The sequence below is a fragment of the Paracoccus sp. MC1854 genome (genome assembly GCF_014164635.1).
Lineage (GTDB): Bacteria > Pseudomonadota > Alphaproteobacteria > Rhodobacterales > Rhodobacteraceae > Paracoccus.
The window spans coordinates 112621-167880 of sequence record NZ_JACJFU010000004.1 but is presented as its reverse complement, the minus strand read 5'-3'; the positions used below and the strand labels follow the sequence as shown (position 1 = coordinate 167880).

The 55260-nt window shown below is 67.9% G+C and carries 57 protein-coding genes and 5 pseudogenes (2 of these 62 cut by a window edge); 32 read left to right on the top strand and 30 right to left on the bottom strand.

The annotated features are described in order from the left end of the window. The 3 genes in view from fdhF to H5395_RS05330 are tightly spaced (at most 4 nt apart) and all read left to right on the top strand, a layout consistent with a single transcriptional unit that may run on beyond the window. Positions 1 to 1486 carry the 3' portion of a formate dehydrogenase subunit alpha gene (gene fdhF / locus H5395_RS05340; RefSeq protein WP_182791470.1) on the top strand. The gene continues 1394 nt to the left of window position 1, outside the view, so 1486 of the gene's 2880 nt are visible here — the last part of the coding sequence; its start codon lies beyond the left edge, outside the window; its stop codon occupies positions 1484 to 1486. Further along, the gene (fdhD, locus tag H5395_RS05335) at positions 1483 to 2448 is read left to right on the top strand and encodes a formate dehydrogenase accessory sulfurtransferase FdhD (protein WP_234450818.1); all 966 of its coding nucleotides are present in this window, start codon (positions 1483 to 1485) and stop codon (positions 2446 to 2448) included. Before fdhF ends, fdhD begins: the two co-directional genes overlap by 4 nt. Positions 2449 to 2452: 4 nt before the next feature. Beyond that, a complete protein-coding gene (locus H5395_RS05330; protein ID WP_370576389.1) occupies positions 2453 to 2731 on the top strand; it encodes a formate dehydrogenase subunit delta in 279 nt (92 codons plus the stop codon). Between the two features lie 157 nt (positions 2732 to 2888). Here the strand turns inward: H5395_RS05330 and H5395_RS05325 are convergent, their stop codons facing one another. Both H5395_RS05325 and H5395_RS05320 read right to left on the bottom strand, forming a co-directional pair. Next, positions 2889 to 4085: a zinc-binding dehydrogenase gene (locus H5395_RS05325; protein WP_255440527.1), complete on the bottom strand. Its 1197-nt coding sequence runs from the start codon at positions 4083 to 4085 to the stop codon at positions 2889 to 2891. 6 nt (positions 4086 to 4091) lie between these two features. Beyond that, complete coding sequence (locus H5395_RS05320) at positions 4092 to 4766, bottom strand: SDR family oxidoreductase (RefSeq protein ID WP_182791469.1); 675 nt, start codon at positions 4764 to 4766, stop codon at positions 4092 to 4094. A 220-nt stretch (positions 4767 to 4986) separates the two neighbouring features. On the opposite strand from H5395_RS05320, the gene H5395_RS05315 reads away from it, so the two are divergent. The 18 genes and pseudogenes from H5395_RS05315 to H5395_RS05230 all read left to right on the top strand — a co-directional run bounded on the left by H5395_RS05315 (position 4987) and on the right by H5395_RS05230 (position 20124). Beyond that, the gene (locus tag H5395_RS05315; protein ID WP_200559407.1) at positions 4987 to 5712 is read left to right on the top strand and encodes a YoaK family protein; all 726 of its coding nucleotides are present in this window, start codon (positions 4987 to 4989) and stop codon (positions 5710 to 5712) included. Positions 5713 to 5826: 114 nt separating this feature from the next. After that, positions 5827 to 6586, top strand: a pseudogene (locus tag H5395_RS05310) (phosphonate ABC transporter ATP-binding protein). A gap of 61 nt (positions 6587 to 6647) precedes the next feature. Continuing rightward, positions 6648 to 7433 (top strand): annotated as a pseudogene (locus tag H5395_RS19430) (PhnD/SsuA/transferrin family substrate-binding protein); the annotation flags it as partial. Positions 7434 to 7611: 178 nt separating this feature from the next. Further along, on the top strand, positions 7612 to 8031 hold the full coding sequence (locus tag H5395_RS19425) for a PhnE/PtxC family ABC transporter permease (protein WP_370576393.1): 420 nt from the start codon (positions 7612 to 7614) through the stop codon (positions 8029 to 8031). 430 nt (positions 8032 to 8461) lie between these two features. Beyond that, positions 8462 to 8698: a hypothetical protein gene (locus H5395_RS05295; protein ID WP_182791467.1), complete on the top strand. Its 237-nt coding sequence runs from the start codon at positions 8462 to 8464 to the stop codon at positions 8696 to 8698. Next, a complete protein-coding gene (locus H5395_RS05290; RefSeq protein WP_255440526.1) occupies positions 8656 to 9012 on the top strand; it encodes a phosphonate C-P lyase system protein PhnH in 357 nt (118 codons plus the stop codon). The genes H5395_RS05295 and H5395_RS05290 overlap by 43 nt, the downstream gene beginning before the upstream one ends. After that, entirely contained in the window at positions 9009 to 9170 is a 162-nt protein-coding gene (locus tag H5395_RS18795; protein ID WP_370576392.1) for a phosphonate C-P lyase system protein PhnH, read from the top strand. Before H5395_RS05290 ends, H5395_RS18795 begins: the two co-directional genes overlap by 4 nt. A 31-nt stretch (positions 9171 to 9201) precedes the next feature. Next, a pseudogene (locus tag H5395_RS05285) lies at positions 9202 to 10198 on the top strand (carbon-phosphorus lyase complex subunit PhnI). Beyond that, the gene (locus H5395_RS05280; protein WP_182791466.1) at positions 10195 to 10794 is read left to right on the top strand and encodes an HAD family phosphatase; all 600 of its coding nucleotides are present in this window, start codon (positions 10195 to 10197) and stop codon (positions 10792 to 10794) included. The pseudogene H5395_RS05285 and the gene H5395_RS05280 overlap by 4 nt, the downstream one beginning before the upstream one ends. Further along, positions 10791 to 12108, top strand: a pseudogene (locus H5395_RS19420) (alpha-D-ribose 1-methylphosphonate 5-phosphate C-P-lyase PhnJ). Before H5395_RS05280 ends, H5395_RS19420 begins: the two are co-directional and overlap by 4 nt. Beyond that, complete coding sequence (phnN, locus tag H5395_RS05265; RefSeq protein ID WP_182791465.1) at positions 12105 to 12647, top strand: phosphonate metabolism protein/1,5-bisphosphokinase (PRPP-forming) PhnN; 543 nt, start codon at positions 12105 to 12107, stop codon at positions 12645 to 12647. The pseudogene H5395_RS19420 and the gene phnN overlap by 4 nt, the downstream one beginning before the upstream one ends. After that, positions 12644 to 13783, top strand: coding sequence for an alpha-D-ribose 1-methylphosphonate 5-triphosphate diphosphatase (locus tag H5395_RS05260; protein ID WP_182791464.1), 1140 nt, complete (start codon positions 12644 to 12646; stop codon positions 13781 to 13783). The genes phnN and H5395_RS05260 overlap by 4 nt, the downstream gene beginning before the upstream one ends. A gap of 333 nt (positions 13784 to 14116) precedes the next feature. Beyond that, positions 14117 to 15289 carry a muconate/chloromuconate family cycloisomerase gene (locus H5395_RS05255; RefSeq protein ID WP_182791463.1) on the top strand — a complete coding sequence of 391 codons (1173 nt, stop codon included), beginning with the start codon at positions 14117 to 14119 and terminating at the stop codon, positions 15287 to 15289. Positions 15290 to 15291: 2 nt separating this feature from the next. Then, positions 15292 to 15582, top strand: a complete 291-nt coding sequence (gene catC, locus H5395_RS05250; RefSeq protein WP_182791462.1) for a muconolactone Delta-isomerase — start codon at positions 15292 to 15294, stop codon at positions 15580 to 15582. Between the two features lie 36 nt (positions 15583 to 15618). Beyond that, positions 15619 to 16557, top strand: coding sequence for a catechol 1,2-dioxygenase (catA, locus tag H5395_RS05245; RefSeq protein WP_182791461.1), 939 nt, complete (start codon positions 15619 to 15621; stop codon positions 16555 to 16557). A 283-nt stretch (positions 16558 to 16840) separates the two neighbouring features. Then, complete coding sequence (locus tag H5395_RS05240; protein WP_182791460.1) at positions 16841 to 18703, top strand: DEAD/DEAH box helicase; 1863 nt, start codon at positions 16841 to 16843, stop codon at positions 18701 to 18703. A gap of 148 nt (positions 18704 to 18851) precedes the next feature. Next, positions 18852 to 19016, top strand: a complete 165-nt coding sequence (locus tag H5395_RS05235; RefSeq protein ID WP_182791459.1) for a hypothetical protein — start codon at positions 18852 to 18854, stop codon at positions 19014 to 19016. Between the two features lie 112 nt (positions 19017 to 19128). Then, positions 19129 to 20124 carry a glycosyltransferase family 2 protein gene (locus H5395_RS05230; protein WP_182791458.1) on the top strand — a complete coding sequence of 332 codons (996 nt, stop codon included), beginning with the start codon at positions 19129 to 19131 and terminating at the stop codon, positions 20122 to 20124. 106 nt (positions 20125 to 20230) lie between these two features. On the opposite strand, the pseudogene purF reads toward H5395_RS05230, so the two are convergent. The 3 genes and pseudogenes from purF to radA form a co-directional block, all read right to left on the bottom strand. Beyond that, positions 20231 to 21679, bottom strand: a pseudogene (gene purF, locus H5395_RS05225) (amidophosphoribosyltransferase); the annotation flags it as partial. 146 nt (positions 21680 to 21825) lie between these two features. After that, complete coding sequence (locus H5395_RS05220) at positions 21826 to 22425, bottom strand: CvpA family protein (RefSeq protein WP_182791457.1); 600 nt, start codon at positions 22423 to 22425, stop codon at positions 21826 to 21828. 47 nt (positions 22426 to 22472) lie between these two features. Then, on the bottom strand, positions 22473 to 23837 hold the full coding sequence (radA, locus tag H5395_RS05215) for a DNA repair protein RadA (protein WP_182791456.1): 1365 nt from the start codon (positions 23835 to 23837) through the stop codon (positions 22473 to 22475). Positions 23838 to 23933: 96 nt separating this feature from the next. Between radA and H5395_RS05210 the strand changes: the two genes are divergently transcribed. From H5395_RS05210 to H5395_RS05200, 3 genes are all read left to right on the top strand, one after another. Further along, complete coding sequence (locus H5395_RS05210) at positions 23934 to 25166, top strand: AI-2E family transporter (protein ID WP_182791455.1); 1233 nt, start codon at positions 23934 to 23936, stop codon at positions 25164 to 25166. 154 nt (positions 25167 to 25320) lie between these two features. Further along, positions 25321 to 26619: a lipoprotein-releasing ABC transporter permease subunit gene (locus H5395_RS05205; protein WP_182791454.1), complete on the top strand. Its 1299-nt coding sequence runs from the start codon at positions 25321 to 25323 to the stop codon at positions 26617 to 26619. Continuing rightward, positions 26612 to 27292, top strand: coding sequence for an ABC transporter ATP-binding protein (locus tag H5395_RS05200; protein WP_182791453.1), 681 nt, complete (start codon positions 26612 to 26614; stop codon positions 27290 to 27292). The genes H5395_RS05205 and H5395_RS05200 overlap by 8 nt, the downstream gene beginning before the upstream one ends. A gap of 101 nt (positions 27293 to 27393) precedes the next feature. On the opposite strand, the gene H5395_RS05195 is transcribed toward H5395_RS05200, so the two are convergent. From H5395_RS05195 to H5395_RS05165, 7 genes are all read right to left on the bottom strand, one after another. Continuing rightward, positions 27394 to 27753: a hypothetical protein gene (locus H5395_RS05195; RefSeq protein ID WP_234450822.1), complete on the bottom strand. Its 360-nt coding sequence runs from the start codon at positions 27751 to 27753 to the stop codon at positions 27394 to 27396. Then, entirely contained in the window at positions 27717 to 28427 is a 711-nt protein-coding gene (locus H5395_RS05190; protein ID WP_182791452.1) for a gamma-glutamylcyclotransferase, read from the bottom strand. Before H5395_RS05190 ends, H5395_RS05195 begins: the two co-directional genes overlap by 37 nt. 49 nt (positions 28428 to 28476) lie before the next feature. Next, positions 28477 to 29328, bottom strand: coding sequence for a serine protease (locus tag H5395_RS05185; RefSeq protein ID WP_182791451.1), 852 nt, complete (start codon positions 29326 to 29328; stop codon positions 28477 to 28479). A 12-nt stretch (positions 29329 to 29340) separates the two neighbouring features. Next, entirely contained in the window at positions 29341 to 31311 is a 1971-nt protein-coding gene (gene parE, locus H5395_RS05180) for a DNA topoisomerase IV subunit B (RefSeq protein ID WP_182791450.1), read from the bottom strand. A gap of 81 nt (positions 31312 to 31392) precedes the next feature. Beyond that, positions 31393 to 31770 carry a type II toxin-antitoxin system death-on-curing family toxin gene (locus H5395_RS05175; protein WP_182791449.1) on the bottom strand — a complete coding sequence of 126 codons (378 nt, stop codon included), beginning with the start codon at positions 31768 to 31770 and terminating at the stop codon, positions 31393 to 31395. 7 nt (positions 31771 to 31777) lie between these two features. Beyond that, the gene (locus H5395_RS05170) at positions 31778 to 32026 is read right to left on the bottom strand and encodes a hypothetical protein (RefSeq protein ID WP_182791448.1); all 249 of its coding nucleotides are present in this window, start codon (positions 32024 to 32026) and stop codon (positions 31778 to 31780) included. A 51-nt stretch (positions 32027 to 32077) separates the two neighbouring features. Then, positions 32078 to 32734: a glutathione S-transferase family protein gene (locus H5395_RS05165; RefSeq protein WP_182791447.1), complete on the bottom strand. Its 657-nt coding sequence runs from the start codon at positions 32732 to 32734 to the stop codon at positions 32078 to 32080. Between the two features lie 166 nt (positions 32735 to 32900). Between H5395_RS05165 and rnd the strand changes: the two genes are divergently transcribed. Continuing rightward, positions 32901 to 34082 carry a ribonuclease D gene (rnd, locus tag H5395_RS05160; RefSeq protein WP_182791446.1) on the top strand — a complete coding sequence of 394 codons (1182 nt, stop codon included), beginning with the start codon at positions 32901 to 32903 and terminating at the stop codon, positions 34080 to 34082. A 9-nt stretch (positions 34083 to 34091) separates the two neighbouring features. Here the strand turns inward: rnd and H5395_RS05155 are convergent, their stop codons facing one another. The 5 genes from H5395_RS05155 to coxB all read right to left on the bottom strand — a co-directional run bounded on the left by H5395_RS05155 (position 34092) and on the right by coxB (position 39235). Further along, positions 34092 to 34634 (bottom strand): MgtC/SapB family protein, encoded by a 543-nt coding sequence (locus H5395_RS05155; RefSeq protein ID WP_182791445.1) that lies wholly within the window; start codon positions 34632 to 34634, stop codon positions 34092 to 34094. 39 nt (positions 34635 to 34673) lie between these two features. Continuing rightward, entirely contained in the window at positions 34674 to 34988 is a 315-nt protein-coding gene (locus H5395_RS05150) for a phosphoribosyl-ATP diphosphatase (protein WP_182791444.1), read from the bottom strand. Then, positions 34985 to 35746, bottom strand: coding sequence for an imidazole glycerol phosphate synthase subunit HisF (gene hisF, locus H5395_RS05145; RefSeq protein WP_182791443.1), 762 nt, complete (start codon positions 35744 to 35746; stop codon positions 34985 to 34987). The genes H5395_RS05150 and hisF overlap by 4 nt, the downstream gene beginning before the upstream one ends. Before the next feature lie 70 nt (positions 35747 to 35816). After that, complete coding sequence (locus H5395_RS05140; protein ID WP_182791442.1) at positions 35817 to 38351, bottom strand: cytochrome c oxidase subunit I; 2535 nt, start codon at positions 38349 to 38351, stop codon at positions 35817 to 35819. Then, a complete protein-coding gene (gene coxB, locus H5395_RS05135) occupies positions 38348 to 39235 on the bottom strand; it encodes a cytochrome c oxidase subunit II (protein ID WP_182791441.1) in 888 nt (295 codons plus the stop codon). The genes H5395_RS05140 and coxB overlap by 4 nt, the downstream gene beginning before the upstream one ends. A gap of 18 nt (positions 39236 to 39253) precedes the next feature. Between coxB and H5395_RS05130 the strand changes: the two genes are divergently transcribed. Then, positions 39254 to 39790: a DUF2231 domain-containing protein gene (locus H5395_RS05130; RefSeq protein ID WP_182791440.1), complete on the top strand. Its 537-nt coding sequence runs from the start codon at positions 39254 to 39256 to the stop codon at positions 39788 to 39790. On the opposite strand, the gene H5395_RS05125 is transcribed toward H5395_RS05130, so the two are convergent. The 6 genes from H5395_RS05125 to H5395_RS05100 form a co-directional block, all read right to left on the bottom strand. Beyond that, positions 39754 to 40371, bottom strand: a complete 618-nt coding sequence (locus H5395_RS05125; protein WP_182791439.1) for a CopD family protein — start codon at positions 40369 to 40371, stop codon at positions 39754 to 39756. The genes H5395_RS05130 and H5395_RS05125 overlap by 37 nt on opposite strands. Further along, on the bottom strand, positions 40368 to 41114 hold the full coding sequence (locus H5395_RS05120) for a cytochrome c oxidase assembly protein (RefSeq protein WP_182791438.1): 747 nt from the start codon (positions 41112 to 41114) through the stop codon (positions 40368 to 40370). Before H5395_RS05120 ends, H5395_RS05125 begins: the two co-directional genes overlap by 4 nt. Positions 41115 to 41220: 106 nt before the next feature. Next, on the bottom strand, positions 41221 to 42195 hold the full coding sequence (locus H5395_RS05115) for a beta-ketoacyl-ACP synthase III (protein WP_182791437.1): 975 nt from the start codon (positions 42193 to 42195) through the stop codon (positions 41221 to 41223). Beyond that, the gene (gene plsX, locus H5395_RS05110) at positions 42192 to 43313 is read right to left on the bottom strand and encodes a phosphate acyltransferase PlsX (RefSeq protein ID WP_182791436.1); all 1122 of its coding nucleotides are present in this window, start codon (positions 43311 to 43313) and stop codon (positions 42192 to 42194) included. The genes H5395_RS05115 and plsX overlap by 4 nt, the downstream gene beginning before the upstream one ends. A gap of 21 nt (positions 43314 to 43334) precedes the next feature. Then, positions 43335 to 43541 (bottom strand): 50S ribosomal protein L32, encoded by a 207-nt coding sequence (gene rpmF / locus H5395_RS05105; RefSeq protein ID WP_182791435.1) that lies wholly within the window; start codon positions 43539 to 43541, stop codon positions 43335 to 43337. 132 nt (positions 43542 to 43673) lie between these two features. Continuing rightward, the gene (locus H5395_RS05100; RefSeq protein WP_182791434.1) at positions 43674 to 44201 is read right to left on the bottom strand and encodes a DUF177 domain-containing protein; all 528 of its coding nucleotides are present in this window, start codon (positions 44199 to 44201) and stop codon (positions 43674 to 43676) included. Between the two features lie 171 nt (positions 44202 to 44372). Here H5395_RS05100 and H5395_RS05095 point away from each other — a divergent pair, with 171 nt between their 5' ends. Then, positions 44373 to 44837, top strand: a complete 465-nt coding sequence (locus tag H5395_RS05095; RefSeq protein ID WP_182791433.1) for an outer membrane protein assembly factor BamE — start codon at positions 44373 to 44375, stop codon at positions 44835 to 44837. Between the two features lie 8 nt (positions 44838 to 44845). Here H5395_RS05095 and msrB read toward each other — a convergent pair whose 3' ends face one another. Next, positions 44846 to 45253 carry a peptide-methionine (R)-S-oxide reductase MsrB gene (gene msrB / locus H5395_RS05090; protein WP_182791432.1) on the bottom strand — a complete coding sequence of 136 codons (408 nt, stop codon included), beginning with the start codon at positions 45251 to 45253 and terminating at the stop codon, positions 44846 to 44848. Between the two features lie 130 nt (positions 45254 to 45383). Here msrB and H5395_RS05085 point away from each other — a divergent pair, with 130 nt between their 5' ends. Next, positions 45384 to 46133 (top strand): GNAT family N-acetyltransferase, encoded by a 750-nt coding sequence (locus tag H5395_RS05085; protein ID WP_182791431.1) that lies wholly within the window; start codon positions 45384 to 45386, stop codon positions 46131 to 46133. A 116-nt stretch (positions 46134 to 46249) separates the two neighbouring features. Next, positions 46250 to 47377: a tRNA guanosine(34) transglycosylase Tgt gene (tgt, locus tag H5395_RS05080; protein WP_182791430.1), complete on the top strand. Its 1128-nt coding sequence runs from the start codon at positions 46250 to 46252 to the stop codon at positions 47375 to 47377. Here tgt and H5395_RS05075 read toward each other — a convergent pair. The 3 genes from H5395_RS05075 to ispH all read right to left on the bottom strand — a co-directional run bounded on the left by H5395_RS05075 (position 47374) and on the right by ispH (position 49621). Beyond that, on the bottom strand, positions 47374 to 48033 hold the full coding sequence (locus H5395_RS05075) for a trimeric intracellular cation channel family protein (RefSeq protein ID WP_234450823.1): 660 nt from the start codon (positions 48031 to 48033) through the stop codon (positions 47374 to 47376). The two genes, tgt and H5395_RS05075, sit on opposite strands and share 4 nt — an antisense overlap. Further along, positions 48030 to 48479, bottom strand: coding sequence for a ribonuclease HI (gene rnhA, locus H5395_RS05070; protein WP_182791539.1), 450 nt, complete (start codon positions 48477 to 48479; stop codon positions 48030 to 48032). Before rnhA ends, H5395_RS05075 begins: the two co-directional genes overlap by 4 nt. Before the next feature lie 182 nt (positions 48480 to 48661). After that, positions 48662 to 49621, bottom strand: coding sequence for a 4-hydroxy-3-methylbut-2-enyl diphosphate reductase (ispH, locus tag H5395_RS05065; protein WP_182791538.1), 960 nt, complete (start codon positions 49619 to 49621; stop codon positions 48662 to 48664). Positions 49622 to 49728: 107 nt separating this feature from the next. On the opposite strand from ispH, the gene gmk reads away from it, so the two are divergent. From gmk to H5395_RS05050, 3 genes are read left to right on the top strand one after another with little or no spacing between them, the layout of a single operon-like run. Next, positions 49729 to 50358 (top strand): guanylate kinase, encoded by a 630-nt coding sequence (gene gmk, locus H5395_RS05060; protein WP_182791537.1) that lies wholly within the window; start codon positions 49729 to 49731, stop codon positions 50356 to 50358. Continuing rightward, positions 50355 to 50876 carry a gamma carbonic anhydrase family protein gene (locus tag H5395_RS05055; protein ID WP_182791429.1) on the top strand — a complete coding sequence of 174 codons (522 nt, stop codon included), beginning with the start codon at positions 50355 to 50357 and terminating at the stop codon, positions 50874 to 50876. The genes gmk and H5395_RS05055 overlap by 4 nt, the downstream gene beginning before the upstream one ends. A gap of 9 nt (positions 50877 to 50885) precedes the next feature. Next, the gene (locus H5395_RS05050) at positions 50886 to 51989 is read left to right on the top strand and encodes an ATP-binding protein (RefSeq protein WP_182791428.1); all 1104 of its coding nucleotides are present in this window, start codon (positions 50886 to 50888) and stop codon (positions 51987 to 51989) included. Here H5395_RS05050 and H5395_RS19415 read toward each other — a convergent pair. The 3 genes from H5395_RS19415 to H5395_RS05035 form a co-directional block, all read right to left on the bottom strand. Further along, positions 51925 to 52275 (bottom strand): SH3 domain-containing protein, encoded by a 351-nt coding sequence (locus H5395_RS19415; protein ID WP_200559408.1) that lies wholly within the window; start codon positions 52273 to 52275, stop codon positions 51925 to 51927. The two genes, H5395_RS05050 and H5395_RS19415, sit on opposite strands and share 65 nt — an antisense overlap. Before the next feature lie 251 nt (positions 52276 to 52526). Further along, the gene (gene purL / locus H5395_RS05040) at positions 52527 to 54710 is read right to left on the bottom strand and encodes a phosphoribosylformylglycinamidine synthase subunit PurL (RefSeq protein WP_182791426.1); all 2184 of its coding nucleotides are present in this window, start codon (positions 54708 to 54710) and stop codon (positions 52527 to 52529) included. A gap of 265 nt (positions 54711 to 54975) precedes the next feature. After that, positions 54976 to 55260, bottom strand: partial view of a LysR family transcriptional regulator gene (locus H5395_RS05035; RefSeq protein ID WP_182791425.1) — the final stretch only. 612 nt of this gene lie beyond the right edge of the window; 285 of the gene's 897 nt are visible here — the last part of the coding sequence; the start codon falls outside the window, past its right edge; its stop codon occupies positions 54976 to 54978.

Sequence of the window (55260 nt, the reverse complement as noted above, 5' to 3'; positions counted from 1 at the left end):
CCTGCCGCTGCTGCCCGGCACCAATGTGGCCGTCCTGACCGCCATGGCTCATGTGATCGCGGCCGAAGGCCTCTATGACGAGGCCTATATCCGCGAACGCTGCGACTGGGACGAATTCCTCGAATATCGCGACTTCCTGCTGGACCCGCGCCATTCCCCCGAGGAGGTCGAGCGCCACAGCCACGTGCCCGCCGACCTGATCCGGCAGGCGGCCCGCGCCTATGCGAAGGCGCCGCGCGCGTCGATCTATTACGGGCTGGGGGTAACGGAACATTCGCAGGGCTCGACCACCGTCATGGCGATCGCGAACCTTGCGATGATGACCGGCAACATCGGCAAGCCGGGGACCGGCGTGAACCCGCTGCGCGGCCAGAACAACGTGCAGGGTTCCTGCGACATGGGGTCCTTCCCGCACGAATACCCCGGCTATCGCCACGTCACCGACATCGAGACACGCGAGCTTTACGAGCGCGTCTGGGGCGTGCCGCTGTCCGACGAACCGGGGCTTCGCATCCCCAACATGTTCGACGCGGCGACGCAGGGCCGGTTCAAGGGCCTGTATTGCCAGGGCGAGGACGTGCTGCAGTCCGATCCCGACACCACCCACGTCCAGTCGGCGCTGGCGAGCCTAGACATCCTGATCGTCCACGACCTGTTCCTGAACGAGACCTCGAACTACGCCCATGTCTTCCTGCCGGGGTCGAGCTTCCTGGAAAAGGACGGCACCTTCACCAATGCGGAACGCCGGATCAACATGGTCCGCAAGGCCATGACCCCCATGAACGGCCATGCCGACTGGGAAATCACGATCATGCTGGCGAATGCCATGGGCGCGGGCTGGCACTATGACCATCCCTCGCAGATCATGGACGAGATCGCGCTGACCACGCCCAGCTTCGCGGGCGTCAGCTACGACCTGCTGGATCGCGAAGGCTCGGTGCAGTGGCCCTGCAACGACGCGGCCCCCCTGGGCACGCCCGTCATGCACATCGACGGCTTTGCGCGCGGTCCCGGCAAGTTCATCAACACCGAGTATGTCCCAAGCGACGAGCGCACCGGCGGCCGCTTCCCGCTGCTGCTGACCACGGGGCGGACGCTGACCCAATACAACGTCGGCGCCCAGACCCGGCGCACCGACAACACTGTCTGGCATCCCGAGGATCTGCTGGAGATCCACCCCCATGACGCCGAACAGCGCGGCGTCCGCGAGGGCGATTATGTCCGCGTGGCTAGCCGGGCGGGCGACACGACGATCCGGGCGAAGATCACCGATCGGGTCGCGCCGGGCGTGGTCTACACGACCTTCCACCACCCGAACACGCAGGCCAACGTGGTGACGACCGACAACTCGGACTGGGCCACCAACTGCCCCGAGTTCAAGGTGACGGCGGTGCAGGTCAGCCCCTCGAACGGGCCGTCCGAATGGCAGGAACAGTATCGCAGCCATTCGGAACTCGCCCGCCGCATCCTGCCGGCCGCGGAATGAGCAAAACAGGACCGGCTCGCCAAGGCAGCGGGCCGGGGACGGACACAGGCACGCTGCAAGAGGCGACAATTTCGGCCGCGCTGCCCCCCGGTGAGGCAAGCATGGGGGCAGGCGCGGCCGAAGACAGGACGGCATCATCCCCGCAGCCGACCGCCCCGGCTGCGGGAAAGCCGCCCCGCCGCTGGTCCGGCGGCTGGGTGGCGGCCGACGCGCCTGCAGCGCCCGAGGAAGCCGCCGTCGCCATCGTCATCGACGGCACCAGCCAGGCGGTGCTGATGGCAACGCCGCACGACTTGGCCGATTTCGCGCTGGGCTTTGCGCTGACCGAGGGGCTGATCGCCTCGTCCGCTGACGTGACCGACCGAGAGATCACGCAGGTCCGGCCGCCCGCGCAACTACCCGGCGTTCCCGCCTATGAGGCGCGGTTGTGGCTGCGCCCCGGCCTCGCCTCGGGTCTGGCCGAGCGGCGGCGCAGCATGGTCGGCCCCGTGGGCTGCGGCCTTTGCGGCGTGGACAGCATCGCCGCCGCCCTGCCACAGGTCGTGCGGGTGGCCGAGGACGCGGGCCTGTCTCCACAAGACGTCGGCCGCGCGATGCAGGCGCTGTCCGATGGCCAGCGCCGCTGGCGCGAGACGCCCGCGATACACGCGGCGGGGTTCTGGTCGCCCGACACGGCCATCGTGCGCGAGGACGTGGGCCGCCACAACGCGCTCGACAAGCTGGCGGGCGCGATGGCGGACCAGGGGCTCGACGCGAAGGGCGGGGCCATCGTCATGTCCTCGCGCCTGTCGGTCGATCTGGTGCAGAAGACCGCCCGCATCGGCGCCTCGGTCCTGATCGGCGCCAGCACGCCCACGCGGCTGGCAATCGCCTGGGCCGAGGCGGCGGGCATCACCCTGATCGGCCGCGCCCGCGGCGAGGCTTTCGACCTTTACACCCACCCCCAGCGCATGAAGGGCTGACGCCTTGTCCGAAATCTCTGAACACACGCCGCATGAAAAGCTGATCCGCATGGCGAACCAGATCGCCACCTTCTTCCGCAGCCAGCCGGGCGAGCCAGAGATCGCGGTGGCGGGCCACATCAACGATTTCTGGACCTACCGGATGCGGATGGACCTGCTGGCGGCCCTGCGCGCGGGCGAGCCGGTGGACCCCATCGTGCAGGCCACCGCCCCCCATATCCGCCTTCCCGGCGAGCCTTCGGAGGGCGCGAAGCCCGTGGACCCGCTGTCGCATCAGGAATGATAGCGGGCCTGTCCGGGCGGGACGCAGCGCCCCGGCTGTCGTGAGGATGCGCCCCGTGTCTGCAAGGACCGCCGGGGCGATGCCTGCCGCGGATCCGAGAACCCGCGGAACAGGCGGTCGCCGGGATGCGTCGCCGCGGGGCGATCCTCGTCCGGCCTCAGGGCGTGATCAGGTATTTCTCTCCGGTCGCCTTCTTCTGGCAGGCCAATGCGATCTCGGGCTTCAGGACATCGGCTAGGCTGATGGTGGCGGTGTAGTGGCTGGCGAAGGTGGTCGTCATCTCGGCCGCCACGCGCTCGCGCATCCGCTGCACGATGGCCGGATCCATGCGCTTCAGCGCGTTGAACAGAAGCCAGCCGCCGATCCCCCAGGTGAAGCCGAAGCCGCGCTTGAGGATCGTGGGGCCAGTGTCCAGCGCCCCGTAGACATAGACCTGCTTCATCGTCGAGGAGCCGTAGCGGTCATAGCTTTCAAGGCTGCGGGCGGCCACGGCCTCTATCGCGTTCAGGATGGTGCTGGTCATCTCGCCGCCGCCGATGGCGTCGAAGGCGAGCGTCGCCTCGGTCGCGGCGATGGCCTCCTCCAGCGTCCGGCGGAAGTCGGGCGCGCTGCTGTCGAGGACATGGGTGGCGCCGATGCTGCGCAGAAGCTCGGCCTGCGCCGGGCTGCGGACGATGTTGACCAGTTCGATCCCGTCGGCCTTGCAGATCCGCACCAGCATCTGCCCGAGGTTCGAGGCGGCGGGGACATGGACGATGGCCTTGTGGCCTTCGGCCCGCATCGTCTCGACAAAGCCCAGCGCGGTCAGCGGATTGACGAACAGCGCCGCCCCTTCGGCCGCGCCCGCGCCTTCGGGCAGGACGATGCAGGCCTCGGGGCGGATCAGCCGCAACTCGGCATACATGGCGCCGCCGATCATGGCGACGCGCCGGCCGATCAGGTCCTGCAGGTCGGGACCGGCGGCGATCACTGTGCCCGCGCCTTCGTTGCCGACCGGCATCGACTGGTCCAGACGGGCGCTGACGGCAGGCAGAAGATGCGGCGGCACACTCGCGGTCAGGACCGGGGCGTCCTTGGTGCCCTCGGCCTTCAGCGTCGCCATGTCGGCCGGCCCGAACAGCAGGCCGAGGTCTGAAGGATTGACCGGCGCGGCCTCGACCCGGACCAGAAGCTCGCCCTTTCCGGGGTCGGGGACCGAAACCCGATCCAGGTTGACCCGCAGGGTTCCGTCGGCGGTGATGGTCGATCTCAGTTCAAGGCTGTCGTGCGGCATGTTGTCCTCGCGATGGGCGTTCCGCCCCGTGATGGTCATGGGCGCAGGGAAGCGGGGCGGCGTATCCTTGTCCAGCCGCAACCGCCCTCAGCGCGGCATCAGGAAGACCTCGCGCACGGCGGCGTGGTCCCCGGCTTCCAGCGCGTAGAGCGCCGCGCGGGCCACCTCGTCGGGGCGGATCGCCTTGGGCTTGGCCTCGTCGAAGAAGTCGGTGTCCACCATGCCGGGCGCGATGACGGTGCAGCGTCCGCCCCATTCGCGCATCTCCTCGGCCAGATTGCCGCCATAGCCATGGACGAACCACTTGGAGGCGCCATAGACCGAGCCCTTGATATGCACCCGCCCGGCGGCCGAGCCGGTCATCAGCAGATGGCCCTGCGTCTTCTTCAGAAAGGGCAGGGCCGCCTTGGCGGTGAACAGCAGACCCATGACGTTGATGCGGATCATGTCCTGCCATTCCCCGGGATCGCCGCCCTCGGTCCCGGCGGCGTTCAGGCCGCGGCCTGCATTGGCAAAGGCCGCGTCAACCGCGCCGAAGCGGTCCGACATCCGTTCCAGCGCCGTCTGCAGGTCGGCGAGGTCAGTGACATCGCCCGGCAGGGTCAGAGCGCGGTCTTCCCCCAGTTCTGCCACCAGCGCGCGCAGGCGGTCCTCGCGCCGGGCGAACAGCCCCACGCGCCAGCCGTGCGCGACCGCAAGTCTGGCCGTGGCGGCGCCGATGCCGCTGGAGGCTCCGGTGATGAACAGGGTCTTGCCGGTCATGGGTCCGTCCTTCGGTGGGGTCAGGGCTTGCGCAGGCTAGGGGCGGCGGCTCCCGCAGGCAATCCCGCCGTCACGGGCCGGGCAGTCCGGCTTTGGCCGGGAAAGTCGGTCAGCCATCAGCCGTCTCTGCATCTTGCCGCCGCAGCGGCTGTGCCCCTAGTCTCAGGCAGACCCGTCACCCCGAGGATTGCGTTCCGCTGTGAGGTTCCGCAGACGTATCTTGCGACCGGTCGCCTCGGCGCGGGTGCTGATGGGGCATCGCCGCTCGCGCGGGACCGACCTGGTGCTGGCAACGGTGCTGGCCGCGGTGGCGGGCGCGTCGAACGCGGGCGGCTTCTTCGCGCTGGGCGCCTATACCTCGCACATGACGGGCTACCTGTCGCAACTGGCCGACAATCTCGTGATCGGAGAGTTCTGGATCGCCCTTGTCGCCGCCGTCGCCATCGGCGCCTTTGTCGCGGGCGCGGGTTTCAGCACGCTGCTGATCAACTGGGCGCGGCTTCGCAGCATGGGGCGGCAATATGCCCTGCCGGTCGCGGTGCAGGGGGGGTTTCTGGCCTGCTTCGCCAGCGGCGGCATCTTCACCAGCCCGCCGGGACGGCTGTTCGCGCTGGCCTGCCTTTGTTTCATAATGGGGATGCAGAACGCGACGATCACCAAGATCTCGGGCGCGCGCATCCGCACGACCCATGCGACCGGCATGATCACCGACATCGGGATCGAGCTGGGCCGCGAGGTCTTTGCCCGCGCCTTCCCGGGACGGCACATGGGCGCCGACCCCCGGAAACTGCGCATCCACCTGCAGCTTGTCGGCGTCTTCGTCGCGGGCGGCGTGGTCGGTGCGGCAGGCTTTTCGCGCATCGGCTTTGTCTTTGCCCTGCCGCTTGCCGCCGTCCTTCTGGGGCTGTCGCTGCCCGCGCTGCTGGGCCGGAGGGTCAGGCCCTAGCCGTCAGTGTTCCGCGGCACCGCTCCGACCGGTACCCAGGTCTCATGTGCCTGCCAGAAATCCGTCATCTGCAGTCCCTATCAGCGCCCCGAGCTTGACCCGGGACGGACAGAGATGCTGCAGGTGAAATCGGTGACGCGGATGTTCGGCGCCAAGGCGGCGGTCGATGACGTCAGCTTCTCGGTCGATGGGCCTGCCTTTGTCGGCATCATCGGGCGGTCGGGCGCGGGCAAGCCCACATTCCTGCGGTTGATGAACCGGCTGACAGACGCGACTTCGGGGCAGATCATGGTCAAGGGGCGCGACGTGCTGGCTCTGCGGGGTGTCCCTGCCCGCGAATGGCGGCCGCAATGTGCGATGATCTTCCCGCAGTTCAACCTTGTGCCCCGAATGGACGTGGTGTCGAACGTCCTTTGCGGCGTCCTCAACTGCTGCGCGACCCTGCCGACCATGTTCAGCCTGTGGTCCAAAGCTGACATCCTGCGGGCGCTCGACATCCTCGATCGCCTCGGCATCGCCGAGCAGGCGCCCAAGCGCGCTGATGCAGGACCCCCGGATCATCCTTGCGGACGAACTCCTCGCCAGCCTCGACCCGCTGAACGCGCAGGTGATGATGGACACGCTCAAGCGCATCAATGCCGAGGACGCGCCCATCGTGATCGCCAACCTGCACACGCTGGACACTGCGCGGCGCTATTGCGACCGCGTGATCGGGATGTGCGACGGCCGCATCGCCTTCGACGGTCGCCCCGAGCAGCTTTCGACAGGCGTCGCCCGCAAAATCTACAGCGCCGGCGCCGATTTCAACGAGGCTGCAACATCGACCGCCGACCGCGCTCCGGACCGCGCCTGGGCGGACGCGATGCTGTTCTGACACCTTCCAACCACTTCCCCTTGGCCCCGAAAGCCGGAGCCGCAACTGCATGGAGCCTTTCATGAAGACCCCCACCGCCGTTCTTGCCGCCGCCACCGCGCTGGTCGGCCCCCTCTCGGCCCAGGAGATCAGCCAGTTCAACATCGGCGTCATGGGCGGAGAGACCGTCTGACCTCGGGCGAATGCCTGCGCGCCAGGGTCGAAGAGGCGCCGGGTCTCCCCGTCAAGGTCTTCGCCCCCGCCGATCATGACGGGGTGATCCAATGGGCTGCCGGGCGGCACGCTGGACTATGCCTGACTGGGCGCTTCGGGCTATGCCAAGATCCACCTGATCGACCCCGATGCGGTCACGGTGCGGCCGATCAAGCAGAACATGGACGGCTCGACCGGCTGTTGTTCCAGCGGCTTCGCCCGTGCCGACGCGAACTCGACCTCGGGCCATCTGGTTCCGGACGCCGATCTGCGCCACACCCATGGCCCGCTCGAGGAGCATTTCTCGGAGATCCGCATGTCGGGCGGGCACGAGCAGACGCTGGTCGGCATCCGGAACGGCGACATCGACGCGGGCCTGTCCTGGGCCGACGGGCAGGGGAACTGCGAAGACGGCGACAACTCGGGCGCCTTCCGCAAGGCTGCCGACGCCGGTCTGATCGACATGAACGAACTGGTCGAGATCTGACGCTCGAAGCTGATCCCCGAAGGCCCGATGGTGCTGCGCGCGGCGCTGCCCGAGGACATGAAGGAGAAGGTCACCCGACTGACCGCCGACCTGCAGGAAACCGACATCCTGCTGGCCGAGGGACGCAACGCGGGCGGTTTCCTGAACGGCCTGCCGATGCTGACGGCCTTTCCGTCCGAAGTGCTGTCCGAGGCCTGGGAAAAGCGGGCCGCCATTCCGGGGCGGATCGTGCAGTTCTTCCCCTCGCTGGTCGAAACGGTCAACATCGCCGCCGTGGCGACGCTGCTGGCCACGCGCGAGCTGTCGCGCTGGCCGCGGCTGACGCCGGTCTTCCGCCGCCTGATGGATGACTTCGGCGCCGTGCCCGAGATCGCGCCGGGTCCTGATCTTCATTCTCGGCAGCGGGCCGGTTCCCGCCGTCATCGTCATCGCGATCCACACGGCGGGTGCGCTGGGCATGTTTTCTGCAGTGGCCGAGAACGCCGACGCCGGGTCCGTCGAGGACCTGCACTGGGTCGGTGCCAACTGGTCACAGCGGATGTGGCTGGGCGTGATCCCGCAGGTCGCGCCGAACTGGCTCTCCTGCGCGCTGCTGCGTTTCGAGATCAACGTCCGCGCCAGCGCCGTCCTCGGCTTCGTAGGCGAGGGGGGCATCGGGCTTTTGCTGACGCAGGCGATCATGACCCGGAAGGACTGGGAGGAGGTCGCCCGTTACATGGTGCTGATCGTGCTGGTGGTGATTCTGATGGACAGCCTGTCGGGCTAGGTGCGGCGCAGGCTCATCCGGGGCGGGTGAACACGGGGGTTGAGCCGCCGCACCGGGGCGCTGCCGGAGCCTTCCTCGCTGAAAACTGACCACCGGACTCATTCAGCGGGAAAACAGCCATGACGGCTGTTTTCTGATCCGCGCCCTGTCCGGGCGCTTGGAAGCCCGCAGGATGTTTGAACAAAGAAGAAATATGCAGAGATGCCCCGACTGTCCGTCGATGGCCCCTTCATCCATCCGCGATGCGAGATGGCCAATTCGACCTTTGGCGCTTGGTGCGGGGTGGGGCAGGGGTCGCGCGTCCTGAACTCGGATTACTGAGACTATGCCTGTTGCCACCGGTTGGCGGATGTTGCCAACACCACGGTCGGGCACTTCGCCCGTATCGCGGCGATGGTGCGGATCGGGCTGACGGATCATCCTTGGACCCATGCGGCGCAGCATCATTTCCTTTTACCCCTCAAGCTTTTACTGTGAGGATGCGGAGGACGACCCCACCTTCTTCGCCGCCAGTGCGGCGCGGCGGACGGTGCGTGGGCCGGACGGCCGGCTCGGGCATGGCGCCATCGTTGCCTCGGGCGCGGTGGTGATGAAGGACGTGGACCCCTTGATGATCGTCGCGGGTTGCCCGGCGATGCCCTTGCAGACTCGAATCTTGAGGCGATAGCCTGCCCCAGCACGATCCACCATGTCGAGGGCGCGGCACCTCCCGCGCCGCTGTCGCCCGCCGCGGGCGTGGCGCTGCTGGTGGCAGCGGACCCGACGACTCCGCTGTTCCTTGCGGGCGCGGTGGACTGCCCGGCATTGCGGGATTGGCTGGCCTTCCTCATCGGCGCTCCGCTTGTCCTGGCAGAGAAGGCAGTGTTCGCCCTGGGCACATGGACCGCACTGCAGCCCGTCAGCCGCTTCCGCACCGGGCAGCCGGATTGTCCCGACCGCTCGGCTACGCTGATCGTGGAAACCGGACGGCTTGACGCCTGACCGCACCCGGCATCCGCGACGCGGCAAGCCTGTCGCTACCGGAAACGGCGGCGTTCCGGCACAACCGGGCGCTGTTCCCGCTGGGCTGGGACTGCATCCTGACCTGCGGCGACCGGCTCGCCGCGGTGCCCCGTTCAACGCGCGTGGAGGCTACCTGATGTAGGTCGCCGTCAGGGTGGCGAGCGCGCCATCGACAATGCCCATGTCTGGCTGGCCGAGGAACTCCGCGGCGACCCCGCCGTCCCGGACCTGACCATTGCCCCGATCCGCGAACAGATGCGGCTGGCGGTCAACCGGGGGGATGACAGAAGGCTCGCTTTACGACCCGACCTTGCCGCGCTGGCGATCAGGCAGGCGCGCGGCGACCTGATCGAAGCGGTGTTCCTGATCCGCGCCCATCGAACGACGCTGCCACGGCTGGGGGCCTCGCGTCCGGTGGACACGGCGGCGATGGCGGTGGACCGGCGGGGCAGCGCGACCTTCAAGGACCTGCCGGGCGGGCAGGTGCTGGGGCCGGCCTTCGACTATACGCACCGTCCGCTCGACATGAAGCTCGGGGCCGAGGGCGAGGTCGCGGCTGCAACCGCGCAGGACGCGACCCCCGAGGCGCAGGGCGACACCGCGCTCCCTGACCTGACGCGCGAGCCGCTGGAACTGCCCGCCGCCCGTCCCTTGCGACTGCAGGCGCTTGCGCGGAGGGACGAGGGCTTCATCCTGTCGCTCGCCTCTTCCACCCAGCGCGGCCTTGGCCGCATCCATGCTTTCGTGGGCGAGCTTCGCATCGGCCGCGTGGCCGTCGAGGTGGGGATTCTAAAATTGGGCTTTTCCGTCGAGATCGGCGAGGTCGAGCTGACCGAATCCGAGACGGTGAACCAGTTCAAGGGCTCCCGCACCAAGCTGCCGCGGTTCACGCGCGGTTATGGGTTGGTTTTCGGTCAGTCCGAATGGAAGGCCGTCTCCATGAGCCTCGTGGACCGGGCGCCGCGCTGGCGGGAACTGGGCGAGGATGACACCGGCGCCCCCGGCGCAGGACGAGGAATTCGTGCTCTATCACTGCGACAACATCCAGGCGACTGGCTTCCTGGAACATATCAATCTGCCGCTTTATGTTGATTTCCAGGCGGAACTGGAACTCGTCCGCCGCTTGCGGGCCGAGGCCGCGCCGATGCAGGAGGCTGCAGCATGAACATCGTCTTCGACATCGGCAATGTGCTGGTCCGCTGGAACCTTAACGCGGCCTTCGCGGATCACTTCGACAGCCCCGAACTCATCGATGCCTATCTGGACGAGGTGGGCTTCCACGACTGGAACCGCCTTCAGGACGGCGGTCGAAGCTGGGCCGAAGCGAGCGCCGACCTGCGCGCCCGCCATGGCGAGCGCGCGCATCCGGCGACTGACTATCCTTCGCGCCATGCCGAGACCATCGCCGAGCCGATCGAGGGCACATGGGCGCTGGTGGACCGGCTGGCGGCGCGAGGCCACGTGCTTTACGCGATCACCAACTGGTCAGACGAGACCTGGCCCGACGCCCAGCGCCTGCATCCCCGGCTGACGCAGGTCTTCCGCGACGTGGTGGTCTCGGGGCAGGAGAAGCTGCTGAAACCCGATGCCGCGATCTTTCGTGTCCTCTGCGCCCGCAACGGGCTGGACCCTGCGGATTGCCTTTTCATCGACGACAGCCCGGCCAACGTGGCAGGTGCCCGTGCCTTCGGGATGGAGGCGGTGGTCTTCACCACGCCCGAGGGGCTGGAAACCGACCTGAGCGAACGGGGGCTGCTGTGAGCGATTGCAACTTCGCCTGCCCGGACGAACAGGCCACCCGCATGATCCGCCGCGCGATCCTCAAGGCCGTGGCGGTGCCCGGCTATCAGGTGCCCTTCGCCAGCCGCGAGATGCCCATGCCTTACGGCTGGGGCACCGGCAGCGGTGCAGGTGACGACCGCCCGCCTGAGCCCCGGGGACTGGCTGAAGGTCATCGACGAGGGCGCGGACGACCCCGCCAACGCGGTCAGCATCCGCAAGCTCTTCCAGCGCACCGCAGGCGTCGCCGTCACCGAACGCACCGACGAGGCGGCCGTTATCCAGACCCGCCACTGCATCCCCGAACAGCCGCTGGCCGAGGACCAGATCCTCGTCTATCAGGTGCCGATCCCGGAACCTTTGCGCTTTCTGGAACCGCGCGAGACGGAAACGCGCAAGATGCACGAACTTGAGGAATACGGCCTCATGCATGTCAAGCTGTACGAGGACATCGCGCGCAACTATGGCGGCATCCGAGAAACCGCGCAGGACTGGCTGGGTCGGGCCGAAACCGCCGCCGACCGCGTCGACGACAGGCCCGCGCAGTTCTCGGGCGGGATGCAGCAGCGGCTGCAGATCGCGCGGAACCTCATGACCGGGCCGCGGCTGGTTTTCATGGACGAGCCGACCCGGGGCCTGGATGTCTCGGTGCAGGCGCGTCTGCCGGACCTGCTGCGCGGGCTCGTGCGCGACCTCGGGCTGTCGGTCATCATCGTGACCCATGACCTTGCCGTGGTCCGGCTGCTGGCGCATCGGCTGATGCGGATGCTCTGGGGCAACTACCTTGCCGCCGGGGGCTGCATCATCGTGGGCGGCACCGATGTGGCGACGGCCTCGCCGCGCGGGATCATCGCGCTGCGGCGGGATACCTTGGGCCATATCAGCCAGTTCCTGCGCCTCCCGCGCGTGCCGACGCTGGAGGTAGGGGCCGAGCCGCTGCTGACGCTGGGCACATCCTCCGACGCGGCAAAGGCGAGGGCGGCGGCGCTGCTGCGCCGGCTCAACATCCCCGAGCGGCTGTGGGGCCTGTCGCCCACCACCTTCCCGGGCGGCGAGCAGCAGCGCGTCAACATCGCCCGCGGCTTCGCCCGCCCTTACGCGGCGCTGCTGCTGGACGAACCCACCGCCAGCCTTGACGCCACCAACCGCGAGGTCGTGCTGCGGCTGATCGAGGAAGCCAGGGCGCGCGTTGCCGCAGTCCTCGGCATCTTCCACGACGAGGCCGCCCGCGCCCGCGCCCCCGTCTGCGACCGGCTGGTGGACGTGACCGGCTTCACGCCCAAGGCTGTGGCATGATCTTCGCGGTGGTCGGCCCCTCGGGCGCGGGCAAGGACACGCTGATCGAGGGCGCGCTGCGGGCGCGTCCCGGCTTGCGGCTGGCCCGCCGCGTCATTACCCGCCCGACCGGGGCCGGGGGCGAGGATTTCGAGGGCGTCACGCCCGCGGAATTCGCCGCCCGCAAGGCACGGGGCGAGTTCGCGCTGGACTGGCAGGCCCACGGCCTGAGCTACGGGATACCAAGCGCGCAGGTGCGGGGTGACGGCGACGTGATCTTCAACGGCAGCCGCGCGGCGCTGCCTGCGGCACAGGCGGTCTTCCCCGACCTGCGGGTGATCGTTATCACCGCCCCGCCAGAGTTGCTGGCCCGGCGGCTGGCCGCGCGCGGACGCGAAACCCCCGGCGACATTGCCGAACGGCTGGATCGCGCCGGCTTCGACCTGCCCGACGGGCTTGCGACCGCGACCGTGATGAACGATGCGACCCCCGACGAGGGCGTGGCCCGGCTGCTGGCCGCGCTGGATGCCGCGGGAATGACAACACAGGACAACCGATGACCGAAACCATCCTTGCCAATGCCCGCCTTGTCCTGCCCAGCGAGACCATCAGCGGTCAGGTCCGGCTGGCCGGCGGCCGCATTGCCGACATCGCGCAGGGCACGCAGGTGCCCGCCGGCGCCATCGACTGCGAGGGCGACCTGGTCATGCCCGGCCTGATCGAACTGCACACCGACAACCTGGAACGCCACCTGCAGCCGCGCCCCAAGGTGCATTGGCCGCATCAGGCCGCCATTATCGCCCATGACGCGGAACTTGCGGGCGTGGGCATCACCACCGTCTTCGACGCGCTGCGGGTCGGGTCTGTCGTGTCCGACGCGGATGCGAACTATGGCGAATATGCCCGCGCGCTTGCGACCGAGATCATGGACCTGCGGGCGCAGGGCGCGCTGCGGATCAGCCATTTCCTGCATCTGCGGGCCGAGGTCTGTTCCGAGACGCTGATCGCGGAAATGGCCAAGTTCGGTCCCGACGACCGCATCGGCATCGTCAGCCTGATGGACCACACGCCGGGCGAGCGGCAGTTCCGGGACCTGTCCAAGCTGCGCGACTATTACACCGGCCGCTTCGCCATGACCGACGAGGTCTTCGACGCCCATGTCCTGCACATGACCGCCCTGAAGGAACGCGTGGGCGCCCGTCACGAGGCCATCGTGGTGTCCGAGGCCCGCCGTTATGGCGCGACATTGGCCAGCCACGACGACACCACCGCCGGGCAGGTGGCGGTCAGCGCCGGTCACGGCGTCCATTTCGCCGAGTTCCCGACGACCGCCGAGGCCGCTCGCGCCTGCCACGACCACGGCATCCTGGTGATGATGGGGGCGCCGAACCTGATCCGCGGCGGCTCTCACAGCGGCAATGTCGCGGCGGCGGCGCTGGCCTCCGAGGGGCTGCTGGACATCCTGTCCTCGGATTATGTGCCCTCGTCGCTGCTGACCGGGGCCTTGATGCTGGGCGATATCTGGGGCGACACCGCACGCGGCATTGCGGCCGTGACCATTGCGCCCGCGCGGGCCACCGATCTGCACGACCGTGGGCGGCTGGAAATCGGCGCCCGCGCCGACGCCATCCGGGTGACGCGCATCGGCAATGCTGGCGCGGTGCGTGGCGCCTGGGTACAGGGACGGCGGGTCTGAAGATGAGACTTTGCCGGAACAAGCGGGTTTCCGGCGGAAACGCCGTTGCCATGGCGGCACCTGCGCGTCCCGGCAGGCTTCCTCCGGGCACTTTCCTGCGTTCCATGTATGAGAGTGCAAAACCTCTGACGGCGTGACCTGACCTTCCCGCGCCAGCGGCGAAGCCGGGATACCCGCAGGTCTATCGGCAGCATATCGGCTGCGATCCTGCGTCGAGGCAGCCGAAGCCCCTGCGACCATGCCGGTGAGCATCGCCCCGCGATACCCTGGGGGGTATCATCACAGATGCAAATGATGTTGGACGAGGCTCGGCCGACAGGGCATCATGACTGCATGACACAGTTCCCCGGACATAGCCCTTTCCCAACTGTCGAGCGGGTCGAGACGGTGATTGTCGACCTGCCGACGATCCGGCCGCACAAACTGTCGGTCGCGACCATGACCGGCCAGACGCTGATGCTGGTGCGCGTCCATTGCAGCGACGGAATCGTCGGGATCGGCGAGGGCACGACCATCGGCGGCCTTGCTTATGGCGGCGAGAGCCCCGAAAGCATGAAGCTTGCCATCGACAGCTATTTCGCCCCGGTGATGCAGGGCCAGGACGCCAGCCGCGTGCAGGCGCTGATGGTCCGCATCGGCCGGATGATCCGCGAGAACCGCTTTGCCAAATGCGCGGTGGAAACGGCGCTGCTGGACGCGCAGGGCAAGCGGCTGGGGCTGCCGGTCAGCGAACTGCTGGGCGGACGGCTGCGCGATCGGCTTCCGGTGGCCTGGACGCTCGCCTCGGGGGACACCGCCAAGGACATCGCCGAGGCCGAGCAGATGCTGGACCTGCGCCGGCACCGCATCTTCAAGCTGAAGATCGGCGCAAGGGCGGTGCGCGAGGACATGGCCCATGTGGCCGAGATCAAGCGCGCCCTGGGCGACCGCGGCGCCGTGCGCGTCGATGTGAACATGGCCTGGAACGAGACCGACGCCGCCTACGGCATGGCCGCGCTGGCCGACGCGGGCTGCGAGCTGGTCGAGCAGCCGGTCGCCTCGACCGCGGCGCTGGCGCGGCTGGTGCGCCGCTTTCCCATCGCGCTGATGGCAGATGAATCGCTGCACGGGCCCGAGACCGCCTTCGAGCTTGCCAAGGTGGGCGGCGCCGATGTCTTCGCCGTCAAGATCGAGCAGAGCGGCGGCCTTTACGCCTCGCAGCGGGTCGCGGCCATCGCCGATGCGGCGGGGATCGGGCTTTACGGCGGCACGATGCTGGAAGGCGGCGTCGGCACGGTGGCCTCGGCCCAGGTCTTCGCCACCTTCCCCCGGCTGCAATGGGGCACCGAGCTTTTCGGCCCGCTGCTGCTGACCGAGGAGATCCTGGCCACCCCGCTGGACTACAGCGATTTCGAGCTTGAGGTTCCGGGCGGCCCCGGCCTTGGCATCGAACTGGACGAGGATCGCGTCGCCTTCTTCGCCCGGGACGGCCTGCGCAGGACCATCGACATCGGGCAGGGGCGCTGAAAATGCTTTTTCACGTGTTCATGGATGTGCGGATTCCGCATGACCTGCCCGCCGACGAGGCGGCCGAGATCATCGCGCGGGAACGGGCCTATTCGCAGGATCTGCAGCGCAGCGGCAAGTGGCGCCACATCTGGCGCATCGCCGGGCAATACGCGAATTACAGCGTCTTCGACGTGCGCGACAATGCGGAACTGCACGAGATCCTGTCGGGGCTGCCGCTGTTCAGGTTCATGAAGATCGAGGTGACGCCCCTGCTGCGCCACCCCTCGTCGATCCGCGACGACGACGCCTAGGCCGCGACCGCGCCATCATTCCAGAAGGAGGACCAGATGACAGTCAGGATTTTCGACAGGCCCGACATCCAGCAGTTCCTGAGGACGCTCAGCGGGCTTGACAACGAGGGCGGCGATCCGCGCGTAAAGCAGCTCATCCACCGGATCATGTCGGACCTGTTCCGCACCATCGATGAGATGGACGTGACGCCCGATGAATACTGGACCGCCATCGCCTGGCTCAACGACCTTGGGGCAGCGGGGCAGGCGGGGCTGATCTCGCCCGGCCTGGGGCTGGACCATTTCCTGGACGAACGGCTGGACGCGATCGACGCGGAACTGGGCATCGACAACCCGACCCCCCGCACCATCGAAGGCCCCCTTTACGTGGCGGGCGCCCCGGTCGAGCAGGGCTTCGCCCGGCTGGACGACGGCACCGACACCAACGGCCACACGCTGATCATGCACGGCACGGTCCACGGGGCGGACGGCCAGCCGATGCCCGGCGCGACGGTCGAGGTCTGGCACTGCGACACACGCGGCTTCTATTCGCACTTCGACCCGACCGGCAAGCAGGCGCCCTTCAACATGCGCCGCACGATCATCGCCGACGAGAACGGGCGCTACAGGTTTCAAAGCATCCTGCCCAGCGGCTACGGCGTGCCGCCCGGCAGCCCGACCGAGGCGCTGCTGTCGGCGCTCGGCCGCCATGGCCAGCGCCCGGCGCATATCCATTTCTTCATCAGCGCCGAAGGGCACCGCAAGCTGACCACCCAGATCAACATCGAGGGCGACCCGCTGGTGAACGACGACTTTGCCTATGCCACGCGCGAGGGGCTGGTCCCGCCGGTGATCGAGCGGACCGACCCGGAAAGCATCCAGGCGAACGGCCTTGAGGGTCCCTTCGCCGAGATCGTCTTCGACATCCACCTGACGCCGCTGGTCGAGGGTGTGGACAACCAGGTGAACGAAGCCCGCCGCCGCGCGGTCGCCTGATTCTCGCCGCCATCCGGCAGGCGCAGCGCCGGAAGGCGGCGCGAACGAAAGAGGGGGCTGCCCGATGCCGTGACCGGCGCGGGCAGCTCCTGCCTGTGCGGGGCAGGGGAAATGTCGGTTTGTGGTCAGGGTTGGGGCGACAGGCGGTTGACTTTCGCGCAGCCAGCGGATAGCGGAACTCCCTTGGCGCGAGGTTTCCTTGATGGCCGGGCGCAGGGGCCCGGACTGGAAGGACGTGGTGCCGCTCATCGGGTGCGTGGCATCCCCTTCTGGTAAAGTATCAATGACAGATCTCGAAATCGCCGCGCCGCTGGCCGCGGCTCTGGCCGACAAGGGCTATGACAGCCTCACCTCGGTCCAGCAGGCCGTGCTGGCCACCGACGCGGCGGGGCGCGACATCCTGGTGTCGGCGCAGACCGGCTCGGGCAAGACGGTGGCCTTCGGGCTGGCGATTGCCGCGGATATCCTCGACGGCGACCGGCTGCCGGAAATCCCGCTGCCGCAGGCGCTGGCCATTGCGCCCACACGCGAACTGGCGCTGCAGGTCGCCCGCGAACTGGACTGGCTTTATGCAGGCACGGGCGCGCAGATCGCCACCTGCGTGGGCGGCATGGACTATCGCACCGAACGCCGGGCGCTGGCGCGGGGCGCGCAGATCGTCGTGGGCACACCGGGACGGCTGCGCGACCACCTGGAACGCGGCAGCCTCGACCTGTCGGCGCTGCGCGCCTGCGTGCTGGACGAGGCCGACGAGATGCTGGACCTCGGCTTCCGCGAGGATCTGGAGTTCATCCTGCAATCCGCGCCCGCAGACCGCCGCACGCTGATGTTCTCGGCCACCGTGCCGCCAGCCATCGCGAAGCTCGCGACCGAGTTCCAGAAGGACGCCCTGCGCATCGTCGCGGCCGGCGAGGCACGTCAGCACGGCGACATCGCCTATCGCGCCTTCAGCGTGACGACGCGGGACCGCGAGAACGCCATCTTCAACCTGCTGCGCTTTCACGAGGCGCAGACGGCCATCGTCTTCTGCAAGACGCGGGCCAACGTGAACCATCTGCTGGCCCGGATGGGCAACCGCGGCTTCAAGGCCGTGGCGCTGTCGGGCGAACTCAGCCAGACGGAACGCACCCATGCCCTGCAGGCCTTGCGCGACGGGCGGGCGCGGGTCTGCATCGCGACCGACGTGGCCGCACGGGGCATCGACCTTCCGGGGCTGGAGCTGGTGATCCACGCGGACCTGCCGACCAATTCCGAAACGCTGCTGCACCGCTCGGGCCGCACGGGCCGGGCGGGGGCCAAGGGCGTCTCGGCGCTGATCGTGACGCCGGGCGATACCAAGAAGGCGCAACGGCTGTTGCAAGGCGCGAAGGTCGAGGCGGAATGGGGCAAGGCGCCCTCGGCCGACGAGGTGCGCGCCCGCGACGACATGCGGCTGCTCGACCATCCGGCGCTGACCGAGGAACCGGGCGAGGAAGCCGCGACCGCCGCGCTGCTGCTGGAACGTTTCGGCGCCGAGGTGGTCGCGGCAGCCTTCGTGCGGCTGTGGCGCGAGGGTCGGCCCGCGCCCGAGGAACTGATGGAGACCACGGTGCCCCAGACGGCCGCCGCCCCGCGTCCGCGCGGCGAGTTCGGCGAGGCCGTCTGGTTCGCGCTGTCGGTCGGGCATACCGGCCGGGCCGAGGCGCGTTGGCTTCTGCCCAAGATCTGCGAGGCGGGCGGCATCACCCGCGACGCCATCGGCGCGATCCGCGTCCGCCAGGACGAGACCTTCGTGCAGATCGCGGCGGCAATGGCCCCCCGCTTCGGCGCCGAAGCGGAACTGGAGCCGGGCCTGTCCATGCGCCGCCTGCCGGGCGAGCCGAGCTTGGACAGTCCCGACCACGGGTCCCGAGCCGCAGCCCGGCCGCCGCGCCCCGTCCGCGGCGCGGCAAAGGCGCCCCGGACCGAGGCGCAACCGCGCTGGACGCCTCTGGACGGCCAGAAGGACAGCGGGCCTGCCGCCAAGCGGCCGCGTGCAGCCAAGGCCGGCAAGTCATTCGACAAGGCGCCCGGCGGCACGGCCGAGGCCCCTCGCGCCAGGTTCAAGCCGAAGGTGGCGGGCGCGACAGGCAAGCCGCGCTGGCCCGCCAAGGCCCCCAAGCATTGACGACGCCTCGTCCCGGCGGTCTGCTCATGCAGGTTTGAACTGCCGCTGCGTCAGGTGGCCGATGCGGCCGCTTGACCGCTCGGGGTCCGCGCGGATAACGCTTGGGTTTCCCCGTTCCTCGAAGCGCCCCCTTGGGGCAGAAGGCAGGATGATGCCGACGACCACCCGTGATGCAGTTGATGCCCTGCTGCCGGCGGGCACGACCGTGGAAGATCTGACCGAGCGCGAGTTGGGAGAACTGTTCGAGGCCGTGGTCGAGCAGGCCGCGGCCGAGGACGGGGCATCGCAGCCCGCCAGGGAGTCCACTGCCTGAACAAGGCCCGGCCCCGATCCGCTTGACCTCGCCCCCGGTGCAGGACACATCCGCCCGGTCGAAGGGCGCAGGCTGGTCGCCAGGCCCCGGCCCGGATCAGGTGGAGGCAATCATGCAGGACGACCGCATGGCCATGCCCGTGCCGGACGAAGCGGGCGCAAAGGCTTCGCTGGGCCATGTGCTGGTCTCGTCCATGCGGGACGAGGGGCCTTATGCGCTGGAATTCGTGGCCCATCACCGCGCCATCGGCTTTGACCGCATCTTCATCGCCTCGAACGACTGCCGCGACGGGACCGACCTGCTGCTGGACGCGCTGGACCGCGCTGGCGCGATCATCCATCACCGCAGCACCGTCGCACCCGGAGAGGTGCCGCAGCACGCCGCCTATGCGGCGATGCGCAAGGCGCACGGGCTTGACCGCGCCGACTGGCTGATGGTGCTGGATGCCGACGAGTTCCTGGATGTCTGCACGGGGCAGGGCAAGGTGCAGGACCTGACCGCCGCGACCGAGGAGAGCGTGGACATCGTGATGCTGAACGCCCGGACCTTCGGGACCGGCGACGATCCCCAGTGGCAGCCGGGCCTTGTCACCGACCAGTTCACCCGGCGCCTGCCCGAGCGGCATCGCGCGAACGGCCCCGTCAAGACCCTGACGCGGGGGATCGGGCGGTTCCGGCAGATCCACAACCACTCGGTCATGGGATATCGCGGGGACCGCGACCTGCTGGTGATGCGGGCGGATGGCTCGACCTTCGCAATCCCGCCGGGCGGCAAGCTGTGGGCCTTCCTGCGCAACGTTCCGGTCGAGGACATCCGCTACGGCATGGCGCATTACAACCATTACGCGGTCAAGTCGCTGGCCTCGTTCCTGCTGCGGCAGGACCGGGGGCGGGGTGCCGCCCCCAAGGGGCAGCAGAACGACCGCCACACCTATCGCTATTTCGACCGCATCGCCGGGGCGGGCATCCGCGACACCGGCTTCGGCCAGCGCCACGGTGCCCGGCTGCAGGCCGAATACGCGCGGCTGATGGACATCCCCAAGGTTGCCGCGGCGCAGGCAGAAACCGAGCGCCGCCATGCCGCGCTGATCGAGGCGCTGGCGGGCTGAGCTATTCCGCCGCGTGGGTGGCGTTGTTCGGGGGAAGGGTGTGGTCCACCGGCTCGTAGCCGGTCTGGTCCTGCTGCGCCTCGGCATCGCCTGACAGCGGATCGGGCTTCATGCGGAAGCCGCGTTCAAGCTGGTCGAAGGGCGCAACCGGATAGTCGCCCGAAAAGCATGCATCGCAATATTGCGGGCAGGAATCGTTGCGGCCCTGCGCCTCGCCCACGGCGCGGTAAAGCCCGTCCAGCGAGACAAAGGCGAGGCTGTCCACGCCGATCCAGTCGCGCATTTCCTCGGGGGTCATGTTCGCGGCCAGCAGCTTGTCGCGGTCCGGCGTGTCCACGCCGTAGAAGCAGGGCCAGGCGGTGGGCGGCGAGGCGACCCGGAAATGCACCTCGGCCGCGCCCGCGTCGATGATCATGTCCTTGATCTTGCGGCTGGTTGTCCCGCGCACCACGGAATCGTCCACCAGCACGACCCTTTTGCCCTTCACTAGCGCGCGGTTGACGTTCAGCTTCAGCCGGACGCCCATGTTGCGGATCTGCTCGGTCGGCTCGATGAAGGTGCGGCCCATGTACTGGTTGCGGATGATCCCCATGCCGAAGGGGATGCCGCTTTCCCGCGCGTAGCCGATGGCCGCGGGGGTGCCTGAATCGGGGACGGGGCAGACGAGATCGGCCTCGACCGGGGCCTCGCGGGCCAGTTCCACGCCGATCTGGCTGCGCGTCTCATAGACCGACCGCCCGCCGATGATTGAATCAGGGCGGCTGAAATAGACATGCTCGAAGATGCAGAAGCGGCCCGAGGCAGGCCCAAAGGGGCGCGAGCTTTCGACCTTCCCCTTCGAGATCACGACCATCTCGCCCGGCTCGATCTCGCGCACGAACTCGGCGCCGATGATATCCAGCGCGCAGGTTTCGGACGCCAGCGCATAGCCGTCGCCCGCAAGCTTGCCCAGCACCAGCGGGCGCACGCCCAGCGAGTCTCGCACGCCGATCAGCTTGGTGCGGGTCATGGCGATGACGCTGAAGGCGCCCTCGACCCGGCGCAACGCGTCCTTCATCCGCTCGGGGATGTTGCGCTGGATGGACCGCGCCATCAGGTGGATGATGCATTCGCTGTCCGAGCCCGACTGGAAGATCGAGCCGCGCTCGATCAGCTCGCGCCGCAGGGCGACGGCGTTGGTGATGTTGCCGTTATGGGCGATGGCGCAGCCGCCCATGGCGAATTCGCCGAAAAAGGGCTGGACGTCGCGGATCGCCGGGCCTTTTGCCCCTGCGGTGGAATAGCGGACATGGCCGATGGCCAGTTCGCCCGGCAGGGTTTCCATCAGCGACGCCTTGGTGAAGTTGTCGCGGACGTAGCCGAAGCGGTGGGCGCTGTTGAAGCCCTTGTCGGGGTGGAAGGCGACGATGCCGCCGGCCTCCTGCCCGCGGTGCTGCAGCGCGTGCAGGCCGAGAGCGACGAAGTTCGCCGCATCATTGACGCCGATCACGCCGAAGACGCCGCATTCCTCGTGCAGCCGGTCGCTGTCGAATGGATCCGCAAGAAAGGGCTGCATCGCGTCGGCCTGTAGCTGTGTGGGGTGAAGGTCGCTCGGGCGGCTGTAGCAGCCCCGAGTCGAGCGGGACTGCGTCTATGTAGGATGGAACCGGTGAAAAGTCACCCCACAGGGCGGCAGATCACCGGAACGTCGCGGCTTTCGGATCAGTTCGCGGCAGGCGCGGGGGCGGTGGGCGCCACCGTGACGCCGGTCGGGCCGCAGTCGCGGACCAGTTGCTCGAAGCGGGCGGCCAGCCAGCCGGGCGCGTCCTGCGGGATCTGCTGGTTCAGTTCGCCGCTCATCTGCTGGAAGACCTGGGCGGAACGCGACTGGTCCACCATCGCGACCCGCTGCGTCGTCATCACCCGGTCGTAGACGATGAAGGCGATCACGACCAGCAGGATGCCGCGGGCCACGCCGAAGAGAAAGCCCATGCCCTGATCGACCCCGCCCAGCGCCGACCGCTGCACGACCGACGAGAACAGCGGCGTCAGGATGGAAAACACCACCAGCGCCAGGGCGAAGACCACGGCAAATCCCGCGATCATGCCAAGTTCGCAGTTGTCAGCGATGATGCTGTCCACGTAAGGGATCTGGGCGATCATCGGGCGCAGGGTCGCGGCAAAGACGAAGGCCAGCACGGCCGCGCCGATCCAGCCCATGATCGCCAGCGATTCGCGCACGAAGCCGCGCGAATAGGCGAGGATCGCCGACAGAATGATGACGGCGGCCACAATGCCGTCGATCAGGGTGAATCCGTCCATCTTCTACCGCCCTCTGTGCGGGCCTTGGCCCGGCATGATTGGGGCGGTCATCCGGCTCCGAATGTCTCGCCCGTGAAACTGGTCAGATCGGCGACCCGCGCAAGGCTCATGCCGCCGCCGCCCTCGACCTTCTGGACCTCGGGCAGGATGGCCCGGGAAAAACCAAGTTTCTGCGCCTCTTTCAACCTGTTTTCCGCCTGCGCCACAGGACGCAGCGCGCCCGACAGGCTGATCTCGCCGAAAAACACCGTTTCGGCGGGCAGGGCGTGGTCTTCCCGCGCACTCAGCAGCGCTGCCGCGATGGCAAGGTCGGCGGCGGGTTCCACGACCCGCATCCCGCCCGCGACGTTCAGGAACACATCCAGCCCGGCAAAGGGGATGCCGCACCGGGCCTCAAGCACGGCGAGGATGGTGGACACACGGCCACTGTCCAGACCCACCACCGTCCGGCGCGGCGCGGCGAGCGTCGAGGGTGCCACCAGCGCCTGAACCTCGGTCAGCACGGGCCGTGTGCCCTCGATGCCGGCGAAGACGGCGCTGCCGGGCACAGGCTCGCCCCGTTCGGACAGGAACAGGGCCGAGGGGTTGGCGACTTCGGACAGCCCGCCGCCGGTCATCTCGAAGACGCCGATCTCGCCCGAGGGACCGAAGCGGTTCTTGACCGCGCGCAGGATACGGAACTGGTGGCCGCGCTCGCCCTCGAAGTAAAGCACCGTGTCCACCATGTGCTCGACCACGCGGGGACCGGCGATCTGGCCGTCCTTGGTGACATGGCCGACGAGGATCACGGCGACGCCGGATCGCTTGGCGAAGGTCACAAGCTCGTGGGCTGCGGCGCGGACCTGCCCCACGCTGCCCGGCGCGGCCTCGACCGTGTCGGACCACAGCGTCTGGATGGAATCGATCACCGCCACCTCGGGTCGTTCCGTGTCCAGCGTCGTCAGGATGTCGCGCAGCGCCGTTTCCGTCCCCAGCCGCACCGGCGCGTCCGAAAGCCCCAGCCGTTGCGCCCGCATCCGTAACTGCGCGCCGGCTTCCTCGCCGCTGATATAGACGGCCGAGGTGCCCCGGCGGGCGAAGGCCGCGGCAGCCTGCAGCATCAGGGTCGATTTCCCGATCCCCGGATCGCCGCCGACAAGGATCGCGCTGCCGGGGACCAGTCCGCCGCCCAGGACCCGGTCCAGTTCCTCGATGCCCGAGGGCGCGCGGGCGGGCGGCGGCTCGGTCGAGGACAGCCCGCTCAGCGGGATCGTGCGGCCGCGCTGGGCGCCGAGGCCCCGGCCCGGTCCCTGGCTCAGCGGCGCTTCCTCGACGATGGTGTTCCATTCGCCGCAGGCCTCGCAGCGGCCGGACCACTTGCGATGCGCGGCACCGCAGGCGGTGCAGGTGAAGGAGGTGACGGGCTTGGCCATGCCGGCCTATGTGGCAGCCCCACCGGGCGGCCGCAAGCGCGGCGGAACCTATCTAGCAGGCGGTGGTTGGACCGCAGCACCAGCAAGGGAACGGTCATGGCAGACGGAAGCGAGGTCGCGGGGGCAACCGCCCGGTCAGGAACGCGCGCTCCGCCAAGCGACCGGCCTGACATCCGCACCGTGCTGCTGGCGCTGATCGCGCTGGTCGTGATCGGCTGGGGCCTGCGCGCGACCGGCGCCGTGGTTATCCCGCTGGTCTCGTCGATCCTGATCGCGCTGGCGGTGATGCCCGTGCGCGACCGGGTGCGGGACCGGATGCCCGACAAGCTGAAATGGCTGGGCGTCACCTCGGCCATGGCGTTGATCCTGCTGGTGGTGGCGCTGTTCTTCGGGGCGCTGTGGCTGGCCGCGCAGCAGGTGATCGCCGAGTTCCCCTCGGGCGAGGAGATCGCGCAGATGCTGCCGCAGGACGGGTCCGAGGACGAGGCGTCGGGCGGCGACACCGCCCCGGCCCTGCCCCTGAGCCTGCCCGGCGACGGGGCCGAGGCGGGGGCCGAGGCCTTCTCCGACGGCGAGGGATCGGGGCTTGAGGGGATGCTGTCGGGGTCCGGCGGCGATCTCGCGTCCCGGATGGCCAGCGGCATGGCCAGCGTGCTTGGCAGCGTGGCGACGACGGTCCTCAACTCGGCGGTCGGGCTCGGCTCGGCGCTGGTCATCATCTTCTTCTTCACCCTGCTGATCCTGATCGAAAGCGGCGACTGGCGGCGGAAGATCGCCACCATCACCCATCCGCGCGACGAATGGCGGCTGACCGAGTCCGCCGAGGTGATCGCGCAGAAGATCCGCGCCTACCTGCTCATCCGGGCAGCGCTGGGCGTCATCACCGCCGCGCTTTACGGGCTGTGGCTGTGGTTCTTCGGCGCGGGGCTGATCCTCGTCTGGGTGATCCTGACGTTCCTTCTGAACTTCATCCCCACGGTCGGCTCGATCATCGCGGGGCTGCTGCCGGTGATCTATGTCTTCATGACGCAGGACATCGGCACCGCGGTTGCGGTTGGCCTCGGCATCCTCGTCATCGAGCAGGTCATGGGCAATTACGTCGATCCCAAGGTCGAGGGGAAGCGCGTCTCCGTCTCTCCACTGGTCGTGCTGGTGGGGCTTCTGGCCTGGTCCTGGATCTGGGGCATTCCCGGCGCCCTGCTGGCGGTGCCCGTCACGGTGGCGCTGGTCGTGCTGGGCGCCCATGTGCCGGTGCTGCGCCCCTGGGCGCTGCTGCTGTCCGACCGCACCGACATGAAGGGGCTGAAGGACGCCACCCGCCCGGACTGACGGCAAGGCCGCCCGGGGCTCTGCCCCATCGTCGTATACGACGATCCCGGGATATTTACCCCGAAGAAGATGGGCATGAGGCTCACGGGGTTGTCGCCTTGCATCGGGCGGGGTCTGCAGCCATTGCAGGGCGCGAGTGACGAAAGGCCCCCGCATGGCGAACCCAGCCCCCTTTGCGCGCTATGAGTTCATGATCGCCTGGCGCTATCTGCGCGCGCGCCGCGCCGAGGGGGGCGTGTCGGTCATGACCTGGATCAGCCTGATCGGCATCGCGCTGGGGGTGATGGCGCTGATCGCCACGCTGGCCGTCCGCTCGGGCTTCCGGGCCGAGTTCGTGGACACGATCCTTGGTGCCAACGCCCATTCGACGGTCTACCTGCCGCCAAGCTCGATCGTGAACGAGCTGACGGACGAGGTTTATACGGTCGCGGGCACGATTTCCGACTATCCCGCCGCCGTCACCCGGATCGAGGCTCTGCCCGGCGTCGAGCGCGCCGATCCCGTCGTGCGCGGGCAGGTGATGGCGAGTGTGGCGGATCGGTCGAACGTGGCCGAGGTCTACGGCCTGAGTGCCGAGGACCTTGCCGCCATCCCCCGTGTCGCCAACCCGGAAACGGCCGAGGGCAACCTGTCCGATTTTGACGAAGGCGTGGCCATCGGCATCGGCATGGCGCGGGAACTGGGGGTGAATGTCGGGGACCTGGTGCAACTGATCTCGCCCCACGGGGCGCAGACGGCCTTCGGCACGACGCCGCGCATCGCCACCTATCCGGTCGTCTATGTCTTCTCCGCCGGTCGCTATGACATCGACCGCACCCGCATCTACATGCCCTTGGCCGAGGCGCAGTCCTTCTTCAACCGCGAGGGCGTCGTGGACGAGATCCAGGTCTTCGTTTCCGACCCCGAGGGCGTGGATGCGCTGACGATGCCCCTAATGCAGGCGCTGCCGGGCGGGATCGTCTGGACGTGGCGCGACGCCTCGGGGTCGTTCCTGTCGGCGCTGGACATCGAGGATGACGTGATGTTCGTCATCCTGTCGGTGCTGGTGCTGATCGCATCGATGAACATCACCAGCGGCCTCATCATGCTGGTCAAGAACAAGGGCCGCGACATCGGCATCCTGCGGACCATGGGCCTGACGGAAGGGGCGATCCTGCGCGTCTTCTTCCTCTGCGGAGCCTTCACCGGGATCATCGGCACCATCGCCGGGGTGATCCTGGGCGTCCTTCTGGCGCTGAACGTGGACAGCATCATGGCGGGGATCAACTGGTTCTCGGGCGGGGGCGCCTGGGACGCCTCGGTGCGCGGCATCTATCGCCTGCCCGCCGAGTTGCGCGGCATCGACATCGCCAAGGCGGTGGGGCTGTCGCTGACCCTGTCCTTCATCGTCACCATCTTCCCGGCCCGCCGCGCGGCCCGCATGAACCCGGTCGAGGCCCTGCGCTATGAATGACGTGCTGCGGCTGGAAGGCATCGCCAAGACCTACAACCCCGGCACCCCCGCCGCCGTCGAGGTGCTGCGCGGCTTGGACCTGTCGGTCGCAAAGGGTGAGATCGTGGCGCTGGTCGCCCCTTCGGGCGCGGGCAAATCGACGCTGCTGCATGTCGCGGGGCTGCTGGACACGCCCGACGCGGGCCGCGTGGTGCTGAACGGGCGCGACATGACGGGCCTGCCCGACCGCACCCGGACCGAGGCGCGGCGGCGCGAAGTGGGCTTCGTCTACCAGTTCCACCACCTGCTGCCCGAGTTCACCGCGCTGGAAAACATCGTTCTGCCGCAGCATGCCAACGGCGTGGTGGATGGCGCTGCCCGCGCCCGCGCGGCGGACTTGCTGGACCACGTGGGCCTGACGCCCCGCGCCGATCACCGCCCGGCGGCGCTGTCCGGGGGCGAGCAGCAGCGCGTAGCCTTCTGCCGTGCCCTGGCCAACGCGCCCTCGCTGCTGCTGGCGGACGAGCCGACGGGGAACCTCGACCCCGCCACCTCGGACCGGGTTTTCGACGTGCTGATGGCGCTGGTGCGCGAGACGGGGATGGCTGCGCTGATCGCCACGCACAACATGGAACTTGCCGGGCGGATGGACAGGCTGGTGCGGCTGGACCGCACTGCGCCTGCCGCTGCATGAGGCTGTTGCGAATATAGTCGGGTTGCTGGCCTCGGCTGGCAGACCCCGGCAGGCCGCTGCAGCAAGGCCGTGCGCCGTCGCAGGGCTGAAGAGGCCGCCGCTTACCGCTTGACGAACTTGAAGAAGCGGCTTTCGGACCCGTCCTTGGTTTCCTCCTGATAAAGGAAGGCGATGGCGCGGTCCTCGAAGACCTGAAAGAACTCCTCCCACGGGATTTCTTCCAGTTTCTCGTCGCGCTCGGCGAAATCGACACGCAGGATGCCCTCGCCGTCCTCGCCCTTGGTGCCCTTGACGACGGTGGGGATGCCGCCGCGCTTTTCGATCCATTCACGGATCGTGTCGTGGTCGGTGGTGGTCTCGCCGGATGACAGGGGTTCTCTCCTGCTTCGGGTTGGGGACAGAACGCTGCGGGCGGGCAGTCTTCCTAGACGTCGCCGATGGGCGTGCCGTGATGGGACCAACTGTCGATTTCCGCGGCCACAAGCTGCTGCAAACGCCACATGTAGGGATCGTCGAGACCATGCGCGGCGAGCGCGGCGGTGGTGCGCTGCAGATACTCGGCCCCCGACCCGGCATGACCGCAGGCACGGGCGAGCCGCCGGGCCTGTTCCTCGACCGGCAGATGCACCAGCGTCTGGCCAACCGTCCCGGCGTAGAAGGTCAGCGCGTCTTCGGTCCCGCGTTCGGTTTCCACCGTGATCCAGCAGGCGTTCCGGACCAGTTCCTGCGCCACCAGTTCCCGCCGCAGGATCGCGCGCAGCGAGTCGCGTTCGGTTCCCGGCGCGATCTCCATCACCAGCCCGGCGCAGGTGCCGCCCGGTTCCAGCGCCAGCATGAGACCGGGGCAGTCGGGCGAGCCGCGCCAGTGGTCGAGGTGGATGCAGAAGCTGCGGTGCCAGCCGGGCGCGGTGCCCTTGCGAATTGCGCCCACCTCGAAGCCCGGATTCCAGATCAGCGAGCCGTAGGAGAAGATCGGCACCGGACGGGGCCGGCCTGCGGTCAGTTCCTCGGCCAGCGCATCCAGGTCGTCGTCGGTCAGCAGCGTCCAGCAGGCATCGTAGGGCGGCTCGTCCACCGAGCGGTGGGCGCGGGCGACATGGGCGGGGGTGAGGGCGAGGCTTTGATCGTTGATCATCTAGGCCTATGATCTAAGGGTTAAGTAAACATTCTTGCAGACTAAATAATCAATTACGAACAAAACCACCTGCGACGCCATTGGCTACAATCTCTTCAATAAAACCTAAAGGCCAAACTATTCCAATTGTGGCCGCAAACTGATCTGAGGTGTCTATGCGGCCGGAATAAATACCGCATGGCACAAATTCTGCCTCTAACAAACTGCTCGCCTGAGTGCCATCGTCTAGCATTATAACTTCATTTCTCCGGTAAAATACCGGTGAGCCAGACATTCCAGGTCTTGTTGCAACATCTATGAAAAATTTTCGGGCATACTCTCCATCAAGCAAAGGCTCCGCCGCTATAGTCCCTCGTTTCCATATAGGAAGCGCCATTTCAATAGGAAATTTTTCCGGAAAGCCCACAATAAACACATCATTTGCAACTCGCAAGCCATTGCTCATGTTGACTGGCAGGCTTATATTAACTGGAGCTATAGCTGTCGTATCATTTGGGTTATTTATGTTAATCGGAAGCACAGCTACATCAACTTCCTGTCCCTTTGGGTGCATCTTCCATAATGGTTTCTCGCTCGATGATTGAAGGGGGAAGTTGCCAGTATGCAATTCTATTTCCCTCTCATCTGAGATCAGTTTTGCTGGGAACTGAACTTCAACTTCATCAGGTATGGCCAGAGAGGAATGTTTCGCTGCCCCTGTGTAAATGTCTCTCCCAAAAAAGACATGCCAATTACTAACTAGGTGCATAGAGCCGGCATTTTCATAAATGAACCCTGTCGCTCGACTAATAATTTGACCGCGAGCCAGAAGTGCTAAAGGACGGGCTACCAAAGAGGGATAGCGAACGCGATAGCGAGCAAATCTTACAGCACTTGCCTCACGATAATATCCCGAGGTCATTGCTTCATCCTCTCACACATCCAGCCCCTCGTCCCCCACGAACTGCGCGTTCTCGCTGATATACTGGAAACGCAGCTCGGGCTTTTTCCCCATCAGGCGTTCCACCAGATCGCCTGTCTCGCCGCCTTCCTCCTCGTCGATGCTGACGCGGATCAGCTTGCGGCTGGCCGGGTTCATGGTGGTGTCCTTGAGGTCCTTGGCATCCATCTCGCCCAGACCCTTGAAGCGCTGCACGTCGATCTTGCCCTTGCCGCCAATGCCCTTGGCCAGCCACGCTTCTTTCTCGGCGTCGTCCGCGACATAGACGCGGGCCGCCCCTTGCGTCAGCCGGTAAAGCGGCGGGCAGGCGAGATACAGGTGCCCCTTGTCGATCAGGGGCCGCATCTGGATGAAGAAGAAGGTCATCAGCAGGCTGGCGATATGCGCGCCGTCCACGTCGGCGTCGGTCATGATGATGACCTTGTCATAGCGCAGGTCGTCCACCTTGAAGCGGGTCCCCATGCCCACGCCCAGCGCCTGGCACAGATCCGCGATCTCTTGGTTCTGGCCGAGCTTCGACGAGGACGCGCCCAGCACGTTCAGGATCTTGCCCCGGATGGGCATGATCGCCTGCGTCGTGCGTTCGCGCGCCGACTTGGCCGAGCCGCCCGCCGAGTCGCCCTCGACGATGAACAGTTCCGTCCCCTCGCGGGCGTTGGCCGAGCAGTCCACCAGCTTGCCGGGCAGGCGCAGCTTCTTGGTGGCCGACTTCCGCGCGGTTTCCTTTTCCTGACGGCGGCGCAGGCGTTCCTCGGCCCGCAGCACCAGGAAGTCGAGGATCGCGCCCGCCGACTTCGTATCCGCAGCCAGCCAGTTGTCGAAGTGGTCGCGCACCGCACCCTCGACCAGACGTGCGGCCTCGGCGGTGGCGAGGCGGTCCTTGGTCTGGCCGACGAACTCGGGGTCGGCGATGAAGCAGGACACCAGCGCGCAGCCGCCGGTCAGCAGGTCGTCGCGGGTGATGTTCTCCGCCTTGCGGTTCTTCGTGAGTTCCCCATAGGCGCGGATGCCCTTGAGGATGGCGGTCCAGAAGCCCGCCTCATGCGTGCCGCCTTCGGGGGTCGGCACGGTGTTGCAGTAGGACTGGATGAAGCCGTCGCGCGAGGGCGTCCAGTTGATCGCCCATTCGACCTTGCCGGGGACGCCGAAGCGCTCGCGGAACTCGACCAGCCCGGCAAAGGGCCGGTCGGCGTAGGTGCTGGCCTTGCCGATCTGCTCGGACAGGTAGTCCGACAGCCCGCCGGGGAAGTGGAAGGTCGCCTCGCGCGGGGTCTCGCCGTCGTCGATCTCGGTCTTCCAGCGGATTTCAACGCCGGAATGCAGGTAGGCCTTGGACTTGACCATCCGCATCATGCGCGAGGGCTTGAGGCGATGGTGGCCGAAGATCTGCTCGTCGGGATGGAAGGTGACGGTGGTGCCGCGACGGTTCGGGGCGGGGCCGACCTTTTCCACCGGACCCTGCGGGATGCCGCGGCTGAAGCTTTGCCGCCACAGCTCGCGGTTCCGGGCGACCTCGACCACCATGCTGTCCGACAGCGCGTTCACGACCGAGGCGCCGACGCCGTGCAAGCCGCCCGAGGTCTGATAGGCGCCTTCGGTGAACTTGCCGCCCGCGTGCAGGGTGCAGAGGATCACCTCCAGCGCCGACTTGCCGGGGAACTTGGGGTGCGGATCGACGGGGATGCCGCGCCCGTTGTCGCGCACCACGACCGAGTGGTCGGCGCGCAGCTCGACCTCGATGCGGCTGGCGTGGCCGGCGACGGCCTCGTCCATCGCGTTGTCGAGGATCTCGGCAACCAGATGGTGCAGCGCGCGTTCGTCGGTGCCGCCGATATACATGCCGGGGCGCTTGCGGACGGGTTCCAGCCCTTCCAGCACCTCGATCGAGGCGGCGGAATAGCTGTCGGTGGCCGCTTGCGCGCCCGAAAGAAGGTCGTCGGACATGGGTATTCTTGCCTGTGATGATGCGGCGTCATGCCACGAAGGGGCTGGTCGGGGCAATCCTGCCCCGGCCGGGGTAGCGGCTCACGCCCGCTCGCGCAGCCACTCGGCCAACTGGCCGTCGTCGATATGCCCTTGGGCGAGGGCGATGATCTGCTGACCCATCACGTCTTCAGGCACGTCAGGCTCGATGCCGCCGTTCCAGTCCAGCACCACCTGCATGACGCGATAGGCGGTGCGCTTGTTGGCGTCGTTGAAGCAATGCCCCTGCGCGATGGCCATCGCGTAGGCAGTGGCTAGCGCATACACATCCTCGATCATGCCATAGGAGAGGCGGTTCTCGACCCGTGCGAGCGCACCTTCAAGCGACTTGTCGCGGGCACGGCCGGGCAACTCGCCCGGGTTCAGGACGATGTCGTGAACCTCCTCGACCAGTTCGGCCGAGGGCAGCAGGTATTCCATCGCGACCTCACTTGTCCTTCAGATAGTTCAGGACAGGCTGGGCGCGCTCACGCGTGCGTTCCAATGCGGCAAGCATTTCCTCACGGGTCGCATAGCGCGAAGTTACCTTTTCGGTCGCCTCGGCAGGCACCAGATACCCCACCAGCGCCGAGTTCCGCAGGATCGCCACCGGCTTGCCGCCCGAGCGTTCCAGCACCTTATGCGGCTCGCGCAGTTCGGTCATGGTAGCGATGTGGTTGGTCAGCAGACGGGTCATGGTTATGGCTCCCAAGCAGGTGTCATCAATATAGATAATGCAGTATGTATTTCAATGTTCCTCTGCGGCCCGCGCCTTCCACATCTTCTGGAACGCAGGCCGGTCATGGCAAGCGGTCAGCCATGCCTGCACAGCCGGAAACTGGCCCATCAGCTCGCCGTAATCCGACGCGTAGCGGACGATTTCCGCCACGTTCAGGTCGGCTACGGTGAAGCGGCCCCCAACCAGATGGCCGTGCGTCGCCAGATGATCCTCCAGCACCTTCATCGGGCGGACCAGCCGTTCCGCCGCATCGGCGATCAGGGTGACGTCCTCGCCCGACTGCTGGCGGCCCGTGTGCAGCATCATGATCGTCAGCGCGTCCGGCTCGACCGAGGTTGCCGCGTAGAAGGACCATTGCAGCATCAGCGCCTCTTCGGCGGCATCACGGGGCGCAAGCTCGCCGCCGTGCTTCTTCGCCAGATACAGAGTGCAGGCGAGCGATTCCGACAGCACCATCCCGTCATCCTCGATCACCGGGATCGCGCCGGCGGGCGACAGCGCCAGGAAGGACGGCGAGCGGGTGTTGACCGGCGCATCCGGCGCATCCGGGAAGGGCAGCTTGTAGGCCTGGATCACCCGCTCCTGCCGGAAGGGCAGGCCGAGTTCGTGGCAAAGCCAGACGATGCGGGATGCGCGGGAACGGGTGACGCCGTGGATGGTCAGCATGGAAAACCTCAGGGGCCGGAAGGGACTGCGCGCCCATGAAAGGCCGCCGGTGCGCGGCGTCAACAGGAAGGAAGTCCAACCCCCCGTTTCCACTCGCAATCCCCTTTGGACAGGAATAAAGCGGCAGCCAGCAACCGGCGGATGACCCGCCCCTGAAAGGACGAAGATGGCCGCAGAACCGCGCATCATCACCACGACCGAAGACCTCGCGGCATTCTGCGAACTCGCCAAGGCCCAGCCCTATGTGACGCTCGACACCGAGTTCCTGCGCGAGCGGACCTATTATTCCAAGCTCTGCCTGATCCAGATGGCGCTGCCTCCCGCATCCGGTCCCAAGGCCGAGGGGGGACCCGCCACGCTGGTCGATCCGCTGGCGCCGGGCCTGTCGCTTGAACCGCTGTATGACCTGTTCCGCCATACCGCGACGGTCAAGGTCTTCCACGCCGCCCGGCAGGATCTGGAGATCTTCTTCCACGACGCGGGCGTATTCCCCGATCCGCTGTTCGACACCCAGGTCGCGGCGATGGTCTGCGGCTTCGGCGAGCAGGCAGGATACGAGACGCTGGTCAAGCGCATCGCCAAGCAGCCGCTGGACAAGTCCTCGCGCTTCACCGACTGGTCGCGCCGTCCGCTGACGCAGGCGCAGGCAGAATATGCGCTGGCCGACGTGACCCATCTGCGGGCGATCTACGAATTCCTTTCGGCGCAGTTGCAGAAGACCGGGCGGGATGCGTGGGTGGCGGAAGAGGCGCAGGCGCTCATCAACCCCGAGACCTACATCAGCCGCCCCGAGGAAGCGTGGGAACGGGTGCGGACGCGCTCCGGCTCTCCGCGCTTCCTGGCGGTGGTGCGGGAACTTGCGCGGTTCCGGGAAATCTATGCCCAGACCCGCGATATTCCCCGCTCGCGCGTGTTCAAGGACGACGCGATGATCGAACTGGCCTCGACCAAGCCGCTGACCGAGGATGACCTTGGCAAGTCGCGCCTGCTTCTGCGCGATGCGCGGCGGGGCGAGATCGCGCAGGGCATCCTTGAGGCCGTGAAGGCCGGCATCGAGGCCACCGACCTGCCCAAGGTCGCCCCTGACGAGCCGGGCAAGCCCGGCAACGCGGCGCTGTCGCAACTGCTGCGGGTTCTCTTGCAGGCCAAGGCCGATGCGGCGGGGGTCGCGCCCAAGCTGATCGCCTCGTCGTCGGAACTGGACGCCATCGCCACGGGGGCGCGCGACTTGCCCGCGCTGTCGGGCTGGCGGGCCGAGGTCTTCGGCGAGGACGCGCTGCGGCTGACACAGGGCAAGATCGCGCTGTCGGCGCAGGGCGGCGCGGTGCGGGTGGTCGTGGTCGGCTGACACCGGGCCTCAGCCGCCGCGGTCCTTCGGCCCCTCCGCGTCGGCGTCGGGGCGCTCGCCCTTGGCCCGCTTGGCCACGGGGCTGAGCAGCAGCTGGATCAGCTGCAGCACCGTCATGGCAAGCACGGTCGTCAGTATCGCCAGGGTGATGTCGCCCAAACCGCAGCAAAGGCCGATCGCCCCGCACAGCCACATCGAGGCGCCGGTGGTGATGCCGCGGACGTTGGTCCCGTTGATGATGATCGAGCCGGCCGCAAGGAAGGCCACGCCCGATGTCACCCCCTCGATCAGGCGCAGCGGGTCGATCTGCGACGTGGTGCCGGGCGCGGCCTCAAGGCTGGTCAGTTCGATGCCGACAATGACAAAGGTGGCGGCCGCCAGCGAGATCAGCATATGCGTCCGCAGCCCCGCCGAACGGGCGTTCACCTCGCGGTCCCAGCCGATCACGCCGCCCAGAACGATCGCTGCGATCAGCCGCAGCGCGGCGATATGCAGCGGCATCGAGCCGAGCGGATCGAAAGCGCGGGCCAGATCGGCGAGAACAGCATCCATGAGGTCTCCGCCCGCTGTTTCGCGCCGGGTGCGCGGGGTCTATTCTGTGCGCGCGGCCTTTTCGTCCACGCCCGAATGGCCCTCGCGCCGGTCGAGTTCCGCCAGCACGTCCGACAGCGCCACGTCGCGCGCGGCCAGCATGACCAGCAGGTGATACAGCACGTCCGCGGCTTCCGCCGTCAGGCGGGCGCGGTCGCCGCGCACGGCCTCGATGATGGCTTCGACGGCTTCCTCGCCGAATTTCTCGGCGCATTTCTCGGGGCCTTTGGCCAGAAGCTGCGCGGTCCAGCTTGACGAGGGATCGGCGCCGCGGCGGGATTCGATGGTCGCGGCCAAGCGTTCCAGCGCGGTCATTCCAGCCTCACGGGGATGCCGGTGGCGGCCATGTGGGCCTTGGCCTCGGCGATGCTGTAGGTGCCGAAGTGGAAGATCGACGCCGCCAGCACGGCGGAGGCATGGCCGTCGCGGACACCTTCGACGAGGTGGTCCAGCGTGCCCACGCCACCCGAGGCGATCACGGGGATGTCCACCGCATCCGCCACCGCGCGGGTCAGCGGAATGTTGAAGCCCGCGCGGGTGCCATCGCGGTCCATTGAGGTCAGCAGGATTTCGCCCGCGCCCTTCTCCGCCACGGTTCGGGCGAACTCGACCGCGTCGATGCCGGTCGGGCGGCGGCCGCCGTGGGTGAAGATCTCCCAGCGGCCCGGCTCGACCGTCTTGGCGTCGATGGCGCAGACGATGCACTGGCTGCCGAAACGGTCCGCCGCCCGCGCGATCACGTCGGGGTCGGCGACGGCGGCCGAGTTGAAGCTGACCTTGTCGGCGCCCGCCAGCAGCAGCGCCCGCACATCCTCGGGCGTCCGCACGCCGCCGCCGACGGTCAGCGGGATGAAGCACTGTTCCGCCGTCCGGGTCACGAGGTCATACATCGTGCCGCGGTTTTCATGCGTGGCGTGGATGTCGAGGAAGCACAGCTCGTCCGCCCCTGCCGCGTCATAGGCGGCGGCGGCCTGCACAGGGTCGCCCGCGTCGATGAGGTCCACGAAGTTGACGCCCTTGACCACGCGACCATCGGCCACGTCGAGGCAGGGGATGATGCGTGTCTTCAGCATGGCCGCCTGATAGCGCGGCGCACCGGCAGGGGGAAGGGTCTGTGGGGCCGCCGCGCTGCCGCGTCACCCGTCACACGACAAGGGCCGCCAGCCCCACGCTGATCGCCGCCGTGGCGGCGGTGTAGTCCAGCCACATGCGCGTCAGCAGGAAGTCCGTGCCGCGTCTTGGACTGGTCCAGCCGCCAGCCGAGCGGAACGCGTTCGAGGCAAGGATCGCAAGCCCGATCGCGGCATGGACGAAGACATAGGCGGCAAGCCCGTTCAGCGTGGCCCCCAGCGCATGGACGCGGGGATCGGGCAGATGGCCGCTGGCAGGCAGCCAGAAGACCAGCGCTGTGGCAACCGCCAGTGCGCCCGCGGTGAACAGCATCCAGCGGCCCTTGGGCTCGCCCTTGTCATTGGCGCGGATCGTGGCGCGGGACAGGCCCGCCGCCACCGCGATCAGCAACACGGCGGCCAGCGCCGCCAGCGCCACGCCGGGGCCGCGCATCGCCATCGCCTCGGGCGGCGGCGGCCAGCCCGGCGCGGTCAGCCGGAGGTAAAGAACGCCGAAGCCCAGCGATGCGAACATCGCCCCATTGGCCAGCAGCGTGACGCGCAGGCCCCAGGTCGGCAACGAGTTCCTGACCTCGGGATGGGGCGGCAGCGACAGCCCCCGGCCTGCCGGCAGCGGCCCGTGGTCGCGGCCCAGCCCCGCCCCCTGCGCGGCAAGGATGAACAGCGCCGCCAGCAGCAGCGCGATGCCGGCGGCCAGCAGATAGGCCTTGAACAGCAGGCAGAGGATTCCGGCGAAGGTCACGAGCCCCTGGATCAGCGGCATGTAGGTCCGCTGGGGCAGGATCGCGATGTGGTCCGCCTTGCCCGAGACGGTGTCCACGACCATCGTCTCCATCCAGCCGCGAGGGCGCGCGAGATAGCCGTCGCCCGCCGCAAGTTGCGGGCCGAGGACGCTCGGCTCCAGCTTGTCGGCGCGGGTCTCGATATTGGGCAGGGCGCCGAAGGCATAGCTGGGCGCAGGCGTAGGGGTGGCCCATTCCAGCGTCCCCGCCTTCCACGGGTCGCGGCGAAAGCGCGGCCCGTGCCGGCGGGTCAGGATCACGTCCAGCGCCACCAGCCCGAAGCCCATCGCCTGGATGAACCCTCCGACCGAGGAGATCAGGTTCAGCGTGGCCCAGCCGTCATCCCAGAAATAGCTGTGGACGCGCCGGGGCATCCCCAGCAGGCCGGTCAGGTGCATCAGCAGGAAGGTCCCGTTGAAGCCGAGGAAGATCAGCCAGAAGGCCGGGATCGACAGGCTGTGGACCGACATCCGCCCCGTCAGATGCGGCAGCCAGTAGTAAAGCCCCGCCAGCGAGCCGAAGACGAGGCTGCCGATCAGGACGTAATGCAGATGCGCGGTCACGAAGGCGGTGTCATGGACCTGGAAGTTGAAGGGCACGACAGCGACCATGACGCCCGTCAGCCCTCCGTTCACGAAGACGATGAAGAAGCCCATGACATACAGCATCGGCACGCTGCGGACGACCTTCCCCATCGCCATGGTGGCGATCAGCGCGAAGATCTGGATCGCCGTCGGCAGGACCACCGCGCTCGAGCTGACCGCGAAGAAGTCCAGCGCCAGCTTGGGCATCCCCACGGTGAACATGTGATGCGCCCAGATCAGGAAGCTGATGACCCCCATGGCAAGCACGGCGGCGACCACGGCCTTGTAGGCGACCAGCGGCCGGCGCGAGAATGTGGGAACCAGCGTCGCCAGCATCCCGGCGGCGGGCAGGAAGATGATGTAGACCTCGGGGTGGCCGAAGATCCAGAACAGGTGCTGCCACAGCAGCGGGTCGCCCCCGCGGGTCGGGTCGAAGAAGGGCAGGCCGAAGGCGCGCTCGGCTTCCAGCATCAGGGACCCGGCGATCAGCGGCGGAAAGCCCACGACGATCATCAGGGCCGTGACCAGCATGTACCAGGCGAAGATCGGCATCCGCGCCAGCGACATGCCGGGCGCGCGCATCCGCAGGATGGTGACGGTCAGTTCCACCCCGATCGAGACGGCCGAGATCTCGACGAAGGTGATCCCCAGCAGCCAGATGTCGGAATTGATCCCCGGCGAGTAGACGTCCGAGGACAGGGGCGTGTACATGAACCAGCCCGACATCGGCGCCACGCCAAGGACCAGCGCGGCCAGCAGCGTCAGTCCCCCGAACAGGTAGCACCAATAGCCGTAGGCGGTCAGGCGCGGGAAGGCGAGGTCGCGCGTCCCCAGCATCTTCGGCAGCAGGTACATCGCGATCCCTTCCAGCAGCGGGATCGCGAACAGGAACATCATCACCGTCCCATGCATGGTGAAGACCTGCGCATAGGCCGGCGCGTCGAGGAAGGCGGTGTCGGGCGTGGAAAGCTGCGCCCGGATCAGCATGGCCAGCAGACCGCCGACGAAGAAGAAGAAGCAGGCTGTCAGCATGATGCGGATGCCCAGCGTCGTATGGTTCACCGCCGAAAGCTGCTGCAGCCCGCGCCCCGAGGTCCAGATCGCGTCAAGCGCCTTGTGGCGTTCGAGGGGCGACAGCCCGTCCTCGGGCGCAGACGGGGCAGGGGTGGGCGCCGTGGTCATGGGGCGGAATCTCTCGGGATCGTGGTGGGGATGTCCTCGGGCGGCGGCGCGGGCGAGCCCTCGCCTTGCGCCGAGGGCGGCAGCGCGGGCGGCATCGGATCAGGGCCGGGCGCGGTCTCGGGCGCGCCGCCGATGGGACCGCCCGCCTCGGGCATCGGCAGCGGCGGCGAGGGCGCGGCCGCGCCGACTGCGCTGGGCGGCACCCATTCGGGCGCGGGCTCGGGCGCGCGGCCCTCGGCCAGCGCGGTCAGGGCGGCGGTGTAGTCCTCGGGCGTGCGGACATCGACGACGAAGCGCATGAGCTGGTGGCCCTGACCGCAGTATTCGGAACATTGCCCCTCGATCACGCCAGGGTTGTCGGCTTGGATCAGGGTCTCGTTCACATGGCCGGGGATCGCGTCCATCTTGCCCGCGAGCCGTGGCGCCCAGAAGGAATGGATCACGTCGCGGGCGGTGATCTCCAGCCGCACCGGCTGGCCTGCGGGCAGGAACAGGGTGCCCTGGCTGGCCGCCCCCGGAACCTCCGGGTAGGTGAAGGTCCAGGCCCACATGGAACCCTCGACCTGAATGCGGGTGGGCTCGGTTCCGTCCGGCAGAAGCCGCCCGGTCAGGACGACCGACCAGATGAACAGCGGGATCATCACCGCCAGCGGCAGCACCAGTCCGCCGCCGATCAGCCAGGTCTTCAGCGAAACCCGCCCGTACCGCCCGCGCGGGGACATGACCGCCAGCACCAGCAGGACCATGCCGATCCAGATCGTCAGCATGACCGCCAGCATGACCCGGCCCAGCAGCCCGATCTCGGCGGCCGAGGGTCCCAGCGGATCCAGGGCCGACAGCGGCGCGTTGCAACCCGAGGTGACCAGCACCGCACCGCCAGCCATCAGCCCGAGGAGCCTTCGATGACCAGCACCGACCAGACGCCGCGCAAGGGTGGGAACAAGGGCAAGGGCGGCAGCCGGAACCCGCTGAGCCCGCCGGTTCAGGAACTCGACACCGGCTCGGCCATCGCCTTCATCGGCCACCCGGTCCATGCGATGCTGGTGCATTTCCCCATCGCCTTCGCCATGGTCGTGCTGGGCTTCGACGTCCTTTACTGGGTGTTCGGCGATCCCTTCTTCGCCCGCGCGGCGACCTGGGCGGTGGGCGGCGGCTTCCTTGCGGGCGTGATCGCCAGTCTCGTCGGCTTGGCCGAGGTGCTGCTGGTCCCCGGCATCCGCCTGCGCGGCGCGAGCTGGAGCCATGCGGTCGCGGCGCTGACCTTTCTGGCCGTGATCGGCGCGAACTGGGGTCTGCGGCTGGACGGCACCCGGCCGATCCTGCCCGACGGGCTGTTCCTGTCGATCCTGGGCGCGCTGACGGTGGGGGTGGCCGGCTATCATGGGGGCAAGCTCATCTTCGATCATGGTGTCGGCATCATGGTTGCGTCCGACGACTGAAGGCCCAGCGTCTCTGCCAGGGCGCCAGGCTGGAACAGGTCGGGCGCAAGCCCCGACCATTCCAGCGGCGGCTTCATCAGCACCATCAGCAGGATGCCGATCGCGCCCACCCCGATCAGTCCGTTCAGCAGGATCGCCCGGCCGGGGGTCAGGCGCAGTTCGCGCGGGTTGACCTCGCCCTCCGGGTCCTCCTCGACCGGGTCGTCGGCGAAGACGCGGACCATGGTGCGAGCGCAAAGCACGTGGCCCGCACCCAGCAGCACGACAAAGCCCAGCTTGGCGGTGAACCAGGGCGAATAGGTTTCCCGCAGGAAGATCAGCCCGATGCCGGAACTGATCGCCAGCACCGCGGCGGGCGAGACCAGCCCGATATGCAGCATCCGCCCCATCGCATGCAGCCGGTGCAGCGCGCGCTGGCCGCCGCGCCGGGTGATTCCGCGCCGCTGCGCCATCAGCCAGGGCAGGGCGATCAGCCCGCCGACCCAGACGGCGATGGCGCCGACATGGATGAACTTCACAAGGCCCAGAAAGGCATCCGAGTTGAGGATGTCCCGCACCGCGTCGATGAAGGCCGGAATCACCGGGGCGCTTTCGCAGGCTCGGGCGCGGCCTCGTCGGCAAGGCGGGCGACCTGCCACAGCAGCGCGGCCATATAGGGCAGGGCGCCCACGACCCACATCAGCAGGCCGGCGAACTGCTGGTCCGCAAGCGGGCTCAGGCCCCAGGCCTCGGTTGTCAGAAGATGTGCGCCGTAAAGCGGCTGGCCCGCAAACAGGATGATGGCCCCCAGCATCCCCATCTGAACAAAGGTTCCGCCTGCGGCGACCGCCGCGGCGCCGCGGTCGGGGGACAGGATATGCAGCCACACGGCAGCCGCGCTTCCGGCCAGCGTCGCCTGCATCAGCCAGTAGCCCGGCGTCGTCGCCAGCGCCCAGGCATAGGGTCCGGGCGCGTGCCAGGCCCACATCGCCCCGGCATGCAGCAGGATCGCGGCGCCGACGCCCACGATGCGCATCCGGTCCCGCAGCGCAGGGGCCAGCCCCAGCAGCGCCAAGGGGACGATGACGGCAGAGAGCAGCACATGATGGACCACCCGCGCCGAGAACAGCGCCGAGGTCAGGTTGCACAGCGGCGAGACGAAGACCACCACTGCAAGCGCCCAGGCTGACCAGCCGAACGCGTCCTTGCCGTGGCGATACAGCGCCGCGGCCCACAGGCCCAGCGCGACTAGCAGCACGGGGTCGAGGTTCCATGCGCCCATCAGCGTCGCCGGGGTTGGCGGGACGCCGCAATAGGCGATCGGGTTCAATTGATCGGTCTGCATGTTCCCCTCGCCTCGGACCTGATACCGGTCACAGAAGGAACATGGGGTGGCCGGAACGGTTCCGGTCGGAATCAGGGAAAACGCCTTGGCCTGTGGCCCGGCCGCATCACCAGCGCAGGACGACGCTGCCCCAGCTCATCCCGCCGCCGATGGCCTCGGTCACGATGACGTCGCCCGGTTTCAGCTTGCCTTCCGTGTCGGCGACCGACAGCGCCAGCGGGATCGACGCGGCCGAAGTGTTGCCGTGGTCCGCGACCGTCAGGATCACCTTGTCCATCGGAAGCTGCATCTTCTGCGCGGTGGCGGTGATGATCCGCAGGTTCGCCTGATGCGGGACCAGCCAGTCCACGTCGCCGGGCGTCAGTCCCGCCTTCTCCAGCACCCGCTTGGCGGTGGCGGCCAGCTTATCGACCGCGTGGCGGAACACCAGGTTGCCCTGCATTCGCAGCATCCCCACCGTACCCGTGCGGCTGACGCCGCCGTCCACATACAGCAGTTCGCGCAGGTTGCCGTCGCTGTTGAGGTCGGTGGCCAGAACGCCGCGGTCGTCGCTGGTACCTTCGGTATCCACCCCTTCCAGGATGACCGCGCCCGCGCCATCGCCGAACAGCACGCAGGTGCCGCGGTCGGTCCAGTCCATGATGCGGCTGAAGGTCTCGGCCCCGATCACCAGCACGCGATCGGCCTGGCCCGACCGGATCAGCCCGTCAGCATTGGCCAGCGCATAGACGAAGCCCGCGCAGACCGCCTGGATGTCATAGGCAAAACCGCGCTGCATCCCCAGGCCCGCCTGCACGATGGTGGCGGTCGCCGGGAAGGTCAGGTCGGGGGTCGATGTCGCGACGACGATGGCGTCGATGTCCTCGGCCGTCATGCCGGCGCGGTCCAGCGCCTGCCGCGCAGCGGCGATGGCGAGGTCCGAGGTGAACTCTGCTTCAGCCGCGAAATGGCGCCGCTCGATCCCCGTGCGCGAGCGGATCCATTCGTCCGTTGTGTCGAGCGTCTGCTCGAAATGGCTGTTCTCGACCACGCGCTCGGGCAGGTAATGCCCGGTTCCGCGCACTACCGACCGACGCATCATGCCCCCGTCCCCGATTGCTGGGCAGGATGCGCGCCCTCGGCCGCCGCCTGTTCGTTGGCCTGCGCCACGCGGGCGGCAAGCCGGTCCTGAAAGCCCGACTGCGCCAGCTTGAAGGCCAGCTTGATCGCGGCCGAAACGCCGGTCGCATCGGCCGAGCCATGCGATTTCACCACGGTGCCGTTCAGCCCGAGGAACACGCCCCCGTTCACCCGGCGCGGATCGATGCGCTTCTGCAGCCGCTTCAGCGAGGTCATGGCGAGAACGGCGGCGAACTTGGACATGATGGAATTGGCGAAGGCGTCCTTGAGGAAGTCGCCGACCAGCTTGGCCGTCCCCTCGCCAGTCTTCAATGCGATATTCCCGGTGAAGCCGTCGGTGACGATCACATCCACGCGGGCGCTCATCAGGTCGCCGCCCTCGACGAAGCCGACATAATCGACATTCGCCGGCTCGGCCGCGGCGGCGATCAGGGCGTGCGCTTCCTTCAGTTCAGGGCGGCCCTTGTGATCCTCGGTGCCCACGTTCAGCAGGCCGATGCGCGGGCGTTCCAGACCAAGGCCGTTGCGCGCGTAGGATGCGCCCATCATCGCATATTGCAGCAGGTCGGTGGCCTCGGCCTTGATGTCGGCGCCCACGTCCAGAATGACGTTGAAGCCCTGCGGCCCGCGCGAGGGCCACAGCACCGCGATCGCAGGGCGGTTCACGCCGGGCAGCTTGCGCAGGCGCAGGGTGGACAGGGCCATCAGCGCGCCGGTGTTGCCGCAACTGACCGCGACGGTCGATTCGCCCTCGCGCACCGATTCGATGGCCGACCACATCGAGGTGGCCTGCGCGGAACGGATCACCTGCGCGGGCTTGTCGTCCATGCGGACGACGCCGCTCGCGTCCCGGATGTCGCAGCGTTCGGCCAGTCCCTTGCGGCGGCCGATCAGGCGTCGCAGCTCGGCTTCGGGGCCGTGGACGATGAAGCGGATGTCAGGGTTCTTCTCGGCGCTTTTCTCGATGCCCGCGACAACGGCGGCGGGGCCGCGGTCGCCACCCATCGCATCGACCGAAATCACCACCGGGCCTGAGACGCGGGGGCGCGACGGGTCTGCCTTGGAAAGCGTGGTCGTCATCGCACCCTGCGGTCAGCGTGTTCAGGCCGCGTCGTCGTCCAGGTCGATGTCCGCCGCCTGCGCGACGACCTCACGGTCGGCGTAATGACCGCAGGAGGGGCAGACATGGTGCGGGCGCTTGAGTTCGCCGCAGTTCGAGCATTCGTTGGGGTTACCCGCGACCAGCGCGTCATGCGAGCGGCGCATGTTGCGGCGGGACCGGGTGACTCGGTTCTGGGGGACGGCCATGGGACAACCTTCGGTGGCAGAGGGTCGGGAGGGAATCCTGTCCCGACCGGCAAGTGTTTCGGATCGAACCGCGCAGATACGGCACAAACCCGTATTCCGCAAGGCCAAAGGCCGGTTGCGGTCAACCTGGCGTCAATTGTCCTTGCGTTGCAGAAGATCCGCAAGCCCCTGAAACGGACGGCGGCTGTTGTCGTCCCCATCAGCGGGATCGGTCGCGTTTGCGGGCAACTCGGCCCCTTCGGCGCGGGGATAGGGGGGCAGCGCCAAGGCCAGCGCCTCGACCAGCACCTCGCCCGCGTCAATGGCGGGGCCGAGCGGCTCGACCTCGTCGTCGGGCATCTCGACCTCGTCGCTTTCAGGCTGGGTGACATGGGGGGAATAAAGGCGGCGCACCGGCTCGTCGATCTTGCTGCGGACGGGGGCCAGCGTCACTACGCAGGGCTGCTGGACACGGGCGGTGACACGGCCCTCCAGCAGCCAGGCATCGTTCGGGGCGGCGGTGATCGTGGCCACCAGCCGCACCTCGGGCGGGGCAGTCAGCCCAAGTTCGGCGGCAATCCGCTGACGGGCGGGTTCGTCGGGCACCAGGTCGATGCGGTTCGGCTGGCGCGGATTCAGCTGCGACAGGCGCAACCTGTGGGAAAATGGGGCGGAGGACATGATCTTGCCTTTGTCGGCAGGGCGTTGCGCCCCGATGTTCTTGAGCGGCGTTGCCGAGTTTGCTAAGCGGGTCGGACGCCGTCAACCGGAACCCGGCAAAGGGACGGGACGCGGCGGAAGAAGTGGCCGATCCTGCGCGACGGGCGGGCCCGAACGAGGGAAGGTGTCCCGATGTCCATGACCCGCCGGCGAGCGATCGCCCTGGCCCTTGCGGTGCCCATTGTGGCCGCAGCGGGCTGCACGCGGATGTATCGCAACCACGGCCATGTGCCCAGTGATGACGAACTTGCGGCCGTCGTCGTCGGCCAGACCAGGCGCGACGACCTGGAATACCTTGTCGGCCGCCCGGGCTCTCAGGGCGTCCTCACGGGATCAAGCTGGTATTACGTCGGCTCGCGCTGGGAACGCTACGGGCTGAGGGAACCGCGCGAGATTTCCCGCGAGGTGGTTGCCATCAGCTTCGACGAAGGGGGCACGGTCACCAATGTCGAACGCTTCGGCCTGGAACGCGGCCGTGTCGTCACGCTGTCGCGGCGCGTGACCGACACGGGCGTCGAGGGCTCGGGCTTCCTGCGGCAAATCCTGGGCAACGTGGGCCGGGTGAATGCCGGCGACCTGCTGGATTCCGCCCGCTGATTCGGGGCTCAGGCCGGGGCCGCTTCCGCGCCTTCGGGGACAAAGCGTATCGCCACCCCGTTGATGCAGTAGCGCAGCCCCGTGGGCGGTGGCCCGTCGGGAAAGACATGGCCCAGATGCGCGTCGCAGCGCTCGCAGCGGACCTCGGTGCGGATCATCCCGTGGCTGCGGTCGCGGTGTTCCTCGATCGCGCCGCCCGCGTGGGAAAAGCTGGGCCATCCGCAGTGGCTTTCGAACTTCTGGTCGCCGTCGAACAGCCGGGCGCCGCAGCAGGCGCAGGCGTAATGGCCCGCCCCCTTGGGGAAGCCGGGATGGGAAAACGGCCGTTCGGTTCCGGCCTGCCGGGTGACGTGATAGGTGGCGGGGTCGAGAAGTTCGCGCCATTCGGCGTCGGTGCGGGTGATCTTTTCAGCCATGTCGGGTATCCCTGTTGCGGTTGTCCTCACATTTAAGCTCGGATCATGGCGGAACAAGAACGCGGAACGGGGCCGGGATGCAGGGGTTGATCCACGCGGGCGGACCCGCCCGCGCCAACAGGGTGGGGGGATGCCGGAACTGCACAAGGGCCGCTACCGGGTCCGTCCCGCGCTGGGTGAGGATGACCTGCGCGCGGCCCAGCGACTGCGCTGGCTGTGCTTCATCGGGGACCGTCACGGCATGGATGACCCCGATGCGCGGGACGCCGATGCCCATGACGCGCTGTGCCGGCACCTGCTGATCGAGGACAGCCGCAGCGGCCAGCTTGCCGGCTGCTTTCGCCTGCTGGACCTGGAATCGGGCGCCGACATCGACAGCAGCTATTCCGCGCAGCATTATGATCTGGAGCGCCTGCGCGCCTTTCCCGCGGCCATGATCGAGATCGGCCGCTTCTGCGTCCATCCGGCTCATTCCGGTTCCGACATCCTGCGGACGGCCTGGGCCGCGCTGACCCGCCATGTGGATGCCGCCGGGGCCGGGCTGCTGTTCGGCTGCTCCTCCTTCCCAGGCACCGACGCGGCAGGGTATGAGGATGCCTTTGCCATGCTGCGCGACTGTCACCAGGCGCCGCCGCGCTGGCTGCCGCGGATGAGGGCGCCCGAGGTGGTGCGTTTTCCGCCTCCGCCGCGCCGGCCGGATGCAAGCCGGGCAAGGGCGACGATGCCGCCCCTGCTGCGAAGTTATCTGACAATGGGCGGCTGGGTCAGCGATCACGCGGTCATGGACCGGGCGCTGGGCACGATCCATGTCTTCACAGGGATGGAGGTCAGCGCCATCCCGCCATCCCGCGCCCGCGCCCTGCGGTTGCTGGCGGGCTAGGTTGCCTTGCGGGAAAGCGGGGGCTTCGCGCCCCCGCGGGGGTATTTCGATCCAGAAAGAAGAACTGGCGGCAGGCCACGGTTGCTGGCCGAATCCACCACGGCTAGAAGCGCCGGATGACCGGATTTTCCTTCACCCTGAACGCGACGGACGGGCGTGCCCGCGCCGGCCTCATCCAGACCCCGCGCGGCGAGATCCGCACCCCCGCCTTCATGCCCGTGGGCACCGCCGCGACCGTCAAGGCGATGCTGCCCGAAAGCGTGCGCGCCACCGGCGCCGACATCCTGCTGGGCAATACCTATCACCTGATGCTGCGGCCCGGTGCCGGGCGCATCGCGCGGCTGGGCGGGTTGCACCGCTTCATGAACTGGGACCGGCCGATCCTGACCGACTCGGGCGGGTTCCAGGTGATGAGCCTTGCGGACCTGCGGAAGCTGACTGAGGAGGGCGTGACCTTCGCCAGCCACGTCGACGGCTCTCGCCATTTCCTGTCGCCGGAAACCAGCATGGAGATCCAGCGGCTGCTCGGGTCCGACATCGTCATGGCCTTCGACGAATGCCCGGCGCTGCCCGCCACGCACGAACGGCAGGCCGAAGCGATGCGGCTGTCGATGCGCTGGGCGCAGCGGTCGCGCGATGCTTTCGGCGACCGCCCCGGCCATGCGCTGTTCGGGATCATGCAGGGGGGTGTCGAACGCGATCTGCGCGAGGAAAGCGCCGCAGCTTTGCGGGCGATCGGCTTCGACGGCTACGCCATCGGCGGGCTTGCGGTAGGCGAAGGGCAGGAGGCGATGTTCGGCGTGCTCGACTACGCGCCCGAACTGCTGCCAAAGGACAAGCCGCGCTACCTGATGGGCGTGGGCAAGCCTGACGACATCGTGGGCGCCGTGCAGCGGGGCGTGGACATGATGGACTGCGTGCTGCCCTCTCGTTCCGGCCGCACCGGGCAGGCCTGGACGCGTCGGGGGCAGGTCAACATCAAGAACGCCCGCCACGCCGACGACCCGCGGCCCTTGGACGAGCGTTGCACCTGTCCCGCCTGCACGGGCTATTCCCGCGCCTACCTGCACCATGTCTTCCGCGCCGGAGAAATGATCTCGGGGATGCTGCTGACCTGGCACAACCTGCATTATTATCAGGAGATCATGCAGGGGATGCGGGACGCCATCGCAGGGGGCACGCTGGATAACTGGATTGCGGGTTTCCACGCCGTCAGGGCACAGGGCGACATCGAGGCAATCTAGCGGTTGCGCGGCGGGCGGGGGCGATAGACCGGCAGGCTCCAGCCGAAGATCATGCTGCCGACGCGCAGGATCATCGTGACCGCGCCGCACAGCACCACGGCCATGGAGCGGTCGAGACCGAGCCAGATCAGCACGACCGCCGTCAGCGCACCGCCGAAGGCGGCGGTGATGTAAAGCTCGCCCTGTTTCAGGACCATCGGCAACTCGTTGCCGACCACGTCGCGCATCAGCCCGCCGAAGGTGCCGGTGACGACGCCCATCAGCACCACAATCACCGGCGAGACTCCGGCGGCCAGCGCCACGCCGACGCCTGCCGGCACCGCCACGGCCAGCGCAAAGGCGTCGAGCCAGCGCAGCCATTGCTGGCGGCTTTCGACCAGATGCGCCGTCCAGAAGACCAGCAGCGCCGCCGCTGCCGCCAGCAGGATCAGCGAGGGCCGGTCCACCCAGAAGACCGTCGCCCGGTTCAGGATCAGGTCGCGCAGCGTGCCCCCGCCCACGGCCGTCATCGTCGCCATGAAGATGAAACCCACCGGGTCAAGCTGCAGGCGGCTCGCCACCAGCGCCCCGGTGAGCGCAAAGACCAGAGCCGAGGAATAATCCAGCAGCCAGACCAGCGCCGGCAGGTTCGCCCCGATCAGGATGCCCTCGGTCACTTGAAGGGCGCCATGCCGGCACGGGCCAGTTCATCCGCGCGCTCGTTTTCCGGGTGCCCGGCATGGCCCTTGATCCAGGCCCAGGTGACCTGGTGGCGGTTGCGGGCCTCGTCCAGCCGCTGCCACAGGTCGGCATTCTTCACGGGCTTGCGGTCCGAGGTCTGCCAGCCGTTCCGCTTCCAGCCATGAATCCAGCCGGTGACGCCGTTCTTCACATAGGCTGAATCGGTGGTGATGGTGATCGTCGTGGACCGGCTCAGAGCTTCCAGCGCGGCGATGGCGGCCATCAGTTCCATCCGGTTGTTGGTAGTGGCGGGCTCGCCGCCCGACAACTCGCGTTCTTTCACCACCCGCTCGCCATCCTGAGCGCGCATCAGCACCCCCCAGCCGCCGGGGCCGGGATTTCCGCTGCAGGCGCCATCGGTCCAGGCGAAAAGCTCGGTCATCATGAATCTCCAAGGCGCGTCTTAGCGGTGAAGCAAGACGGGCGGCAACTCCCGCCGCAGGTTCTTCTTCGTTCAAACATCTTCGTGGGCTTGCGAGCGCCCGAAAAACAGTCCGGCGGGCTGTTTTCCGCGAGCGAGGGTCAACAGCCGAGCGGGGGGCGAAGCGCCCCCGATAGGGCGGCTCAGCCCGGCACGGCCTCGCGCAACACGCGCGGCACCTTGAACTCGACCCGCTCGCGCGCCGTCTCGACCAGTTCCACGGTCAGGTCGTAGCGGTCGGCAAAGGCGGTGATCACCTCGTCCACCAGCACCTCGGGCGCGCTCGCCCCCGCCGTGACGCCGACCGAACGGATGCCTTCCAGCGCCCGCCAGTCGATGTCGGTTGCCCGCATGACAAGCTGGGCATAATCGCAGCCCGCGCCGCGTCCGACCTCGACCAGCCGCTTCGAATTGGAACTGTTGGGCGCCCCGATCACCAGCAGCGCGTCGATCAGGGGCGCGATGGCCTTGACCGCCGCCTGCCGGTTCGTCGTCGCATAGCAGATGTCGTCCTTGGCCGGTCCGACGATGGCGGGAAACCGCGCCTGCAGGGCCGCCACGATCTGCGCGGTGTCGTCCACCGACAACGTCGTCTGGGTGATCCAGGCGAGCCGTTCCGGGTCGCGTGGCGTTATCTGCGCCACGTCCTCGACCGTCTCGACCAGGATGACCTCACCCGGCGGAAGCTGGCCCATGGTGCCCAGCACTTCGGGGTGGCCGGCGTGGCCGATCATCACCATCTGCAACCCTTCGGCATGGTGCCGCTCGGCCTCGATATGAACCTTGCTGACCAGCGGGCAGGTCGCGTCCACGAAGACCATCTCGCGCCGCCGCGCCTCGGCAGGCACCGATTTCGGCACGCCATGGGCCGAAAAGATCACCGGGCGGTCGTCGGGCACCTCGTCGAGTTCCTCGACAAAGACCGCGCCCTTGTCGCGCAAGCCCTCCACGACGAAGCGGTTGTGCACGATTTCGTGGCGCACATAGACCGGCGCGCCCCATTTCTGCAGCGCAAGTTCCACGATCTGCACGGCGCGGTCCACGCCCGCGCAGAATCCGCGCGGCGCGGCAAGGTAAAGGGTCAGGGGCGGCTTCATGTCCATGCCCGTCAGATACAACGCGCGTGCCCCAAGGTCCATAACGGCCCCGTCCTTGACCTCGGCCGCCCCGGTGGGGCAACTGTCCCCGCCGGACAGCCGTGAGAGGGACCATGCAGCGCAGCGGATTGCTGATCATCATTTCGTCGCCCTCGGGCGCGGGCAAGTCCACGCTCGCCCGCAGGCTGATGGAATGGGACCCGACCCTGCGCTTCTCGGTTTCCGCCACCACCCGCCCCCCGCGTCCGGGCGAGGTCGAGGGGCAGCATTACTATTTCATGGACAAGCCCGCCTTTGACGAGATGGTGGCGCAGGACGAGATGCTGGAACATGCCGAGGTCTTCGGCAACTGCTACGGCACCCCCCGCGCGCCCGTGGAACTGGCGATGGCCGAGGGCCGCGATACCATCTTCGACGTGGACTGGCAGGGCGGGCAGCAGATCCGGGCATCGAGCCTCGGCTCGCAGGTCGTCTCGATCTTCATCCTGCCGCCCAGCCTGCCGGAACTGGAACGCCGCCTTCGCGGGCGCAACCAGGACAGCGACGACGTGATCGCCCGGAGGATGCTGAAAAGTCGCGACGAGATCAGCCACTGGGCCGAATACGACTATGTTCTGGTCAACGACGACATCGAGGCGGCCGAGTCCAACCTGCGCGCGATCCTGACGGCCGAGCGGCTGCGGCGCGAGCGGCGCCCGGCCTTGGGCGGTTTCGTGCGAAAGCTGATGGAGGAAGCGGCATGATCTGGGAACTCGACGGGGTGGCCCCCGAACTGGGGCAGGGCGCATGGGTCGCGCCCGACGCGCAACTGATCGGCCGCGTCGTGCTTGAAGACGAGGCGAGCGTCTGGTGGGGTGCCGTCCTGCGCGGCGACAACGAGGAAATCCGCATCGGCCGCGGCTCCAACGTGCAGGACGGCTGCGTCTTCCACACCGACCCCGGCCTGCCGCTGCGGATCGGCGCGGATGTGACGGTCGGCCACAAGGCAATTCTGCACGGCTGCACTGTCGGTGACGGCGCGCTGATCGGCATGGGCGCGACGGTGCTGAACGGCGCCGTGATCGGCGCGGGCGCCCTGATCGGCGCCGGGGCGCTGGTCGCCGAAGGGAAAGAGATCCCGCCCGGCGCGCTGGTGATGGGAGCGCCGGGGCGCGTCATCCGCCAGCTCGATGAGGCAGCCATCGCCAGCCTGCGCGAATCCGCCGCCCGCTACCGGGCCAATGCCGCCCGCTTCCGCGCGAGCCTGCGGCGAGTGGACTGAGGGCAGACCGTGGAAAGCGTCGCGCTCCACCAGATCGGCGACGCTGTTCCGGTGGCGATGCTGGTCGTGGATCACAATGCCCGCGTGATGACCGCGAACGCTGCCGCTGTCGCGATGCTGGGGGCGGGCCTGACCGACCGGCCCTTCGTCACCGTGCTGCGCCAGCCGCTCATCAACCGCGCCGTTGACCAGACCCTGGCGCCGACACAAGCGCAGGAGCCTGCCTCGACCCGGCTCTCTGCCACGATCAGGGCACGGGGACGAGAGCAGAACTGCATCGTCACCGTCTCGCCCCTGACCGTGCGCGGGCGGCGCGGCGCGGTTGTGGTGCTGGAGGACACCACCGGCGTCGAGCAGGCCGAACAGATGCGCCGCGATTTCGTGGCCAATGTCAGCCACGAGCTGCGCACACCGCTGACCGCGCTGATGGGCTTCATCGAGACCCTGCGCGGCCCGGCCCGCGACGATGCGGCGGCGCGGGAACGGTTCCTTGCGATCATGGACCGCGAGGCCGGGCGGATGAACCGGCTGATCGGCGACCTTCTGTCTCTCAGCCGCGTCGAACAGAAAGAGCGGCGGCGCCCGGTCGAGCGGCTGGACCTTGCCGCGCTGGTGCGCGGCGCTTGCGCGACCCTGGCGCCCACGGCCAAGGCGGCCAACCAGACCCTGCGCCAGATCGACAAGGGCCTGACCGCCCCGGTCGCGGGCGACCCCGACCAGATCCAGCAGGTGCTGCACAACCTGATCGAGAATGCCATCAAGTACGGCAGCCGGGCCCAGTCCGGCGGAGAGGTCCGCGTGACCCTGTTCCACGTCCCGCATGAACCCGTCCTGCGCGGCCCCGGCTGGGCCGTCGAGGTCGCCGACGACGGCGAGGGCATCGACCACGTCCACCTGCCGCGCCTGACCGAACGTTTCTACCGCGTCGACACCCACCGCTCGCGCGAGAAAGGCGGTACGGGGCTGGGTTTGGCCATCGTCAAACACATCGTCGCCCGCCACCGGGGACGGCTGAAGATCGACAGCATGAAGGGGCAGGGCAGCCGCTTCACCGTGATCCTGCCGGAATGGGTGCCGCCGGGGTCGGGCAGCAAGCAAGGCCGGGGCGGCTGACGGCGTACCGCTGGTCAGGGGATGATGCCCCCGACCCATTGGCCATGCACCCACCCGAGACCGGGGCCGGACAACTGCCGCGCGGGTCCGGTGCGCCGGCAGGCATCGGCCTGATCGATTGGCCGTCTGGAACCTTTACCTCCAGCCAGTCGCCCTGACCGCCGAAGATGGTCACGCAGTCGGCGTTGTGAAGCTGTCCGATCCGGCGGTGCTGCGCGCCCGGCCGCGAGCGGACGGCAAGAAAGCCGTCACCATCCGATCTCAGCCCGATGACCGTCCCGGCCATGCAATTGGCCACCTGTCCGTCCGAGCCATCTTCAAAGATCGGCACACATCCAGCATCTGCGCCGGGACAGGCGCGGCGGAGAGGCTCGTCAGGATGGCAGGCGGAGCGGCGATCAGGCAGGGAAGGATGGGCGCACGCATCGAAGCCTCCCGCAGATGGTTCCTTCAAGGGATGGTCGCTTCGCCCCGGTGAGGCTGTCAAGGTTTCACCCTGCTCGCACAGGGGCATAGCGCCACTGGAATGCCAGCAGGTCAGGCGTGGTCCGGCACATCGCCCCGGATCGCGCGGGCGAAGGCCGCGCGATAGAGGTCCGACAGCTCGGCCAAGGGCGCCGAGTCGGCGCCCAGCGTGACCCGCTCGCCGCCGAAGCGGCCGACTTCGGCGATCTCGATGCCGGCGGCGCGGGCCGCGTCCATCAGGCTGCCCGCATCCGCCGCAGGGGCGGCGATGAGGTAACGGGCCTGATCCTCTCCGAACAGCGTGGGAATGTCGGCGGCGTCCAGCGTGACGCCCATGCCCGCCGTCTCGGCCATCTCGAAGGCGGCGAGCGCGAGACCGCCGTCCGCAAGGTCACTCGCGGCGCGCACATGGCCGCGGTGAGCCAGCAGGAACTCGCCATGCCGTCGCTCGGCGGCCAGATCGACCGGAGGGGCATCGCCCGCCTCGATCCCCCAGACCTCGGCGGCCAGCGCCGACTGGCCCATGTGGCCGCGGGTGACGCCGATGACCAGCGCGAGGTCGCCCTTGTGGGGCAGCCCGCCGATCAGGTCGTCCAGCGTCTCGATCAGGCCGACCGCCCCGATGGTGGGGGTGGGCAGGATCGCCTGTCCGTCGGTCTCGTTGTAAAGGCTCACGTTGCCCGACACGATGGGGAAGTCGAGCGCGCGGCAGGCCTCTCCGATGCCTTTGATGACGCCGACGAACTGGCCCATGATCTCGGGCTTCTCGGGGTTGCCGAAGTTCAGGTTGTCGGTCGCGGCCAGCGGCCTCGCTCCGCAGGCGATCAGGTTGCGCCAGGCCTCGGCCACCGCCTGCTTGCCGCCAACGACGGGGTTCGCCTTGACGTAACGCGGCGTCACGTCGCTGGTGAAGGCCAGCGCCTTGTTCGTGCCATGGACCCGCACGACGCCCGCACCGAGGCCCGGCTTGCGGATCGTGTCGCCACCGACCTGCGTATCATACTGCTCCCATACCCATGCCTTGCAGGCGTAGTTGGGCGAGCCGATCAGCGCCTTCAGCGCCGTGATGGGCGCGATTTCGGGCAGTTCGCCCAAAGGCTCGGGCGCAGGGGTTTCCACCCAAAGACGATCGTATTCCGGCGCGCTGGACGACAGCTTGGACAGCGGCAGGTCGGCCATGACCTCGTTGCCATGCAGGATCAGGAAGCGGTCTTCCTCAATGGTCTCGCCCACGATGGCGAAGTCGAGGTCCCATTTCTCGAAGATCGCCCGCGCCTCGGCCTCTTTCTCGGGCTTCAGCACCATGAGCATCCGCTCCTGGCTTTCGGACAGCATCATCTCGTAGGCCGTCATCGCGGATTCGCGCTGGGGCACGTGGTCCAGCACCAGCTTGATGCCGAGGCCGCCCTTGTCGCCCATCTCGACGGCGGAACAGGTCAGCCCCGCCGCGCCCATGTCCTGGATCGAGATCACCGCGTCCGTCGCCATCAGTTCAAGGCAGGCTTCCAGCAGGCATTTCTCGGTGAAGGGGTCGCCGGCCTGCACGGTCGGGCGCTTGTCCTCGATCGTGTCGTCGAACTCGGCCGAGGCCATGGTCGCCCCGCCCACGCCGTCGCGGCCCGTCTTGGCGCCCAGATAGACCACCGGCATCCCCACGCCCGAGGCCGCCGAATAGAAGATGCGGTCCGCATCCGCGAGACCCGCCGCAAAGGCGTTGACGAGGCAGTTGCCGTCATAGGCAGGATGAAAACGGACCTCTCCGCCGACGTTCGGAACGCCGAAGGCGTTGCCATAGGCGCCAATGCCTTCGACCACGCCCTTGACCAGATGCGGCGTGCGGGGATGTTCGGGACGACCGAAGCTCAACGCGTTCATCGCGGCAATGGGACGGGCGCCCATGGTGAAGACATCGCGCAGAATGCCGCCGACGCCGGTCGCGGCGCCCTGATGCGGTTCGATATACGAAGGGTGATTGTGGCTCTCCATCTTGAAGACCACCGCCTGCCCGTCTCCGATGTCCACCACGCCCGCGTTCTCTCCGGGGCCGCAGATCACCTGCGGGCCGGTGGTGTGCAGCGTCCGCAGCCATTTCTTCGACGATTTATACGAGCAATGCTCGTTCCACATCGCCGAGAAGATGCCGAGTTCCGTATAGCTTGGCTCGCGCCCGATGATATCAAGGATGCGCCGGTATTCGTCGGGCTTCAGCCCATGCGCGGCGACCAGCTCGTCGGTGATGGCAGGTTCGTTCTGCATGGCGCGGCCCTCTTGCTGCGGTTCGGCGCCTTCTAGGCCGGACGGGGCGCAAGTGGAAGATGAGCAACCCTTGCCGCAACGCAGAAAAAAAGCCGGGCACGAGGCCCGGCCAAGTCCAACAGGGAGGTTGAAGCGACGGCAGGCGAGCCTGTGTCCCTTCATTGTCCAATTAGCGACCAAACTGCCGGGTTTTCAAGATTAACGAAGCTTAATTGTGGCAATGCCGCCATGCGAAGGTTGCATGACGGCAACAATTCGCTGATGTTCAGCTTTCTTCCGGGTTGCGGCGCATGGCGGTAATCTCCTCAAGGACGAAGTCGCGGAATGCTGCAACGCGGCGCGAGGTGCGCAACTCTTCGGGGAAAGCTAGGAACACCGGAACCTCGCTTGATTCGACATCGGGCAGGACCCGGACCAGATACGGCATCTCGTGTTCCATGTAGTTCGGCAGGATGCCGATTCCCACATGGCTCAGCACTCCCTGCAGCACGCCGAAGTAGCTGTTGACCAGCAACGTGGTGCTGCCGTGCTGGGCCAGCAGTCCCTGTGC

Bases quoted from the DNA above. Each gene is read 5' to 3' on its own strand.
- H5395_RS05155 (WP_182791445.1), bottom strand. From the start codon at position 34,634: ATGGATGCTGTTCTCGCCGATCTGGCCCGCGCTTTCGATCCGCTCGGC.
- catA (WP_182791461.1), top strand. From the start codon at position 15,619: ATGACAGTCAGGATTTTCGACAGGCCCGACATCCAGCAGTTCCTGAGG.
- H5395_RS05140 (WP_182791442.1), bottom strand. From the start codon at position 38,351: ATGACCACGGCGCCCACCCCTGCCCCGTCTGCGCCCGAGGACGGGCTG.
- H5395_RS05260 (WP_182791464.1), top strand. From the start codon at position 12,644: ATGACCGAAACCATCCTTGCCAATGCCCGCCTTGTCCTGCCCAGCGAG.
- H5395_RS05205 (WP_182791454.1), top strand. From the start codon at position 25,321: ATGGCGAACCCAGCCCCCTTTGCGCGCTATGAGTTCATGATCGCCTGG.
- plsX (WP_182791436.1), bottom strand. From the start codon at position 43,313: ATGACGACCACGCTTTCCAAGGCAGACCCGTCGCGCCCCCGCGTCTCA.
- msrB (WP_182791432.1), bottom strand. From the start codon at position 45,253: ATGGCTGAAAAGATCACCCGCACCGACGCCGAATGGCGCGAACTTCTC.
- H5395_RS05320 (WP_182791469.1), bottom strand. From the start codon at position 4,766: ATGACCGGCAAGACCCTGTTCATCACCGGAGCCTCCAGCGGCATCGGC.
- purL (WP_182791426.1), bottom strand. From the start codon at position 54,710: ATGCAGAACGAACCTGCCATCACCGACGAGCTGGTCGCCGCGCATGGG.
- tgt (WP_182791430.1), top strand. From the start codon at position 46,250: ATGACCGGATTTTCCTTCACCCTGAACGCGACGGACGGGCGTGCCCGC.
- rpmF (WP_182791435.1), bottom strand. From the start codon at position 43,541: ATGGCCGTCCCCCAGAACCGAGTCACCCGGTCCCGCCGCAACATGCGC.
- H5395_RS05085 (WP_182791431.1), top strand. From the start codon at position 45,384: ATGCCGGAACTGCACAAGGGCCGCTACCGGGTCCGTCCCGCGCTGGGT.
- H5395_RS05165 (WP_182791447.1), bottom strand. From the start codon at position 32,734: ATGCTGACCATCCACGGCGTCACCCGTTCCCGCGCATCCCGCATCGTC.
- H5395_RS05055 (WP_182791429.1), top strand. From the start codon at position 50,355: ATGATCTGGGAACTCGACGGGGTGGCCCCCGAACTGGGGCAGGGCGCA.
- hisF (WP_182791443.1), bottom strand. From the start codon at position 35,746: ATGCTGAAGACACGCATCATCCCCTGCCTCGACGTGGCCGATGGTCGC.
- rnd (WP_182791446.1), top strand. From the start codon at position 32,901: ATGGCCGCAGAACCGCGCATCATCACCACGACCGAAGACCTCGCGGCA.
- H5395_RS05235 (WP_182791459.1), top strand. From the start codon at position 18,852: ATGATGCCGACGACCACCCGTGATGCAGTTGATGCCCTGCTGCCGGCG.
- H5395_RS05175 (WP_182791449.1), bottom strand. From the start codon at position 31,770: ATGGAATACCTGCTGCCCTCGGCCGAACTGGTCGAGGAGGTTCACGAC.
- H5395_RS19425 (WP_370576393.1), top strand. From the start codon at position 7,612: ATGACTTCGGCGCCGTGCCCGAGATCGCGCCGGGTCCTGATCTTCATT.
- H5395_RS05120 (WP_182791438.1), bottom strand. From the start codon at position 41,114: ATGCAGACCGATCAATTGAACCCGATCGCCTATTGCGGCGTCCCGCCA.
- coxB (WP_182791441.1), bottom strand. From the start codon at position 39,235: ATGGCTGGCGGTGCGGTGCTGGTCACCTCGGGTTGCAACGCGCCGCTG.
- H5395_RS05150 (WP_182791444.1), bottom strand. From the start codon at position 34,988: ATGACCGCGCTGGAACGCTTGGCCGCGACCATCGAATCCCGCCGCGGC.
- H5395_RS05210 (WP_182791455.1), top strand. From the start codon at position 23,934: ATGGCAGACGGAAGCGAGGTCGCGGGGGCAACCGCCCGGTCAGGAACG.
- H5395_RS05100 (WP_182791434.1), bottom strand. From the start codon at position 44,201: ATGTCCTCCGCCCCATTTTCCCACAGGTTGCGCCTGTCGCAGCTGAAT.
- H5395_RS19415 (WP_200559408.1), bottom strand. From the start codon at position 52,275: ATGGCCGGGACGGTCATCGGGCTGAGATCGGATGGTGACGGCTTTCTT.
- ispH (WP_182791538.1), bottom strand. From the start codon at position 49,621: ATGGACATGAAGCCGCCCCTGACCCTTTACCTTGCCGCGCCGCGCGGA.
- phnN (WP_182791465.1), top strand. From the start codon at position 12,105: ATGATCTTCGCGGTGGTCGGCCCCTCGGGCGCGGGCAAGGACACGCTG.
- H5395_RS05115 (WP_182791437.1), bottom strand. From the start codon at position 42,195: ATGATGCGTCGGTCGGTAGTGCGCGGAACCGGGCATTACCTGCCCGAG.
- gmk (WP_182791537.1), top strand. From the start codon at position 49,729: ATGCAGCGCAGCGGATTGCTGATCATCATTTCGTCGCCCTCGGGCGCG.
- H5395_RS05095 (WP_182791433.1), top strand. From the start codon at position 44,373: ATGTCCATGACCCGCCGGCGAGCGATCGCCCTGGCCCTTGCGGTGCCC.
- H5395_RS05190 (WP_182791452.1), bottom strand. From the start codon at position 28,427: ATGATCAACGATCAAAGCCTCGCCCTCACCCCCGCCCATGTCGCCCGC.
- H5395_RS05185 (WP_182791451.1), bottom strand. From the start codon at position 29,328: ATGACCTCGGGATATTATCGTGAGGCAAGTGCTGTAAGATTTGCTCGC.
- H5395_RS05200 (WP_182791453.1), top strand. From the start codon at position 26,612: ATGAATGACGTGCTGCGGCTGGAAGGCATCGCCAAGACCTACAACCCC.
- parE (WP_182791450.1), bottom strand. From the start codon at position 31,311: ATGTCCGACGACCTTCTTTCGGGCGCGCAAGCGGCCACCGACAGCTAT.
- H5395_RS05280 (WP_182791466.1), top strand. From the start codon at position 10,195: ATGAACATCGTCTTCGACATCGGCAATGTGCTGGTCCGCTGGAACCTT.
- fdhD (WP_234450818.1), top strand. From the start codon at position 1,483: ATGAGCAAAACAGGACCGGCTCGCCAAGGCAGCGGGCCGGGGACGGAC.
- H5395_RS05255 (WP_182791463.1), top strand. From the start codon at position 14,117: ATGACACAGTTCCCCGGACATAGCCCTTTCCCAACTGTCGAGCGGGTC.
- H5395_RS05170 (WP_182791448.1), bottom strand. From the start codon at position 32,026: ATGACCCGTCTGCTGACCAACCACATCGCTACCATGACCGAACTGCGC.
- rnhA (WP_182791539.1), bottom strand. From the start codon at position 48,479: ATGACCGAGCTTTTCGCCTGGACCGATGGCGCCTGCAGCGGAAATCCC.
- H5395_RS05295 (WP_182791467.1), top strand. From the start codon at position 8,462: ATGCGGCGCAGCATCATTTCCTTTTACCCCTCAAGCTTTTACTGTGAG.
- H5395_RS05230 (WP_182791458.1), top strand. From the start codon at position 19,129: ATGCAGGACGACCGCATGGCCATGCCCGTGCCGGACGAAGCGGGCGCA.
- H5395_RS05130 (WP_182791440.1), top strand. From the start codon at position 39,254: ATGACCAGCACCGACCAGACGCCGCGCAAGGGTGGGAACAAGGGCAAG.
- H5395_RS05220 (WP_182791457.1), bottom strand. From the start codon at position 22,425: ATGGACGGATTCACCCTGATCGACGGCATTGTGGCCGCCGTCATCATT.
- H5395_RS05240 (WP_182791460.1), top strand. From the start codon at position 16,841: ATGACAGATCTCGAAATCGCCGCGCCGCTGGCCGCGGCTCTGGCCGAC.
- catC (WP_182791462.1), top strand. From the start codon at position 15,292: ATGCTTTTTCACGTGTTCATGGATGTGCGGATTCCGCATGACCTGCCC.
- radA (WP_182791456.1), bottom strand. From the start codon at position 23,837: ATGGCCAAGCCCGTCACCTCCTTCACCTGCACCGCCTGCGGTGCCGCG.